This window comes from Oceanobacillus jordanicus (genome assembly GCF_022095695.1).
Classification (GTDB): Bacteria; Bacillota; Bacilli; order Bacillales; family Amphibacillaceae; genus Oceanobacillus_B; species Oceanobacillus_B jordanicus.
Genome location: NZ_JAIFZM010000015.1, coordinates 1 through 57,671, shown reverse-complemented (window position 1 = coordinate 57,671; position 57,671 = coordinate 1). Strand labels below are relative to the sequence as shown.

The 57,671-nt window shown below is 39.6% G+C and carries 58 protein-coding genes and 1 tRNA gene (1 of these 59 running past the window's edge); 49 read left to right on the top strand and 10 right to left on the bottom strand.

What is annotated here, in order from left to right; all coding sequences use genetic code 11:
• From flgK to K3T81_RS15555, 20 genes are all read left to right on the top strand, one after another.
• Positions 1-121, top strand: the 3' end of a protein-coding gene (flgK, locus tag K3T81_RS15650; RefSeq protein ID WP_238020981.1) for a flagellar hook-associated protein FlgK. 1,418 nt of this gene lie to the left of the window's left edge; 121 of the gene's 1,539 nt are visible here — the last part of the coding sequence; the start codon falls outside the window, past its left edge; the stop codon is at positions 119-121.
• 9 nt (positions 122-130) lie between these two features.
• Complete coding sequence (gene flgL / locus K3T81_RS15645; protein WP_238020980.1) at positions 131-1,003, top strand: flagellar hook-associated protein FlgL; 873 nt, start codon at positions 131-133, stop codon at positions 1,001-1,003.
• Between the two features lie 91 nt (positions 1,004-1,094).
• Complete coding sequence (locus K3T81_RS15640; RefSeq protein ID WP_238020979.1) at positions 1,095-1,667, top strand: DUF6470 family protein; 573 nt, start codon at positions 1,095-1,097, stop codon at positions 1,665-1,667.
• A gap of 74 nt (positions 1,668-1,741) precedes the next feature.
• A complete protein-coding gene (gene fliW, locus K3T81_RS15635) occupies positions 1,742-2,191 on the top strand; it encodes a flagellar assembly protein FliW (RefSeq protein WP_238020978.1) in 450 nt (149 codons plus the stop codon).
• 2 nt (positions 2,192-2,193) lie between these two features.
• The gene (gene csrA, locus K3T81_RS15630; RefSeq protein ID WP_238020977.1) at positions 2,194-2,421 is read left to right on the top strand and encodes a carbon storage regulator CsrA; all 228 of its coding nucleotides are present in this window, start codon (positions 2,194-2,196) and stop codon (positions 2,419-2,421) included.
• An 81-nt stretch (positions 2,422-2,502) separates the two neighbouring features.
• The gene (gene flaG, locus K3T81_RS15625) at positions 2,503-2,844 is read left to right on the top strand and encodes a flagellar protein FlaG (protein ID WP_238020976.1); all 342 of its coding nucleotides are present in this window, start codon (positions 2,503-2,505) and stop codon (positions 2,842-2,844) included.
• A 27-nt stretch (positions 2,845-2,871) separates the two neighbouring features.
• A complete protein-coding gene (locus K3T81_RS15620; protein WP_238020975.1) occupies positions 2,872-4,422 on the top strand; it encodes a flagellar hook-associated protein 2 in 1,551 nt (516 codons plus the stop codon).
• Between the two features lie 29 nt (positions 4,423-4,451).
• Positions 4,452-4,850, top strand: a complete 399-nt coding sequence (gene fliS, locus K3T81_RS15615) for a flagellar export chaperone FliS (RefSeq protein ID WP_036575104.1) — start codon at positions 4,452-4,454, stop codon at positions 4,848-4,850.
• Positions 4,850-5,203, top strand: coding sequence for a flagellar protein FliT (gene fliT, locus K3T81_RS15610; protein WP_238020974.1), 354 nt, complete (start codon positions 4,850-4,852; stop codon positions 5,201-5,203). The genes fliS and fliT overlap by 1 nt, the downstream gene beginning before the upstream one ends.
• Positions 5,204-5,491: 288 nt before the next feature.
• Complete coding sequence (gene hpf / locus K3T81_RS15605; protein ID WP_058950942.1) at positions 5,492-6,049, top strand: ribosome hibernation-promoting factor, HPF/YfiA family; 558 nt, start codon at positions 5,492-5,494, stop codon at positions 6,047-6,049.
• 280 nt (positions 6,050-6,329) lie between these two features.
• A complete protein-coding gene (locus K3T81_RS15600; RefSeq protein WP_155988275.1) occupies positions 6,330-6,485 on the top strand; it encodes a hypothetical protein in 156 nt (51 codons plus the stop codon).
• 323 nt (positions 6,486-6,808) lie between these two features.
• On the top strand, positions 6,809-9,325 hold the full coding sequence (gene secA / locus K3T81_RS15595; protein ID WP_238020973.1) for a preprotein translocase subunit SecA: 2,517 nt from the start codon (positions 6,809-6,811) through the stop codon (positions 9,323-9,325).
• Between the two features lie 64 nt (positions 9,326-9,389).
• Positions 9,390-10,491, top strand: a protein-coding gene (gene prfB / locus K3T81_RS15590) for a peptide chain release factor 2 (RefSeq protein WP_238020972.1) whose coding sequence is annotated in 2 segments (ribosomal slippage) — positions 9,390-9,461 and positions 9,463-10,491 — 1,101 coding nt in all. Because the reading frame shifts where the segments join, the coding sequence is not laid out codon by codon here.
• Between the two features lie 217 nt (positions 10,492-10,708).
• Positions 10,709-11,080, top strand: coding sequence for a cytochrome c551 (cccB, locus tag K3T81_RS15585; protein WP_238020971.1), 372 nt, complete (start codon positions 10,709-10,711; stop codon positions 11,078-11,080).
• A 318-nt stretch (positions 11,081-11,398) separates the two neighbouring features.
• Complete coding sequence (ftsE, locus tag K3T81_RS15580; protein ID WP_036575092.1) at positions 11,399-12,085, top strand: cell division ATP-binding protein FtsE; 687 nt, start codon at positions 11,399-11,401, stop codon at positions 12,083-12,085.
• The gene (ftsX, locus tag K3T81_RS15575) at positions 12,075-12,968 is read left to right on the top strand and encodes a permease-like cell division protein FtsX (RefSeq protein ID WP_238020970.1); all 894 of its coding nucleotides are present in this window, start codon (positions 12,075-12,077) and stop codon (positions 12,966-12,968) included. The genes ftsE and ftsX overlap by 11 nt, the downstream gene beginning before the upstream one ends.
• Positions 12,969-13,020: 52 nt before the next feature.
• Positions 13,021-14,451, top strand: a complete 1,431-nt coding sequence (locus K3T81_RS15570; protein WP_238020967.1) for a murein hydrolase activator EnvC family protein — start codon at positions 13,021-13,023, stop codon at positions 14,449-14,451.
• Positions 14,452-14,626: 175 nt separating this feature from the next.
• Positions 14,627-16,078 (top strand): S41 family peptidase, encoded by a 1,452-nt coding sequence (locus K3T81_RS15565; RefSeq protein WP_238020965.1) that lies wholly within the window; start codon positions 14,627-14,629, stop codon positions 16,076-16,078.
• A gap of 214 nt (positions 16,079-16,292) precedes the next feature.
• Positions 16,293-17,474 carry a PDZ domain-containing protein gene (locus tag K3T81_RS15560; protein WP_238020964.1) on the top strand — a complete coding sequence of 394 codons (1,182 nt, stop codon included), beginning with the start codon at positions 16,293-16,295 and terminating at the stop codon, positions 17,472-17,474.
• Between the two features lie 153 nt (positions 17,475-17,627).
• A complete protein-coding gene (locus K3T81_RS15555; protein WP_338044666.1) occupies positions 17,628-18,170 on the top strand; it encodes a YkoP family protein in 543 nt (180 codons plus the stop codon).
• On the opposite strand, the gene K3T81_RS15550 is transcribed toward K3T81_RS15555, so the two are convergent.
• Entirely contained in the window at positions 18,164-18,982 is an 819-nt protein-coding gene (locus tag K3T81_RS15550; RefSeq protein WP_238020962.1) for a metallophosphoesterase, read from the bottom strand. The two genes, K3T81_RS15555 and K3T81_RS15550, sit on opposite strands and share 7 nt — an antisense overlap.
• Before the next feature lie 92 nt (positions 18,983-19,074).
• Here K3T81_RS15550 and K3T81_RS15545 point away from each other — a divergent pair, with 92 nt between their 5' ends.
• From K3T81_RS15545 to K3T81_RS15435, 23 genes are all read left to right on the top strand, one after another.
• The gene (locus K3T81_RS15545; RefSeq protein WP_238020958.1) at positions 19,075-20,181 is read left to right on the top strand and encodes an MGDG synthase family glycosyltransferase; all 1,107 of its coding nucleotides are present in this window, start codon (positions 19,075-19,077) and stop codon (positions 20,179-20,181) included.
• 299 nt (positions 20,182-20,480) lie between these two features.
• On the top strand, positions 20,481-22,463 hold the full coding sequence (gene uvrB, locus K3T81_RS15540) for an excinuclease ABC subunit UvrB (protein WP_238020954.1): 1,983 nt from the start codon (positions 20,481-20,483) through the stop codon (positions 22,461-22,463).
• 7 nt (positions 22,464-22,470) lie between these two features.
• Positions 22,471-25,347, top strand: a complete 2,877-nt coding sequence (gene uvrA, locus K3T81_RS15535) for an excinuclease ABC subunit UvrA (RefSeq protein ID WP_238020952.1) — start codon at positions 22,471-22,473, stop codon at positions 25,345-25,347.
• Between the two features lie 133 nt (positions 25,348-25,480).
• Positions 25,481-25,834 carry a YojF family protein gene (locus tag K3T81_RS15530; protein ID WP_161464530.1) on the top strand — a complete coding sequence of 118 codons (354 nt, stop codon included), beginning with the start codon at positions 25,481-25,483 and terminating at the stop codon, positions 25,832-25,834.
• A gap of 42 nt (positions 25,835-25,876) precedes the next feature.
• A complete protein-coding gene (gene bshB2, locus K3T81_RS15525) occupies positions 25,877-26,542 on the top strand; it encodes a bacillithiol biosynthesis deacetylase BshB2 (RefSeq protein ID WP_106897347.1) in 666 nt (221 codons plus the stop codon).
• Between the two features lie 348 nt (positions 26,543-26,890).
• A complete protein-coding gene (locus K3T81_RS15520) occupies positions 26,891-27,082 on the top strand; it encodes a PspC domain-containing protein (RefSeq protein WP_106897345.1) in 192 nt (63 codons plus the stop codon).
• A 2-nt stretch (positions 27,083-27,084) separates the two neighbouring features.
• A complete protein-coding gene (locus K3T81_RS15515) occupies positions 27,085-27,444 on the top strand; it encodes a phage holin family protein (RefSeq protein ID WP_161464533.1) in 360 nt (119 codons plus the stop codon).
• Between the two features lie 132 nt (positions 27,445-27,576).
• Positions 27,577-28,512, top strand: coding sequence for an HPr(Ser) kinase/phosphatase (hprK, locus tag K3T81_RS15510; protein WP_106897343.1), 936 nt, complete (start codon positions 27,577-27,579; stop codon positions 28,510-28,512).
• A gap of 11 nt (positions 28,513-28,523) precedes the next feature.
• Positions 28,524-29,381: a prolipoprotein diacylglyceryl transferase gene (lgt, locus tag K3T81_RS15505; RefSeq protein WP_106897342.1), complete on the top strand. Its 858-nt coding sequence runs from the start codon at positions 28,524-28,526 to the stop codon at positions 29,379-29,381.
• Positions 29,382-29,586: 205 nt separating this feature from the next.
• Positions 29,587-30,549, top strand: coding sequence for a nucleoside recognition domain-containing protein (locus K3T81_RS15500; protein WP_106897341.1), 963 nt, complete (start codon positions 29,587-29,589; stop codon positions 30,547-30,549).
• Positions 30,524-31,159, top strand: coding sequence for a pyrophosphatase PpaX (gene ppaX, locus K3T81_RS15495; protein ID WP_161464518.1), 636 nt, complete (start codon positions 30,524-30,526; stop codon positions 31,157-31,159). The genes K3T81_RS15500 and ppaX overlap by 26 nt, the downstream gene beginning before the upstream one ends.
• A 3-nt stretch (positions 31,160-31,162) precedes the next feature.
• On the top strand, positions 31,163-31,675 hold the full coding sequence (locus K3T81_RS15490; protein WP_238020950.1) for an acyltransferase: 513 nt from the start codon (positions 31,163-31,165) through the stop codon (positions 31,673-31,675).
• A gap of 14 nt (positions 31,676-31,689) precedes the next feature.
• Positions 31,690-32,229 (top strand): glycerol-3-phosphate responsive antiterminator, encoded by a 540-nt coding sequence (locus K3T81_RS15485; RefSeq protein ID WP_058950956.1) that lies wholly within the window; start codon positions 31,690-31,692, stop codon positions 32,227-32,229.
• A 211-nt stretch (positions 32,230-32,440) separates the two neighbouring features.
• Positions 32,441-33,247 (top strand): MIP/aquaporin family protein, encoded by an 807-nt coding sequence (locus K3T81_RS15480; RefSeq protein WP_106897337.1) that lies wholly within the window; start codon positions 32,441-32,443, stop codon positions 33,245-33,247.
• 23 nt (positions 33,248-33,270) lie between these two features.
• The gene (glpK, locus tag K3T81_RS15475) at positions 33,271-34,761 is read left to right on the top strand and encodes a glycerol kinase GlpK (protein WP_238020949.1); all 1,491 of its coding nucleotides are present in this window, start codon (positions 33,271-33,273) and stop codon (positions 34,759-34,761) included.
• A gap of 281 nt (positions 34,762-35,042) precedes the next feature.
• Positions 35,043-36,710: a glycerol-3-phosphate dehydrogenase/oxidase gene (locus tag K3T81_RS15470; RefSeq protein ID WP_238020945.1), complete on the top strand. Its 1,668-nt coding sequence runs from the start codon at positions 35,043-35,045 to the stop codon at positions 36,708-36,710.
• Positions 36,711-36,963: 253 nt separating this feature from the next.
• Positions 36,964-37,959 (top strand): tetratricopeptide repeat protein, encoded by a 996-nt coding sequence (locus tag K3T81_RS15465; protein WP_238020943.1) that lies wholly within the window; start codon positions 36,964-36,966, stop codon positions 37,957-37,959.
• 78 nt (positions 37,960-38,037) lie between these two features.
• On the top strand, positions 38,038-38,991 hold the full coding sequence (gene trxB, locus K3T81_RS15460) for a thioredoxin-disulfide reductase (RefSeq protein ID WP_106897333.1): 954 nt from the start codon (positions 38,038-38,040) through the stop codon (positions 38,989-38,991).
• Between the two features lie 788 nt (positions 38,992-39,779).
• Entirely contained in the window at positions 39,780-40,238 is a 459-nt protein-coding gene (locus K3T81_RS15455) for an NUDIX hydrolase (protein WP_106897332.1), read from the top strand.
• Positions 40,239-40,267: 29 nt separating this feature from the next.
• On the top strand, positions 40,268-41,152 hold the full coding sequence (gene rapZ / locus K3T81_RS15450; RefSeq protein ID WP_106897331.1) for an RNase adapter RapZ: 885 nt from the start codon (positions 40,268-40,270) through the stop codon (positions 41,150-41,152).
• A gap of 1 nt (position 41,153) precedes the next feature.
• Entirely contained in the window at positions 41,154-42,107 is a 954-nt protein-coding gene (locus K3T81_RS15445; RefSeq protein ID WP_238020942.1) for a gluconeogenesis factor YvcK family protein, read from the top strand.
• A 67-nt stretch (positions 42,108-42,174) separates the two neighbouring features.
• A complete protein-coding gene (gene whiA / locus K3T81_RS15440; protein ID WP_238020940.1) occupies positions 42,175-43,125 on the top strand; it encodes a DNA-binding protein WhiA in 951 nt (316 codons plus the stop codon).
• Positions 43,126-43,273: 148 nt separating this feature from the next.
• Positions 43,274-43,525 (top strand): HPr family phosphocarrier protein, encoded by a 252-nt coding sequence (locus tag K3T81_RS15435; RefSeq protein WP_106897328.1) that lies wholly within the window; start codon positions 43,274-43,276, stop codon positions 43,523-43,525.
• 160 nt (positions 43,526-43,685) lie between these two features.
• On the opposite strand, the gene clpP is transcribed toward K3T81_RS15435, so the two are convergent.
• The 6 genes from clpP to K3T81_RS15405 form a co-directional block, all read right to left on the bottom strand.
• On the bottom strand, positions 43,686-44,294 hold the full coding sequence (gene clpP / locus K3T81_RS15430) for an ATP-dependent Clp endopeptidase proteolytic subunit ClpP (protein WP_259343651.1): 609 nt from the start codon (positions 44,292-44,294) through the stop codon (positions 43,686-43,688).
• A 384-nt stretch (positions 44,295-44,678) separates the two neighbouring features.
• The gene (gene nikC, locus K3T81_RS15425) at positions 44,679-45,584 is read right to left on the bottom strand and encodes a nickel transporter permease (protein ID WP_161465025.1); all 906 of its coding nucleotides are present in this window, start codon (positions 45,582-45,584) and stop codon (positions 44,679-44,681) included.
• A 35-nt stretch (positions 45,585-45,619) separates the two neighbouring features.
• The gene (locus tag K3T81_RS15420; RefSeq protein ID WP_058950492.1) at positions 45,620-46,624 is read right to left on the bottom strand and encodes an ABC transporter permease; all 1,005 of its coding nucleotides are present in this window, start codon (positions 46,622-46,624) and stop codon (positions 45,620-45,622) included.
• A 63-nt stretch (positions 46,625-46,687) separates the two neighbouring features.
• A complete protein-coding gene (locus K3T81_RS15415) occupies positions 46,688-48,328 on the bottom strand; it encodes an ABC transporter substrate-binding protein (RefSeq protein ID WP_238020938.1) in 1,641 nt (546 codons plus the stop codon).
• A gap of 50 nt (positions 48,329-48,378) precedes the next feature.
• A complete protein-coding gene (locus K3T81_RS15410) occupies positions 48,379-49,359 on the bottom strand; it encodes an ABC transporter ATP-binding protein (protein ID WP_238020937.1) in 981 nt (326 codons plus the stop codon).
• The gene (locus K3T81_RS15405; protein ID WP_238020936.1) at positions 49,328-50,359 is read right to left on the bottom strand and encodes an ABC transporter ATP-binding protein; all 1,032 of its coding nucleotides are present in this window, start codon (positions 50,357-50,359) and stop codon (positions 49,328-49,330) included. Before K3T81_RS15405 ends, K3T81_RS15410 begins: the two co-directional genes overlap by 32 nt.
• A gap of 170 nt (positions 50,360-50,529) precedes the next feature.
• Between K3T81_RS15405 and K3T81_RS15400 the strand changes: the two genes are divergently transcribed.
• A tRNA-Arg gene (locus tag K3T81_RS15400) sits at positions 50,530-50,605 on the top strand.
• A gap of 185 nt (positions 50,606-50,790) precedes the next feature.
• Positions 50,791-51,243 carry an IS200/IS605 family transposase gene (tnpA, locus tag K3T81_RS15395; protein WP_238020934.1) on the top strand — a complete coding sequence of 151 codons (453 nt, stop codon included), beginning with the start codon at positions 50,791-50,793 and terminating at the stop codon, positions 51,241-51,243.
• Between the two features lie 178 nt (positions 51,244-51,421).
• Here tnpA and K3T81_RS15390 read toward each other — a convergent pair whose 3' ends face one another.
• Positions 51,422-51,934 carry a shikimate kinase gene (locus K3T81_RS15390; protein ID WP_238020926.1) on the bottom strand — a complete coding sequence of 171 codons (513 nt, stop codon included), beginning with the start codon at positions 51,932-51,934 and terminating at the stop codon, positions 51,422-51,424.
• Positions 51,935-52,117: 183 nt separating this feature from the next.
• On the opposite strand from K3T81_RS15390, the gene aroD reads away from it, so the two are divergent.
• Entirely contained in the window at positions 52,118-52,873 is a 756-nt protein-coding gene (gene aroD / locus K3T81_RS15385; RefSeq protein ID WP_238020925.1) for a type I 3-dehydroquinate dehydratase, read from the top strand.
• 19 nt (positions 52,874-52,892) lie between these two features.
• Positions 52,893-53,810, top strand: coding sequence for a fumarylacetoacetate hydrolase family protein (locus tag K3T81_RS15380; RefSeq protein ID WP_238020917.1), 918 nt, complete (start codon positions 52,893-52,895; stop codon positions 53,808-53,810).
• 143 nt (positions 53,811-53,953) lie between these two features.
• On the opposite strand, the gene K3T81_RS15375 is transcribed toward K3T81_RS15380, so the two are convergent.
• Both K3T81_RS15375 and K3T81_RS15370 read right to left on the bottom strand, forming a co-directional pair.
• Positions 53,954-54,820 carry a YitT family protein gene (locus K3T81_RS15375; protein ID WP_238020916.1) on the bottom strand — a complete coding sequence of 289 codons (867 nt, stop codon included), beginning with the start codon at positions 54,818-54,820 and terminating at the stop codon, positions 53,954-53,956.
• A 146-nt stretch (positions 54,821-54,966) separates the two neighbouring features.
• Entirely contained in the window at positions 54,967-55,350 is a 384-nt protein-coding gene (locus K3T81_RS15370) for a ribonuclease HI family protein (RefSeq protein ID WP_106897319.1), read from the bottom strand.
• A 347-nt stretch (positions 55,351-55,697) separates the two neighbouring features.
• Between K3T81_RS15370 and K3T81_RS15365 the strand changes: the two genes are divergently transcribed.
• Both K3T81_RS15365 and K3T81_RS15360 read left to right on the top strand, forming a co-directional pair.
• A complete protein-coding gene (locus K3T81_RS15365; protein WP_238020914.1) occupies positions 55,698-56,048 on the top strand; it encodes a DUF485 domain-containing protein in 351 nt (116 codons plus the stop codon).
• Positions 56,045-57,574, top strand: a complete 1,530-nt coding sequence (locus K3T81_RS15360) for a solute symporter family protein (RefSeq protein WP_238020905.1) — start codon at positions 56,045-56,047, stop codon at positions 57,572-57,574. Before K3T81_RS15365 ends, K3T81_RS15360 begins: the two co-directional genes overlap by 4 nt.
• The last annotated feature ends 97 nt before the right edge of the window (positions 57,575-57,671 follow it).

Sequence of the window (57,671 nt, the reverse complement as noted above, 5' to 3'; positions counted from 1 at the left end):
TGAGGAAATGTCTAATATGATCAAGTTCCAGCATGCCTATAGTGCTGCTGCAAGAAGTATGACCACAATTGATGAAATGCTTGATCGCGTCATCAACAATATGGGATTAGTAGGAAGGTAGGGGAAATAAATGCGTATAACACAAGGAATGTTATCCAATAACATGCTACGTAATCTAACGTCCAGTTATTCAAAAATGGATACACTGATGGATCAAGTTAGTACAGGCAAAAAGATAAACCGCCCTTCCGATGATCCGGTTATTGCGATGAAAGGAATGGGCTATCGCACAGAGCTCAAGCAAATTGAACAATATAAACGTAATACGAGTGAAGTTCATAACTGGATGGATAATACGGATTCCGCACTCGATAAAGCAACGCAAACGATGCAAAAGTTACGTGAACTTGCTGTACAGGCAAGCAATGATACATATGATGCTTCCGAGCGTGAAAACATTATGAATGAAGTAACACAGTTGAAAGAGCATATGATGGATATTGCGAATACCAGTGTGAATGGGAAGTATATTTTTAATGGGACAGATACAGAGACACCGCCCGTTAATGAGGATGGCGAATTTGAACCTTCCAGTACAAGTCCAGTTTTAATTGATGTGGCTGGTGGGACAAAGCTACAAGCTAACGTAAATCCCGAAGATGTTTTTGGAAATGATCTATTTGCAAACATTGATTCATTTATTGCAGACCTTGAGAGCAATGATCAAGAAGCAATCGAAGGTAATATATCTAGCCTGCAAGGTGGAATTGATAACATTATTAATGCTCGTGCGGACCTTGGGGCTCGTATGAATCGACTCGAACTTGTTGAAAATAGATTAAGCGAACAGGAAATTGTCGCGACGAGTACAATGGCTGAAAATGAAGATGTGGATTATGAAAAAGCCATTACGGAATTGATTACCCAGGAGAGCTTACATCGAGCAGCACTGTCTGCTGGCTCTAAAATTATTCAACCGTCCTTAATTGATTTTCTTCGGTAGTTCTCATAAACCCTGACCCAGAAAAGGGCGCAGGGTTTATTTCATTTTAAACAAACAGTGATTATTCAAGATGATAAGGTGGTGGAATAAGGTGAAGTTACCACAAATCAGGATGCAGTCCCAAATGGCCCAAATTCAAATACAGCAAACACGGGCTAGACAGGAGATCAGGCAACCGAAAGCGGACCTAACGATTCAACAGCCGGCGGCAGAGATGACGATGAATACAACACCCTCCAAATTAAAGATAGATCAAACGAAAGCATGGGAGGATATGAACCTCATGCATATTTTTAAACGAAATGATCGTTTTGCACAGGAAGGCCTTGCAGCGGTGAAAGAAGGAATGGCACGTCGTGCTAGGCAGGGAACAGCGCTGATGAAGATTGAAAATGGTGGGAACCCGATTACAACGCAAGCAAAGGCTAATTCGGAAGAGCCAATGAAGTCGCTCGAACTGACATTTATCCCATCAACCTTTAGTGTGAAAACAAGCTATCAACCATCTCAATTAGATATTTCGGTGAAAACCAATGCACCTATAATCGAAGCCAAGTCAAACAAACCGGAAATAAGCTATATTCCAGGTAAGGTTGAAACAGGGATGAAACAGCAGCCATCATTAGAGATTGATTTTGTTAATTTACACCGTGGGGATGAATAAAGGGCAACGTTGAAATAGTTCACTATATTATATATGAATACGATATTTTTCTATTAGACGAAAGGAAGGTTTTTTTGAGAATTCAAACTAGGTATTTAGGCGAAGTGGAAGTAGAGGAACAGCAACTGATTCATTTTGCAAAAGGTATTCCTGGCTTTATAGATGAAAAACGTTTTGTATTATTAGAATTAGCGGATAATCCTGCTTTTCAAATCCTACAATCTGTCGAGACAAAGGATGTGGCTTTTGTTATAACAACCCCGCATACCGTTTACCCGGATTATACGATTAAATTGGATGACGCCATTATGGAGAGTCTGCAAATAGAGACTGAAAAGGATGTTCTATTATTTTCTATTGTCACGTTAAAGAGTCCATTTCAAAAAAGCACATTAAACTTAAAATCCCCGCTCGTCATTAATCCGAGAAGTAAACGAGGCAAGCAATATATCGTAGCGATAGATGAATATTCTACAACAGCTCCAATTGTTCCAGAAACACCAATGGAAGCGAAAGGGGAATAACCATGCTTGTACTTAGACGGAAAAATAATGAGTCCATTCAAATAGGTGAAGAGATTGAAATCAAAGTTCTCGGCATTGAAGGAGATCAAGTAAAGATAGGAATTGAAGCACCAGAATCTGTAGATATTTACCGCAAAGAGCTTTACATAGATACAAAACAGCAAAATAATGAGGCACTTAATATTTCAGAAGACTTGCTACAGCTTCTGAAAAAAACGGAGAAGCAGTAGAAGTTTTCGTATTCTGCTTCATATTAATTTCTATTTAGCCGATATAAAAATTGAATAATATAGTTGAGGAGTTGCATGGACATGCGCTTAGAAAATGTGATAAATAACTCACAACCTCTTCTATCAAGTGAAAACACCAAGGCTACAGCTCCAATGATAGATAGAACCAGTGAAAACAGCAAAGCCATAAAGGAATTTGACAAGACAGATATAGAGAATGCTACTAACGCATTAAATGATTTGATGAAACCGTTACATACAAATTTGAAGTTTGAACTTCATGATAAATTAGAGAAATATTACGTTACGGTGGTAGATTCAGAAACGAAAGAAGTAATTAAAGAGATCCCTCCAAAGAAGTTTTTAGACATGTATGCCCAAATGGCAGAGTTTATGGGGATTTTAATTGATGAAAAAGTATAGTGCCTAAAAGGTATAGGAGGGAAACACATGCGTATTGGTGGACTTGCATCAGGAATGGACATTGACCAGCTCGTAAATAAGCTAATGACAGCAGAGCGTATGCCGCTAGATAAGATGCAACAAGACAAGACAATGCTGGAGTGGAAGCGTGATGGCTTCCGCGAAATTAATACAAAACTATCTGAACTAGATAATTTAATGCTAGATATGAAATTGAGTAAAACGTACAACCCGAAAACAATCTCTTCTTCAATGGAGGGAGCGGTGACTGCAACAGGGACACCAAGTACATCTAATGGTTCTTTTGAGATGAAGGTAAGTCAACTAGCTTCAAATGCGATTAATGTGAGTACTGGTACGTTAAGTGAAGGAGACATAGACTTCAAAGGGGGAGCCGCAACAAAGACTTTAAAGGAACAAAATATAAATTTAGAAGATTTTGAAGACGGAGTAGTTTTCAAAACCTATGACGAAAATGGAAAAGAACAGACTCATAAAGTAGAAATTAAAGACGACGACACGCTTAGCAGTCTCTTGAAACGAATTACCGATGAGGATAACAATGTACGGGCATTCTATGATGAAGTAACAGATAAGGTTATCATGGAAACAACTCGTACAGGGGATTACAATCCTACTCAGAAGAGCGGTACTGATCCCGTGATCGAAACCGGTGGACAAGAAATCACCTTTGAAGATACATCCTTCTTTGCCACTGTTTTAAAAATGGACGAGTCAAACGAAAAGGGCGGACAAAACGCGGAATTTACCTACAACGGCGTCCACGAAGTGGAATCCACAGAAAATAGCTATAAACTAAATGGCATTACCTTTAACTTCACGGATACTACGGATGGTAAATCTGCCAAGCTAACGGTAACCAATGATGTGGATGCATCCGTGGAAAAGATCATGAAGTTCGTTGACAAATACAACGAAGTGGTTGAAATGATAAACGATGTTCAAAAAGAAGAAAGATACCGTGATTATCCGCCACTTACTGAAGAACAAAAAGAAGAAATGTCAGAGGATGAAATAGAACGTTGGGAAGAACGAGCGAAAAGCGGTATTCTCCGAGGGGAAACTTCCTTAACGTCAGGGCTATTTGATATGCGTCAAAGCTGGTATTCTTCAGTTGAAACTGGTGGTGAATATAAATCCTTAACGCAAATTGGCATCTCCACCTCTTCTAACTATCTGGATGGGGGAAAATTAATTGTAGAGGAAGATGACCTTAGAGCTGCCTTGCAAGAGAATCCTGCTGGCGTACAAAAGCTATTTGCTAATAGTAGTGAGGGAGATGATCGGGGTATTATCAACCGATTAGAAGATTCACTAGATCGGACAATGAATACAATAGGGGAAAGAGCTGGGAAAGCTACTAGTACTACACTAGAAAGTTATACCCTTGGTAAACGGATGAAGGATTTAAATACACGGATATCTGATTTTGAAGACAGGTTAACCCAAGTTGAGACACGATACTGGAATCAATTTACTGCGATGGAAAAGGCTATTTCCCGAATGAATAACCAGTCTGCTCAATTAATGTCGCAATTTGGCGGGGGTACGATGTAAAGTGGAATACCAACAGAGGAGTGAGTGTATTGTCGACTAAGCAGTACCAGGCGTACAAGAACAACGCAGTGAATACAGCATCTGGCGGAGAATTAACGCTCATGCTTTATAATGGATGTATTAAATTCATTAAGCAAGCGAGCAGGAATATTGAAAACAATGATTTTGAACAAAAAAATACCAATATCCAAAAAGCACAAAACATCATACAAGAACTGATGATCACATTAGATCAAAAGGTCGAAATTTCTCAGCAAATTCTTCCTTTATATGAATACATGCATTTTCAGCTTAAAGAAGCGAATATAAAAAATGACCCAGCAATCTTGCAAGAAGTCCTTGACCTAACCGTAGATTTCCGAGATACATGGAAGCAGGTCCTGCAAAAAAGCCGACAGACTACTTATACACAGGGCGCACAAGTGTAATGAATCGTCTAAAGCCAGTATACGATGCCACCATAAGACTTGAAAAAGTACTGAGTCAGGAGACGACAGCAAAAAACAGAGAAGAAATTATAGAGCAAGTTAACCAGTTAGTGGAACTACGGGGCGAGCAGATGGAGAACATTGTTGCTCCTTTCTCCAGTGAAGAAAAAGAACTGGGACAAATCGTTGTAGAAAAGAATCGGACAATCGAGGGGAAAATGGAGAACCTTTTCCGTGACCTTAAATTGGAAATGAAGCAAGTTAAGAAACAAAAGAAATCTAATCGAACATATACCAACCCCTATGAAAAAGTTAGGGCTCGAGACGGAAGGTTTATGGACAGCAGAAACTAATCGTAAATCTCAACCAACAAATATAAAACACGAAGCGAAAAGTTGCTTCGTGTTTTTTTATACTTTGGCTCGTTATTCAAGTCGTTTGTAAAGATTTCATTAACAAATTAGCTATCATCTCTAAAAAGTTTGTAAAGTATGTGAAGGCTTTGTAAAGCGTTGTAGCAGGCTTTTGTACAGAAAATTCACATAAAAGTACGTTAACCTTAAATTCTAACTAGGTTTATGCAGGAATTTTCGTGGGAAACATAGTATAATATAGGTAGAAGATGAAAGGAGGACACTTTAATGAAATTTAACATTCGTGGTGAAAATCTAGAGGTGACTGGCTCGATAAGAGAATATGTAGAGAAGAAGATCAGTAAACTAGAGAGGTATTTTGATTCAACGCCAATATCGGATGTACATGTCAATTTAAGTGTCTATAATGATGAGCAGCGAATAGAGGTTACGATTCCAATGACAAACCTATTATTACGCGGGGAAGTTCAACACATCGACCTGTATGCTGCCATTGACTTGGTTGTCGATAAGCTAGAAAGACAAATTCGTAAGTATAAAACAAAAGTAAATCGCAAAACAAGACAACATGGTGCAGCAAAGCACGTCTTCGCAGATTTGGAGAAAGATGCCGCAAGTGTTGCGGTTGAAGAAGAAACTTCAGATATTGAGATTGTAAGAACTAAACGATTTAACCTTAAGCCGATGGATTCTGAAGAAGCAGTATTACAAATGGACATGCTCGGACATGCATTTTATGTATTCACAAATGATGTTTCGGGTGAAACCAATGTCGTGTATCGAAGAAAAGATGGCCGCTATGGCTTGATTGAACCGAATGCTTAAAAATATAAATTAAAAACGAAGGCGACCCCTGACAAGTGACGGGGTCGCCTTTTTTACATTCCTTCAACATAGATGTCGAAAAATGTAGATCGGTTTACCGAAATTTAATTTTAGATAAGGGTTTTCTTCAAAAAGTGCCTTGTTTGTCCAGAATACGTGTCGAATAACGTTATTTCTAGCTTTATTTTTGTCGAATGGATACCCGAAACAGGAAAATGGGTATTAGCCAAAAAGTCCTATTACATGATATAAATGAGCCAATGGAACCAGGAGGTGTGATATGAGTGAAAAAGAACGAAGATTATTAGTGACATTATCAAAAAAAGTACAACAACAAGAAGAGACGATCACGCAGCTGGTAGAAATTATTGCAGCAACTAATCGAAGAGTAACAGACATATCTGCCAGGCAAGATTCATTAACTGGAACATCCTAAATCTCCACGCAAGATAAGTTGCCTTCCAACAACGTAACCTCAACATCCCTCAAAGCAAAGAGCAGTTCATCCCCGGGCTGCTCTTTTCATTTTTATCCCGGTGCAACCGTCCGTAAGACTCCCACTTCAGAATGAAAACCCCCACTGATTGAAGTTTCACTTTATATCATGACTAACTCTCAACTTAACGAATCACATTTTTCGAGAACCATGCGTATATCAGTTGGGCAAGCAGTTGTCATCTTTCTTTATATAGTGTTATTATTAATTGTGGACTATATACTATTTTTCAAATGAAATGTTGAAATTGAGGAGCGTTTACTATGGCTGGATTAATTAAGAAGATTTTTGGTGATGGTAACCAAAAACAAATTAATCGATTACAAAAAAAAGTAGATCAAATAGAGGCTATGGAGCCTGAAATAGAAAAATTGACTGATGACGGTCTAAAATTAAAAACAGAAGAATTTAAAAAGCGTTTTGAACAAGGGGAAACGCTTGATGATTTATTGGTTGAAGCTTATGCAGTAGTACGAGAAGGTGCAAAACGCGTTCTTGGAATGCGTCCTTTCCAGACACAGCTAATGGGCGCGATGACCTTGCATGAGGGAAATATTTCAGAAATGAAAACAGGGGAAGGGAAAACCCTTGCCTCTACCATGCCTGCATATCTCAATGCAATATCCGGTAAAGGCGTTCATATTATTACGGTCAACGAATACTTAGCAGACCGTGATGCGAAAGAAATGGGTGAACTTTATTCATTTCTAGGATTGACTGTGGGCCTTAATGGTAATGGGCTAACAAAAGAGCAAAAGCGTGAAGCATATTACAGCGATATAACGTATGGAACAAACAATGAGTTTGGCTTCGATTATTTACGTGATAACATGGTCCTTTACAAAGAACAAATGGTTCAGCGCCCATTGAATTTCGCCATTATTGATGAAGTGGACTCGATTTTAATTGATGAAGCAAGAACACCACTTATCATATCTGGTTCTTCAAAAAAATCAGCCTCCCTTTATCAGCGGGCAGATGGCTTTGTTAGTAACCTAACTAAAGAAACCGATTATACGTATGATGAAAAAACTAAAGGTGTACAACTTACAGAAGACGGTATTACAAAAGCTGAAAAGTATTTCAACATTGAGAATTTATATGACCTTGACAATGTATCCTTAACACATCATATAAACCAAGCACTAAAGGCACATGTATCGATGCACCGTGATGCAGATTATGTGGTGCAAGAAGATGAAGTGGTGATTGTCGATCAGTTTACCGGACGCCTTATGAAAGGACGCCGTTATAGTGATGGCTTACACCAAGCGATTGAAGCTAAAGAAGGGCTTCAAATTCAGAATGAAAGCATGACGCTCGCTTCGATTACGTTCCAAAACTTCTTCCGGATGTATAATAAGTTGTCTGGTATGACAGGAACAGCTAAAACCGAGGAAGAAGAATTTAGAAACATCTACAATATGGATGTTATTGCGATCCCAACCAATAGAGAAATAGTGCGAGATGATCGTGCTGATCTGATTTATAAGTCGATGGAAGGTAAATTCCAGGCTGTAGTAGAGTCAATCAAAGAAAAACATGAGACAGGTCAGCCTGTCCTTGTGGGTACGGTTGCTGTAGAGACATCTGAATTAATCTCCCAAATGCTGAAAAGGGCTGGAGTTCGCCATAATGTGTTAAACGCGAAGAACCACTTTAGAGAGGCCGAAATCATTGAAAATGCTGGTCAAAAAGGTGCTGTTACAATCGCCACCAACATGGCTGGCCGTGGTACAGATATTAAACTGGGTGACGGTGTTAAAGAGATAGGTGGACTAGCTGTAGTTGGTACGGAGCGTCATGAATCAAGACGTATTGATAACCAGCTTCGTGGACGTTCAGGTCGTCAAGGTGATCCAGGTATGTCGCAATTTTATCTTTCTATGGAAGATGAATTAATGCGTCGCTTCGGCTCTGATAACTTAAAATCCATGATGGAGCGCCTTGGTATGGATGATAGCCAGCCGATCGAAAGTAAGATGGTATCCCGTGCAGTTGAATCAGCGCAGAAGCGGGTTGAAGGAAATAACTTTGACGCACGGAAAACAGTCCTTTCTTATGATGATGTGCTACGTGAACAACGCGAAATCATTTATAAACAGCGTTTTGATGTGATTGAGTCAGACGGCAAAGAATTACGTGACATCATTGAAAAAATGATTGTTTCTACATTGGATCGCGTCGTTGCGACACATACACAGGACGATGATGAAGATAAGTGGGATTTAAAATCCATCGTTGAATTTGTGGAAGGTAACCTTCTTCCACCAGAAGATATCACAGAAAATGATTTAAGTGGAAAAGAACCAGAAGAGATAAACGCAATAATTATGGATAAAGTCCGTAGCCGCTATGATGAAAAAGAAGAAGAATTAACAGAAGAGCAAATGCGTGAATTCGAAAAAGTAATTCTTCTGCGTACCGTTGATACTAAGTGGACCGATCACATTGACCAAATGGATCAGCTTCGTCAAGGAATTCACTTACGGGCATACGGACAAAATGATCCACTTCGCGAGTATCAGCTTGAAGGGTTCGCCATGTTTGAGGTCATGATTGAGAACATTGAAGAAGAAGTTGCGAAATATATTATGAAAGCACAGATTAGAGATAACTTACAACGCCAAGAAGTTGTCAAGAATACGCAAGCTGTCTCCGGAAACCAAGAGGAGAAAAAGAAAAGCCGTAAACCATTTATAAAAAAACAGGATGTAGGAAGAAATGATCCTTGTCCATGTGGAAGCGGGAAAAAATATAAAAATTGCCACGGAAGTTAAAACGGAAAACACTCTCTTTGTATAGGGAGTGTTTTCCTACATATTACTAACAGAGGTGAAGAACATGGAATTAGCGGAAATAAGAAATGAATTAGATAAATTAAATACCCGAATAGAGAACTTTAGGGGGTCTCTTTGACCTAGATAATAAAAAGGCACGTATCCAAGAGCTTGAACTAGAAATGGCTGATCCAGGATTTTGGAATGATCAGGAAACTGCTCAAAAAGTAATAAACGAAGTAAATGGATTGAAAAGCTATTCGGAAAACTTTGAAGCATTAGAGGAAAGAATTGAGAATCTGGAAGTATCGTATGAGCTTGTAAAAGAGGAAAATGATCAAGAGCTTTTTCAGGAGTTATCAGGAGAGATGACAGAAATTATCTCCGATATAAATGAGTTTGAATTGTTAATGCTTTTAAGTGAGCCATATGACGCAAACAATGCTATTTTAGAGTTGCATCCAGGTGCAGGGGGAACAGAATCACAGGATTGGGCAAGTATGCTGTTGCGAATGTACCAACGCTGGGCCGAAGCAAAAGATTTCAAAGTGGAAATGCTCGATTATCTTGCGGGAGAAGAAGCTGGTGTTAAAAGTGTTACCCTTCTAATTAAAGGCCATAATGCCTACGGTTATTTGAAGGCAGAAAAAGGGGTTCATCGACTTGTTAGAATATCACCATTTGATTCTTCTGGTCGACGACATACTTCTTTTGCTTCCTGTGATATTATGCCAGAAATGTCAGATGACGTGGATATCGATATTAGAACAGAAGATCTTAAGGTGGACACGTACAGAGCAAGTGGTGCAGGTGGCCAGCATGTTAACACGACAGACTCGGCTGTTCGTATTACACATGTCCCTACAAATGTTATCGTCACCTGTCAAAATGAGCGGTCGCAAATTAAAAATAGGGAAGCTGCAATGAAGATGTTAAAGTCTAAATTGTATCAACTGGAAATTGAAAAGCAACAACAAGAACTAGCTGAAATTCGTGGTGAACAGAAAGAAATTGGTTGGGGAAGTCAGATTCGATCTTATGTGTTCCACCCATACTCTATGGTAAAAGATCATCGTACAAATACCGAAATGGGGAATACGCAGGCGGTTATGGATGGCGAAATCGATCCATTTATTGATGCATACCTACGTTCCCAGATGGGTTAGGCGAGGAGTTTACTTGCCTTAGCCTAGTGTATACTTGTACTAAGCTTTTGTCATAAATTTGTTACAAATTGAAATAGCCTTATCATAGTTGGTTCTCTAACCATATTTTTCTATGAGGATTGGTGGATGGATCTGTAATAAGCGGTTTTAAAAACAGCAAATAGGATATAATAACCCTTGAAACGTAAAATTAAGTTTATAAGGGGGTAACTATGCTATGAAAAAATGGTTATTTACCGTACTATTTGGATCTGCCCTTGTATTAGGAGCCTGTGGTGGTGGAGATGATTCTTCAGAAGAACCAGCAGAAGATGGGGCAACAGAAGAAGGTGCCAATCAAGGTGAAGAAAGTGAAGGTGGCACCGTTGATACTGCAGCTGCAGAAGAAGCTTTCCAGAGCAACTGTTCTAGCTGTCACGGAGCCGATTTATCTGGTGGAGTAGGTCCTGCTTTAACCAATGTAGGATCAAAGCATTCGGCAGATGAAATTGCAGATATTATTAAAAATGGACAAGGTTCAATGCCTGCTGGACAAGCAAGCGGAGACGATGTTGAGCTTCTGGCAAATTGGTTAGCTGAAAAGAAATAAAGGATAAAGGTCTAAATGCTTACTAAGCGTTAGGCCTTTTTTTATGTTCAGAAAAATATATGTAACAAACGTCAAAAAAGCATTTATTTAATCGAATATTACTTGTAATAGAGCGGGTAAAATACATGTTCCTACAACTACTGACAATTAATACCATGCGTGTAACATTGAAATACAAATGTAATAATTTTATGTCTAAAAATCGTGGCGAAAGATGTTATACTAGGTAAGTATTGCGTACATAAACTCCGAACGAAAATTATTAATGGGCTAGAACACAGCCAAGTAGAAGTTAACCAAAAAAGCAAAGGTGATTATATGATATTAATGAACGATGTATATAAGACATATGCCAATGGTGTTACTGCACTAAATGGTATTAGTATTGATATAAAGCAGGGTGAGTTTGTCTATATTGTCGGTCCAAGTGGTGCCGGGAAATCTACATTTATTAAATTGATTTACCGAGAAGTAAAACCGACCAAAGGTAGCATTCTAATTAATGACATCAATATAGGCGACATTAAAGAAAAGAGAATCCCACTCTTAAGACGGGATATAGGCGTAATCTTTCAGGACTTTAAATTGCTTCCTAAACTAACAGTCTATGAAAATATAGCGTTTGCTTTAGAAGTTATTGAGGAATCTCCACGTAAAATTCGCACCCGTGTTATGGATGTATTAGATCTTGTAGGATTAAAGAATAAAGCAAGATTTATTCCGGATGAGCTATCAGGGGGAGAACAACAGCGAGTATCTATTGCCCGGGCAATAGTCAACAATCCTAAGATTGTTATCGCAGATGAGCCTACAGGTAACTTGGATCCGGATACTTCTTGGGGGATTATGAAGACCTTTGAAGAGATTAATGCTAGAGGCACAACCATTCTAATGGCGACCCACAGCAAAGAAATTGTAAACACAATCAAGAAACGTGTCATTGCAATCGAGGATGGCTTAATTGCACGAGACGAACACCGAGGTGACTACGGCTATGAAATTTAAAACAATAATGCGACATCTACGGGAAGGTTTCAAAAATATAGCCCGAAACGGTTGGATGACGGTGGCATCCGTAGGGGCTGTTACCACAACGTTAATTTTAGTTGGAGCATTCCTGGCACTCATGTTAAACCTGAATCAAATGGCAGATAACATAGAAGAAGACGTAGAAATCAGTACATTGATTGACTTGACATTAAATGAAGAAGAAATCACAGAACTAGGCAATGAGATAGAACAGATTAATGGTGTACAGACGGTCGTCTTTTCATCAAAAGATGATGAACTCGCAAACCTTATTGAAAGCATGGGAGATGAAGGACGGTCCTGGGAATTATTTGAACAGGATAACCCTCTAAACCACGTCTATGTCGTCAAAACAGCTGACCCAGAAGACACTATAGATGTTGCAAATCAAATAAGTGATCTCGAAGGGGTACAAGAAGTGAGTTATGGTAAAGGCGTAGTTGAAAGATTATTTACCTTTACTGAATACGCAAGAAATATTGGATTGGCTTTAATCATCGGACTAGTATTTACAGCAATATTCCTAATCTCAAATACAATTAAAATTACAATTATGGCACGTAGTAGAGAAATTGGTATTATGAAACTCGTTGGAGCAACAAATGGATTTATCAGATGGCCGTTCATTATTGAGGGGTTAATGCTTGGTATATTAGGATCTATCATCCCAATAGGAGTAATCCTTACAGGCTATTACTATCTGGCGAACAATGTAAGTGAACGTATCTCATACAGCTTTGTAGAAATATTACCATTTAATCCATTCGCATGGCAGCTTTCCTTGATTATCCTGGGAATCGGCGCTTTTATTGGAATATGGGGCAGTGTGATGAGTGTACGTAAATTCCTAAAAGTCTAGCTCGATTTTAAAAAATACCATTATTGTACAGAGGGAAGGGGAAAGCAAAACAATGAAAAAGTATGCTTCATTAATGCTTGCAACAACACTGGCAGTCACCGGCATTTCCTTTAGTGGGAATACAGCTTCAGCAGAATCAATTGATGGACTTGAAAACAAAATCAACGAATTAGAAAAAGAACAGAGTGAATTAAAAGAGCAACAAGGAAGTATTTCAGGTGATAAGAGTGATACAGAAGGCAAAATGAACGAGAATGAAGAAGAACAGAGTACAGTTGACACTCAAATTAAATCAATTGACGACAAGTTAACCAAAACACAAAATGATATTGCAACAAAGGAACAAGAAATTACATCAACAAATGATGAAATTAAAAAGCTAGAAGATAGAATGATAGAATTAAAAGAAGAAATAAAGGTATTGAAAGAACGAATTAAAGAGCGGGACGAGCTTATTAAAAAACGTCTACGCGCGATTCAAAAGAGTGGCGGAGATATGAAATATATCGAAGTTATACTAGGTTCAAAAAGCTTTGGAGATTTTATCAACCGAAGTTCTGCAGTTAATACGATAATGGATCAAGATAAAACCATTTTAGAGGAACAACAGGCTGATAAAGATTCTCTTGAGGCTAACAAGGCGGAAGTAGAAGAAAGTAAGGCATCAGTTGAGAAAAAGAAAGTTGCGTTAGAAGGACAAAAAGAAGAACTTGTAGCTCTTAAAGATGATTTGGCTGACCAAAAAGATCAAAAGAAAACATTAATGGCCAAATTAGAAAAAGAGTATACGGATCTTGAAGAATACAAAATTAGCCTTGAAGATGAGCAACAAATTCTTGCAGCACAGGCTGAAGCTGTAGAAAAAGCTAAGAATCTAGCAGAATCAGAAAAAGGTAAATTAGAGCAATTAGCACGTGAAGAGGCAGCAAGAAAAGAAGCTGAAAAGAGAGAAGCAGAGAAGAGACAGGCTGAACAAGCAAAAGCATCTTCTTCAAAGACTGCGTCTGCCTCATCATCTTCGTCAAACTCTAGTTCTAGTACAGGTAGCACCTCATCCACTCCGTCAAGTGGTAGCGGGTTGTTCATCTGGCCAGCAGCTGGTCCTAAAACATCTGACTATGGAATGAGACACCATCCAATTCATGGAATTGATAAATTGCATGCAGGTATGGATATTGGTGCTTCAACTGGAACACCATTAAAAGCTGCAGCTACCGGTGTTGTTATTCGTGCAGGTTGGATGAGTGGATATGGTAATACAATTATGATTACCCATAATTTAAACGGCAAAACCTATACTACTCTTTATGCACATTTGAGCAGTATTTCTGTATCAGCAGGTCAAACCGTATCACAAGGACAAAATATTGGACAAACTGGAAATTCAGGCGGTTCTACAGGTCCCCACCTACATTTTGAAGTACATGAGGGTGGATGGAATGCAGCGAAAAGTAATTCCGTTAATCCAATGAAATTTTTCTAATAAACATACATTATAAAAAGACATCACCCTCTTGGTGTGATGTCTTTTTCTTCTATTTTGTGAATGAGGTTCATAAAACGTCGAAGAAAACCATAGTCATATGTAGAAGATAATGGTATGCTTTTGTACAATAGGATGTAACGTATATTAGACAAATAACTATCGAGGTGGAAAAATGAGTTTGAAAAAATCACATATTATCCTGTTGCTTCTTTTAGCCCTCGTTCTTGGATTTGCAGGTGCCTATATGGGTGTTCAACTGGCAGATCAGGGTGGCAATAGTGAGGAAAGTATCGAACAGGGTGAAGAGACAAGCCCGAGTTCAGACCAAATAAGCGGTACTGAGTTAGGAAAGGTCGAACAAGCCTTTTCCCTGATTAAAGATAACTATCTGGAAGAAGTAGAGGATAAGCAGCTAGTAGAAGGCGCCATTCAGGGTATGTTATCCACATTGGAAGACCCATACAGCTCCTATATGGATGTAGACACGATGGCGCAGTTTAATGAACAGATTGAATCTTCGTTTGAAGGAATTGGAGCTGAGGTTAGCATGGTAAATAACATGGTAACCATTGTAGCTCCCATAAAGGATTCTCCTGCTGAAAAAGCAGGTCTGCGTCCAAATGATCAAGTTCTAAGCGTTGATGGGGAAAGTGTGGAAGGACTAGATTTAAATGAAGCTGTGGCTAAAATTCGTGGTGAGAAAGGTTCAGAGGTTGTCTTGGAAATTCAACGGCCTGGAGCCTCAGAAGCTTTCGATATGACAATCGTCCGTGACACCATCCCACTTGAAACAGTATACAACAGCATTAAAGAAATAGATGGAAAGAAAACAGGAGTTTTAGAAGTAACGAACTTCTCTGAACATACTGCTCAAGAATTTTCAGAACAGCTAACAACGCTTGAAGAGGAAGGGATAGAAGGGTTGGTTATTGATGTCCGAGGAAATCCGGGTGGACTCTTAACAGCTGTAGAGGAAATGCTCAAAGAGTTTGTTCCAAAGGATATGCCATATCTACAAATTGAAGATAAGGACGGTAAGAAAACACCTTATTTCTCAGAACTTGATGAGAAAAAAGACTACCCAATAAGTGTTGTTATAGATGAAGGAAGTGCTTCTGCATCAGAAATTTTAGCTGTAGCCATGAAAGAAATGGGCTATGACATTGTTGGACAGAAAAGCTTTGGAAAAGGTACCGTCCAACAGGCAGTGCCAATGGGTGATGGAAGTTCTATTAAGTTAACGTTCTATAAATGGCTATCTCCAGATGGAAAATCTGTCCATGAAAAAGGGATAGAGCCTACTGTAGAAGTAAAGCAAGCCGACTATTTCTACACGAATCCGATTCAAATTGATGACCCATTAGCGTACGACCAGACAGATGATAAAATTGAAAATGTCCAAATTATGCTTGATGGACTAGGTTATGAACCAGGAAGAACAGATGGATATTTCAGTGAAGAAACACAATCTGCAGTAAATAACTTCCAGGAAGACAATGAGTTAGATGTGACTGGAAAAGTTGATGAAGAAACTGCTGGCTTAATTGAAGCGCAAATTGTTGATAAGATTCGTAATGGCGAAGATGACAAACAGTTAGAGAAAGCATTAGAAGAACTATACTAGTAAGCCAAGAAGGGCAAGGGATTTTCTATTTCCTTGCTCTTTTTCTATGTTTTCATAAACGGGTTCGGTCGATTGTCCAATCGAGCAAATTTCTATTAACCATCCGGTTTGTATACTAACCTTCTCTATTATATGGTAAAATTATTTCATAACCGAATTTGAATATGGGTAAAAGCAAAGCACTAGTTAAGATACAGCAGAAGAGGTGGTCGTTATGGTAGAAGCATGGCTGATTGAGCTTGCGAAAGGGATGGCCAAGCTATTTATAAATCCGTTACTATATTGGTCTATTATCGTTTTGTTATTTGCCGGCTATAGGCGAATTAAACGAGAAAGGCAAAACTTTGGGACAAAAATATTTGACTTGTTCTCTGAATGGAAATCTACCTGGCTGTTTTCCATTTTGACAGGATTACTTGTCTCTGTGGTCATGATTGGTGCAGGATTTGTGCTATCCTATACATCATTACTGTTATTAAGCGTTGTAGCTATTTTATTCAGTTTATCAGGCAGGTTTATGTTATTATCCCCTGTCTATACAGTAGGGGTTTCTTTCCTACTATTATTGTTTGTTCCTACCCTTCTGGGAAATCAGCAGTGGATTAGGGAAGACCTTTTTGATCCAATTAATTTGGCAGCATTTCCGGTATTATTGGGAATCTTATTAATTGCAGAAGGTTGGCTGATAAAGCGAACGAACATGAGAGATACATATCCAGGTTTATCGCTTAGTAACCGCGGAATCTGGGTCGGAGAACATCATCTTAAAAAGCTGGCAATCATTCCATTTTTTCTTCTCCTTCCATCTGGCTTGATTACACCATTTGCTGATTACTGGCCGTATGTTTCTTTTGGTGAACAAACCTATAGTCTTATTTTATTTCCCTTTTTACTTGGGGTAGATTATAAGGTTCGCGGAAGATATCCAAAAGAAGCTGCTGACAAGTTAGCCGTTCCAATTATATTATTAGGGATAGGCGCGACAGCAATTGCAATCGGGGGCGTCTTTTTTGCACCATTGTCTCTGGCTGCTGTTATTGTAACAATTTTTGGAAAAGAATATATTAATTATCGCCACCGTAATAGTGAAAGATTGAGAAGATGTTATTTCCATCCAATGAATAATGGGTTAAAGGTGCTTGGAGTTATTCCTGGGACCCCTGCAGACCGATTAGGAATAAAAGTAGGAGAAAACATAATGAAAGTAAATGGGCAAATGGTAAACAGTATTGATTCCTTTTACCAGTCGCTTCAGGCAAGCGGTGCTTATTTTAAATTAGACCTTGAGGACTTAAATGGTGAAATACGATTTGTCCAAGGTGCGCTCTATCAAGGAGATCATCATGAATTGGGAATCCTTTTTAGTGATACCCCATACCGTCGAAAGCAAGCTTAATAAATACACGGCAATGACCGGACATTCAGAAGAAATCGAATGTCCGGTCATTTTATGTAGAATGGCTAAACGCTAAAACCCATATTATTCCTTCAATAATTTAGTGAAATTCATCAAAAACTATATATAAGTTTAGAGAATGGAATGGGTACAATGATGAAAAGCTATTTAATGGATGCATGGAACTATCTTGATCCAATCTACTATAGGTGTACAAGATTACAGTATTTGCAGGAAGCAAATAAATCAAATACAATCCTGCGCGTCCGTTTAACTCGTTACAAAGGTGCGAAGATAATATTGCAGGATGGAACAATAATACAGAAAAACGATCTGTTACTTAAAATCCATTTGCATAATGTGAGGATGCTGAGAGAGCTTGAAGGTGTCACGAGTGAAATGAAAAGAGCTGTATATATATATCATATGATAAAACAATCCTTACCAAGACTCGCAGCATATGTTTCAGCACATCAAAAATGCGAACAAATTAAAGGGGTAATTGGGATTTCGTTCTTAAATAGTGGCGTAAATCGACTTGGTTTTGAGACTAGTCCTATTCATAGCAAGTTATATCTCACATACAAAAAAATAACGCTCATCCCCATTAATGTAATGGCAGGGAAAAAGCGTCTGGACAAGGATCCTATTTATTTGTTTATGTCTAAGCAAAACTTACTTCAATCGTATCAGTAGGCTCTAATTGTATGAAACGTGATTTCCGGCCGACTACCTATTCGAATATTAAACCCGGTTTGTCCTAATCCTTCACTAATATAAAAAGGGCTTCCATGCTGCATATGCAATCCTTTGATAATATTTTTTCTAGCGAGTTTTCCCATTTTTACTAAGTGATATGCTTTAGGATAGCAAATCTGGCCGCCATGAAAATGTCCTGCAAGTAGGTAATCAAATGATTGTTCATACATTTCAAGAACGATTGTTGGGTCATGTGTTAAAACAAGATTCATGCCAGCTGGAATATCAAGAAAGGCTTGTGCAAGATTACTTCTATTTGTGCTGTAATCATCGATACCAATAATATTTAGTGCTTGATCGCCGACTCTTACCGTTTTATTTTGATTTTGAAGAACGGTGCAGTCAAAGTCCAACAGCGTACGTTTTAAGTGAATAAGGTCATCTTGCTTCAATACATAGTCATGGTTACCTAAAACAGCATACATGCCGTACTTGGGCTGCAATTTCTGCAATACACGCAGATAAGGACGTAATTTCGGAATCGACCTTTTTCTATCAAGAAAATCGCCTGTGAGGGCTATAAGATCAGGTGTTTCGCCCATTAATTTTTGCTCTAATTCTTGAGGGGTTATCGAGATGTTCTCTAAGTGTAAATCTGATAGATGAAGAATAGAGAGGGAAGAAAGAGTTGCTGCCTTTCCTGAGTCAATATTTACTTTATTCAGTTGAATATCCTTTGTATTCATATAAGCTTTATAGAATAAAAACGAGGTTACGATTAGTATAATGCCAATTGCTAGATAGGTCATGGTGTATCGCCTCCTGCATTATTATATCATGCGGAAACTGGGTAAATCATTGGTAATTAGCGGTATATACCGAGCCAGAGGAGTTGAGGAAAATGGCGAAAAAAGCGTTATTTCTACCATTCATGAATATGGCTTCAGGACATCATCATGTAGCAGATACGCTAATGGAAGAAACGGCTAAACTGGAGGAACATATAAATACGAGCAAGGTAGATATCCTTTCTTATAGTTATGGAACAGTAGAAAAATTGGTATCGTCATTTTATATGAAATGGATCCATCTTTTTCCGAGTTCCTATGATCGGCTTTACTACTATTTGGCATATCGAAATGTTGCCAAGCGTAGCCGCCACCTACATTATGAGTTCCTCTTTAAACTATATATGCAAAAGCTACTGGCTAATAAAAATCCCTCGCTCTTGTTCTGCACCCATGCTTTGCCTTCAAATATTACGTCTATCCTAAAGCAAAAAGGAAAATTAAATGCCATAACAGTAAATGTATACACTGATTTTTTTGTAAATCGTGTATGGGGCATAAACGGAATAGACTATCATTTAGTCCCATCCCTTACTGTGAAAAACTTTCTTATTCAACTAGGGGTAGATGAAGAACGCATTTATCTAACTGGAATTCCGGTACATCCTGTTTTTAAAGCACCTGTTACCAATCGAAAAGATACTGAGAATTATGCAATTCTCGTAACGGGAGGAAACATGGGGGCCGGATCAATGGAAAAGCTGCTGCCACAAAACGAGGCTTCCACCGTTCGTTACTATATTCTTTGTGGCAACAATGGTAAACTTTACAAAAAACTTCTAGCAAGGAAACACGAGAGACTAATACCGATACCTTATATTAACAGTAAGTATGAAATGAACGCTTTGTATGACAAGGTGGATGCAGTACTAACAAAACCGGGTGGTGTCACGATTAGTGAATGTCTGATGAAACAAAAGCCGATTTTTGTTAGTCATGGACTTCCAGGACAGGAAAGAATTAATATGCAAGAACTAGAAAAGCATGGTCTGATGCTGACCTTGTCGCGTGATAAATCAGTGGAGGAGCAAATCGTTAGCTACCTGGAAAATGAAAAAGCAATGCAGAGATATAGACAACGGGTAGGAGAATACCATGAGCATCTTGATAAGCGAGAGATGGGTGAGATTCTCCTAGATATATTTAATAAAGAGCATTAGCTAAATAGCTAATGTTTTTTACGGTAGAGAACAATGATCTGCTGGTTTATGATATTTCACTATGGAAAAAGGGTATAATGCTAAGATAGGCAAAGCATAAATATCGAATATTTGTTCGTGTTTATGTTATAATTACAACGTTGTATGATAAAATAAAAATATGACCATATAAGAATATTCGGCTTTTTCCAATTCTTTGTTGTTAGTTGTTCTAGCAGTGTATTGTAGGCAACTTTTTTCGGGAATAGCCTCTTAATATAAGATTTTTAGATAGATTATCACGTGAACGGAGGTAAAATGTGAACAATACATTTGAATTAGTATCAAGCTACGAGCCTGGCGGAGACCAGCCTAAAGCAATTAAAGAAATTATAGATAAAATTATGAAGGGGCAGCGGCATCAGACGTTGCTAGGTGCTACTGGGACAGGGAAGACATTTACAATGTCAAATGTGGTAAAGGAAATTAACCGCCCCACTTTAGTAATTGCCCACAATAAGACACTTGCCGGCCAGCTCTATAGTGAATTTAAAGAGTTCTTTCCCAATAATGCAGTAGAGTATTTTGTAAGCTATTATGATTATTATCAGCCAGAAGCCTATGTACCTTCCACAGATACATTCATAGAAAAAGATGCAAGTATTAATGATGAAATTGATAAGCTACGCCACTCCGCAACATCAGCATTATTTGAACGAAATGATGTATTAGTTGTTGCCAGTGTATCGTGTATCTACGGATTGGGTTCTCCGGAAGAATACAAAAGCCACGTTCTTTCTCTTCGGGTAGGAATGGAGAAGGAAAGGGATCAACTGTTGCGTGAACTTGTTGATGTTCAGTACGCAAGAAATGATATTAATTTTCAACGCGGAACCTTCCGAGTAAGAGGGGACTCTGTGGAAATTATACCAGCCTCAAAAGAAGAGCATTGTCTTCGGGTAGAGTTTTTTGGAGATGAAATTGATCGTATACGTGAAGTAGATGCTTTAACAGGCGAAATTATCGGCGACAGAGAGCATATTGCTATTTTCCCGGCTTCCCACTTTGTTACAAGGGAAGAAAAAATGAAGAAGGCTATTAAAAACATTGAAAAGGAACTAGAAGAACGCCTTACAGAGTTACGTGAAAATGACAAGCTATTGGAAGCACAGCGCTTAGAACAGCGAACGCATTATGATTTGGAAATGATGAATGAGATGGGCTTCTGTTCAGGAATCGAGAACTATTCCAGACATCTTACGCTTCGTGAGCAAGGAGCTACACCATATACGCTCATCGATTTCTTTCCGGATGATTTTCTTGTCGTAGTGGATGAATCCCATGTTACACTTCCGCAAATAAGAGGAATGTATAATGGTGACCAAGCCAGAAAACAAGTGTTAGTGGATCACGGGTTTCGACTTCCGTCTGCAATGGATAACCGACCATTAATGTTTGGCGAGTTTGAGGAAAAGACAAAACAACTCGTCTATGTTTCCGCAACCCCTGGCCCGTACGAGCTAGAACATTCTCCACAGATGACGGAGCAAATTATTAGACCTACAGGGCTGCTTGATCCCGAAGTGGAAATAAGGCCAATAGATGGACAGATTGATGATCTACTAGCAGAAATCAACATACGCTCAGAAAAAAATGAACGTGTCCTTGTAACGACATTAACGAAGAAAATGTCAGAAGACCTTACGGATTATATGAAAGAAATTGGCATTAAAGTAGCCTATCTGCATTCAGAGATTAAGACACTGGAGCGTATTGAGATTATTCGAGATCTTCGCATTGGAAAGTACGATGTTCTTATAGGTATTAACCTACTTCGTGAAGGGCTTGATATTCCTGAGGTTTCGCTTGTGGCAATCCTTGATGCGGATAAAGAAGGATTCCTTCGTTCAGAGCGGTCTTTAATTCAGACAATGGGCCGGGCGGCTCGTAATGAAAACGGTCGGGTTATTATGTATGCTGATAAAATGACAAAATCAATGGATATCGCAATTAGCGAAACCAACCGACGTCGAGAAAAACAGCAGGCATATAATGAGGAACATGGCATTACCCCGACAACCATTAAAAAAGAGGTGCGGGACGTTATACGCGCTACAGTTGCTGCAGAAGATCAGCCAGAATATGAAAGCAAAGCAAAGAGCTTAACAAAGCTATCCAAAGACGAGAAAGAAAAAGTAATCGATCAGATGGAAAAGGAAATGAAGGAAGCTGCCAAGTCGCTTGATTTTGAAAAAGCAGCTGAGCTTCGTGATGTGATACTAGAACTTAAAGCAGGAAGGTGATGGTGAAATGCCTAGTAAATTAATTCAGATTCAAGGAGCAAGGGCACACAATTTAAAAAATATTGATGTAACAATTCCTAAAAACAAACTTGTTGTCATGACAGGACTGTCAGGATCCGGAAAGTCCTCCCTTGCCTTCGATACCATCTATGCTGAAGGACAACGCAGATATGTCGAATCACTTTCCGCCTATGCACGACAATTTTTAGGCCAGATGGATAAACCAGATGTTGACGCAATCGAAGGTCTCTCTCCAGCCATTTCAATTGATCAAAAAACAACGAGTAAAAACCCACGGTCAACGGTTGGAACGGTTACGGAGATTTATGATTATTTACGGTTGCTTTATGCCCGTGTGGGGCATCCGGTATGTCCGAATCATGGGGTAGAGATCACCTCCCAAACAGTGCAACAGATGGTAGACCGCATATTGGAATATCCTGAGAGAACGAAATTGCAAATTCTTGCGCCTGTCGTATCTGGTCGTAAAGGAGAGCATGTTAAAACGCTCGAGAAGCTTCGACAAGAGGGATATGTACGTATCCGTGTTGACAAGGAAATGCGCGAGGTTTCTGAGGATATTAAATTGGAAAAAAATAAAAAGCATTCCATAGAAGTAGTGGTAGATAGAATCGTAGTAAAGGATGGTATTGCCGGACGCTTAAGTGATTCAATAGAAACGGCGTTAGGGCTTGGTGACGGAAAGATTATCGTTGACGTAATAGGCGAAGAGGAATTAACTTTTAGTGAAAATTTCGCTTGCCCTATTTGTGGGTTTTCAATAGGTGAACTTGAGCCTCGCCTGTTCTCATTTAACAGTCCATATGGCGCTTGTCCAACTTGTGACGGTTTAGGAACAAAGCTTGAGGTGGATCTAGATCTAGTTATTCCGGATTGGAGTTTAACCCTTAATCAGCATGCGATTGCTGCATGGGAGCCAATTAGCTCTCAGTACTACCCACAATTACTTAAAAGTGTATGTGACCATTTTAATATAGATATGGATAAACCAGTGAAGAAAATCCCACAAGAAAAAATGGATATTATTCTTCATGGAAGTGGGAAAGAAAAGATCCGTTTCCATTATGTTAATGAATTTGGGAATGTAAGAGACAATCAAATTCAATTTGAAGGGGTATTAAATAATGTAGCACGTCGATATCGCGAAACCTCTTCTGATTTTATAAGGGAATCATTAGAAAAATACATGGGGCAAAAACACTGTCCAACATGTAAAGGGTACCGATTAAAGCGTGAGGCACTTGCTGTAAAAGTGAATGACTTGCATATTAGCAATGTCACGGACTTTTCTATTATGGAAGCAAAAGACTTCTTCGAGACGCTTGCATTATCGGATAAAGAAAAGCAAATTGCCAAAATGATATTAAAAGAGATTTGCAATCGTCTTGAGTTCCTAAATAATGTTGGTTTAGATTATCTAACTTTATCTAGAGCTGCGGGGACATTATCAGGTGGAGAGGCCCAGCGAATCAGGTTAGCAACTCAAATCGGTTCTGCACTAACCGGGGTGCTTTATGTATTGGATGAGCCATCCATTGGCCTGCATCAACGAGACAACGACCGACTAATTGATACCTTAAAACGAATGCGTGATCTGGATAATACCTTGATTGTTGTTGAGCATGATGAAGATACAATGATGGCTGCCGATTGGCTTATTGACATTGGACCTGGTGCTGGGGAGCACGGTGGTAATATTGTTTCCAGTGGCACACCTGAAACGGTTATGAAAGACAAGAACTCGCTTACAGGACAATACTTATCTGGCGAGCAATTCGTCGCACTACCAACTAAACGAAGAAAAACCGATAAACGAGCTATCGAGGTCGTAGGGGCTGAGGAAAATAACCTGAAAAAGGTATCAGCTAAATTCCCAATTGGATTAATGACGGTGGTCACAGGAGTTTCAGGATCTGGTAAAAGTACGCTCGTAAATGAAATACTTTACAAGTCCCTCGCCAAAGAGCTTTATCGGGGAAAGCATAAGCCTGGTAAGCACAAAACGGTAAAAGGGATCGAGCATATTGAAAAGGTAATCGATATCGACCAATCGCCGATCGGTAGAACGCCAAGATCTAACCCAGCTACGTATACTGGTGTATTTGATGATATTCGTGATGTTTTTGCACAAACGAATGAAGCAAAGGTACGAGGATACAAAAAGGGTAGATTTAGCTTTAATGTGAAAGGTGGGCGCTGTGAAGCCTGCCGTGGAGACGGCATTATAAAAATTGAAATGCATTTTCTTCCTGATGTATATGTACCATGTGAAGTCTGTCACGGGAAACGATATAACCGTGAAACACTTGAAGTAAAATATAAAGGTAAAAATATTGCAGATGTGTTAGAACTAACAGTAGAAGATGCGCTTGACTTCTTTGCTAACATACCGAAAATCAAACGCAAGTTGCAAACCATATTTGACGTTGGTTTAGGATATGTGCGATTGGGACAGCCTGCAACCACTTTATCTGGTGGGGAAGCACAGCGTGTGAAACTTGCGAGTGAATTGCACCGTCGTTCCAACGGAAAGTCTTTCTATATCCTTGATGAACCAACAACTGGTCTTCATGTTGATGATATTAAGCGTCTCATAGCGGTTTTACAGCGACTAGTTGACAACGGAGATACAGTCTTAATTATCGAGCATAACCTAGACGTCATTAAAACAGCAGACCATATTGTTGACCTTGGACCTGAAGGTGGAGACAGAGGCGGACAGATTATTGCCAAAGGAACACCAGAACAAATTGTGAAGGTAGAGGATTCCTACACAGGAAAGTATCTAAAACCCGTGCTGGAAAGAGATCGGAAACGAATGGAAGATAGTATCACAACAAAGGAAAAAGCAACAGCAAAATAAAATGAACAACGATGAACGGCCAGTTTGTGGATAGCAATTACTGGCCGTTTTTTTATTTCTTCGTATCAATGTTTTGACGGTACCCGATCATTTCGATAAGCTAAGTAGAGAAGCGTAGTAGGAGGAACAAATAATGAAGCCAATTAAAATAAATGAAGTACAAGAAAAGCTTGACCGTTTTGTTAATAAAAAAGTCTACGTCCATGTTGAGACAACGAATGGCGCTTACGCAAGCCATTTTAATGATAAGGCATATAATGTCGGTGCATATGTACGAAATGCTAACGTTACATTCAGCCAAGCAAAGATTGTCGGGGATGGAAAAGTCTTCAGAGCGGGTCTCAAAATGGAAATGGGATGGATTTACGCAGAGGGGCTTACAGACTGGATTATCGAGGATGAAGCAAAATTATTACTTGCAGGCCATGATCGTGAAGGTAGATTAATGGTTGCTCTGCAAATTAGTGAAACACCTTTCCATTATTAAGGAACGGGTGCATGAAGATTGAATGGAGAAAGGTGAGATACGATGGAAAAACATGTTGTAGTCATATATCCACACCCGGACGACGAGTCATTCGGCGCTGCTGGAACAATATCAAAATTTCGCGAAGAGGGAGTACCTGTAACCTACCTATGTGGAACATTAGGAGAGATGGGACGTAATATGGGATCTCCAACGTTTGCAAACAGGGAAACGTTGCCTGAGATTAGAAAGAAAGAACTTATTAAAGCTTGTGAAGTGCTTGACATTGATTTGCAAATGCTTGGCTACCGTGACAAGACAGTAGAATACGAGGACCGTAATGAAGTAGCCAAACATCTCAAAGGCTTGTTGGAAAAGCTTGATCCGAGCCTAGTTATTACCCATTATCCTGAGCATGCTGTTCATCCAGACCATAACGCACTTGGGGCTGCCGCGATTGAAGCAGTACGCCTAATGGATGAGGGGCAGCGACCTGTAGTATGGGCACAAGCTATTTCGAGAGATTACCCAGAAGTATTAGGAACACCAGATATTATTAATGATGTAAGAAAATACTTTGATAAAAAAATGGAAGCTATACTCTGCCATGACTCCCAGGCAGGTGGTATTCTGGGACAAATTAAAAACTACCAGCAGATGAACAGTGAAGACAGAGATGCAGTAGTAGAACAATTTGGCACAGAACGATTTTATACGTGGAAATATTAATGGAAAGCTCTTCTGTATTTCATGCAGAAGAGTTTTTTGAATCCTCTAAAGGTGAAACAACGTATATTGTATTATCTCTAACGGATTCTGAAACCATAGTATTCAAAAGTGAAACGAGAGCCGTGGAAAGTGAAACCACAGCACTCAAAATTGAAACAACAAGCGCAAAGAGTGAACCCACATCATCGCAAGCGAATCCGAAATGCTCACAATCCTAAATCAGGTTTTCTTCAACCCGATCAACTTCTCAAATGATGTAGACCTTCATTGATTAACAAGTACTATCAAAGCAAAACATAGTTTATATATCAACAGAGATTGGTATATTATAGAGTGGGAGGAATCATGATGAAAAAGCTTTATCGATCTAATTCTGAGAAAATGGTAGGGGGAATCTTTGGTGGACTGGCATCTTACTTCCAAGTCGATGCAACGATTCTTCGATTAATATTTGTCATTTTACTATTTATGAGCTTCTTTACCGTATCTCTTCTATACGTGGTTGCTCTTTATATCATTCCAAAGGAAAGGGAGATGTAACGATGTTTATTCGTTGGATATTATCTATTGTGTTAAACGCCGTGGCCTTAATTGTAGTGTCACAGCTATTCGATTCGTTCCAGTTAGAAGGATTTGGGGCAGCTGTGTTAGCGAGTTTTATCCTATCAATCTTAAATGTCATTATAAAACCAATCCTCGTTATCCTCACCTTGCCAATTACGGTTCTTTCACTTGGACTGTTTCTCTTTGTAATAAATGCTATTACGTTAATGATTGCACAGGGACTTATGGGGAGCAGTTTTATTATTGAAGGATTCGGTACTGCGCTAATAGCTGCCGTCATATTGGCAATTCTCAATTTGTTACTTAATAGCTTGATTAAAGATTCCGTTAAATCGTAGGCGCACAGTCTACGATTTTTGTTTACCGTATGCTACAATAAAGTGTATCTATTCTGTTGGGAAGAATACGAAACCTTACAGAATGGCGATAATAAAATAAATAACGCTTAATTAGCTAGGGGGATATACTGGATGTCGACAGTGCGCACGAAAGATTTACTTGAGCATTTTAATTTAGAGCTAGTTGCTGGCAAGGACGGCATACATAGAGAAATTACCACGAGTGATATTTCCAGACCTGGAATTGAAATGACCGGGTATTTTAAATATTACCCAAAAGAAAGATTGCAGCTTATTGGGAAGACAGAAATGGCTTACTTTATGGAGTTAAGTGATGCAGATAAGAGAGATCGTGCCATAAATTTATGCACAGATATCACGCCTGGAATTGTGATTTCAAGGGGGATGGATATACCTGAGGCATTAATTGAAGCAGCAAATGATTCTGGTGTGCCTATTTTACACTCTCCAAGGAAAACCACACGGGTTATTAGCCGATTAACCAATTATCTTGAAACAAAATTCGCTCCATTTACTGCGATTCATGGTGTACTTGTAGATATATATGGAGTAGGCGTGCTTATTACTGGCCAAAGTGGTGTAGGTAAAAGTGAGACGGCCTTGGAACTCGTTAAACGTGGGCATAGACTTGTTGCTGATGATAGTGTGGAAATAAGACAGGAAGATTATGACAGCCTTGTAGGAAATTCACCACCTCTTATTGAACATCTACTCGAGATACGTGGCCTTGGGATTATTAACGTCATGACATTGTTTGGTGCCGGATCAGTTAGAAGTCATAAGAAGATTTCGCTTATCATTAACCTGGAGATTTGGGATCAGAAGAAACAATATGACCGCCTTGGTCTTGATGAGGACAAAATGAGAATCATGGAAGTGGACATTCCGAAAGCCACTATTCCAGTTCGTCCAGGTAGAAACCTGGCCGTTATTATTGAAGTCGCAGCAATGAACTTTCGTTTAAAAAGAATGGGAGTTAATGCAGCCGAGGAATTTTCAGAACGGCTGACTACAATGATCAAAAATGAAAAGGATGAAACCGAATAGGAGGGTTCACTATGCTATTTACCGCAGCTCCTTTGGACAGGGTCTTTTTTGAACTAGGCCCATTGACTGTTTATTGGTATGGAGTAATTATTGCGACAGGTGCATTTTTAGGGCTATATTTAGCAACAAGAGAAGCGGATCGGCTTGGGTTAAAAAAGGATTTGATCATAGACTTTATCGTGTTTGCAATCCCTATAGCGATCTTATGTGCAAGGATTTACTATGTCGTATTTGAATGGGAACGCTATGCAAACGGACCATGGACTGATATTTTTGCCATCTGGGAAGGCGGAATTGCAATCCATGGGGCTGTGATAGGTGGCGTGCTTACCGCTATTGTATATGCTAAGTATCGTGATATTACATTTTGGCAGATTGCAGATATCATTGCACCGAGTTTAATTCTTGGTCAAGCGATTGGTCGCTGGGGAAATTTTATGAATCAAGAGGCACATGGACACGAAGTCTCAAGTGCTGCCTATGATAATTTCTTGCAGTACCTTCCTGATTTTATAATGAACCAAATGACGATAGATGGTGTCATGTATCATCCGACATTTTTATATGAATCAGTTTGGAATATACTCGTTTTTGCCTTCTTACTCGTACTAAGAAAATATAACCCATTACGAGGTGAAGTTTTCTTAAGCTATGCCATTACATATTCAATCGGCCGCTTCTTTATTGAAGGAATGAGAACAGATAGCTTGTATGCATTTGCTGGTTTGCGTCAGGCACAGTTATTGTCCGTTTTCCTCATCATAGTAGCCATACTACTTATCATCTATCGCAGGAAAATAGGAGTAAAGGAACACTATAAGGATGTACCAATTCCTCCAAAGAAAAAGAAAAAGAAGAAAAAGAAATAAATATTTATAGTGCGTGTTCAAAAAGGAGGATAAAAAGGACCGAGAAGTTCGAGGCGGCATAGCTTTGAGTACCGGGCTTGCACAGGATGTGCTGACTTCGACGTTCGACACAGGACGTGTCGGAATTTAGTCGAAGGTCATCGGTACCGATGTGTCATTTTTACTGGATTTTTTGAACAACATCTTATAGAAAGTAGGGGATGAAATGTCTGGTATTGTATATCGTGGTTTTCAACAGGGGCTGACAACAACCTGGACATTAGGGAAAGTCATTTTCCCTATCACATTATTGATTACGATTTTACAATTCACCCCCGTACTACCGTGGATTATCGAAATGTTAACGCCGGTCATGGGGCTATTGGGTCTATCAGGGGAAGCAGCTGTGCCGCTGGTTCTAGGGAACTCCCTAAACTTATATGCTGGGATTGCAGCAATTGTATCCTTTGATTTTACGGTAAAGGAAGTATTTATTCTAGCGGTCATGCTATCTTTTTCGCATAACTTGTTTATTGAATCTGCTGTTGCCTCAAAAGTTGGTGTCAGCTGGTGGCTTATCGTTGGGATCAGAATAGGGCTTGCCTTACTAGGCGGGATATTAATTAATTTACTTTGGCACGGGGGAGCGGAACAAGCTCAATATGGATTAATACAGTCTACGGACACTGTGCCAGTTGGCTGGGGAGAGATTGCCCTTCAAGGAATGCAAACTGCATTAATGGCTGTCGTACAGCTTGGATTGATTGTCATTCCGCTAATGATCATCATGCAGTTTATGCGAGAAAAAGGTTGGTTAGCAATGCTGTCCAACAAACTGGCTCCAGGCATGAAATTTTTAGGGATGGAAAAGAATACTTCGATGACCATGGTTGCTGGTCTTACAATTGGGCTAGCATATGGTGCAGGCCTTATGATTCAAGCCGTGAAGGAGGACAATGTCTCGAAAAAAGATATGTCCCTTGCACTCATTTTTCTTGTAGCTTGTCATGCTGTCGTTGAAGATACACTTATTTTTATTCCTTTGGGCATCCCAGTCTGGCCGCTCTTATTAATACGGCTAGCAACTGCTATCTTATTAACAATGACAATTGCAATGATATGGAATAGACTAGAGAAAAAGAAACGGAAGGAAACAAACCAACATGAGCATTCGTACAATACTTTTTGATTTAGATGGAACATTAATTGACACCAATGAACTAATTATTGCTTCCTTTATGCATACCTTTTCGCATTATGGCATGACCTATACAAGGGAAGAGGTGGTCCAGTTTAACGGGCCACCATTACTTGATACGTTTCAAAAAATTGCTCCGGACCTAGCAGAAGAAATGGTTAAAACATATCGAGCTCATAATTTAACGGTCCATGATAGCTATGTGACAGCCTTTCCTCATGTTACAGAGACAATTGCAGCTTTAAAAGAGCAAGGGCTCAAGCTAGGAATAGTGTCGACAAAAATGCGAAAGGGTGTAAACATGGGGCTAACCCTTACTGGATTGGCTACATACATGGACACCATTATTACATTGGATGATGTAACGCAAGCTAAACCACACCCAGAGCCGGTACTCAAGGCTGTTCAAGCACTAGGAGCTGACTTAGAGACAACGTTAATGGTCGGAGATAACTACCATGATATTGAGTCTGGGAAAAATGCTGGTGTTAAAACAGCAGGTGTTGCCTGGTCTGATAAAGGAAGCTCTTTCTTGGAAGGCTTTTATCCCACCTATATGCTGAAAGATATGCGTGATTTACTTCAACTTACAGAGGTGTAAAGGATGCGAAGAACCAAACGTTACCAGGTGGAAGATTCTAATTCGCTTTGGCAAATCTATAAAACAGTTCCTTTTTTAAAGGTAGTTAAAAACTTTGTGGTCATTCAAATTGCCAGGTATACACCCTTTTTAGGGATGAAAAACTGGCTATATCGGAATTTTTTAAAGATGAAAATAGGAAAGCAAACAGCATTTGCTCTTATGGTTATGCCTGATATTATGTTTCCTGAAAAGATCATAATCGGGACAAATAGTGTTATTGGGTATAATACGACTATCTTGGCACATGAATATTTAATTAAGGAATATCGGATTGGAGAAGTTGAAATTGGAAGTAATGTGCTGATCGGCGCAAATACGACCATTCTGCCAGGTGTTACGATTGGGGACGGTGCAGTGGTCTCCGCCGCAACGCTAGTACATAAAGATGTACCAGAAGGCGCTTTTGTCGGGGGTAATCCAATGAAACTGATATACTCAAAAGTGGAAATGGAGAAACGTCAAATAGATACATGAAGTAGGTGGAAATAATGAATACTCCTGCAGGGATATTGCCAGCAATACGTAAGATGAAGGATTTCGATTTTGCATTGGAAACATCCTATGAAAGCATCGTCTTTCTAGAAACAAGGCTGGCACAGCTTAAAAGTCTTGTGGAATATACGAAGCGTGCCAATAAAAAAGCGTTGGTTCACTTTGATTTAATCCAGGGGCTTAGAGCGGATGATTATGCCATGGAATTTTTGTTGAGGGAAATTAAACCAGATGGCATCCTTTCCACAAGGGCGAATGTAATTTCGATGGCGAAAAAGAATAACCTATTAGCGATTCAACGAGTGTTTTTGTTAGATAGCTTAGCTTTGGAACATAATATAAAGTTAATTAATCGGACAAAACCTGACTGTATTGAAGTGCTACCAGGTTTGATACCGGAAATGATAAATTACATCCAGGAGCAGACAAACATACCTGTAATAGCTGGGGGACTAATTAAGACAAGAGAAGAGGTAGATATGGCATTAGCAGCGGGAGCAATAGCCGTTTCGACATCGAATAAATCACTTTGGTAATCCTTAAAAGGAACCTTTATAGGTTTCTTTTTTTCATTAACCAAGGTAGCAATGACGAAAGTCCCAAGAACGAGAAAAACGTCTCCATTCACTTGTAGCCGATCTAATCTGAATTTCTCACCTTCATTCGTTTCCAATTGATTAAAACCCTGATGTGTAATCTCTGAAAATTGTGGAATAACATATATATATTGTTATTGGGGGAGATGTCATGTCAGAGTTTGCTGGAGAAGTAATTGGGACGATGATTCTTGTTATCTTCGGTACGGGCGTAGTAGCTGGTACCTCATTGAAAAACACCCTATCAGAAGGTGCTGGCTGGGTACTTGTGACGTTTGCTTGGGGGCTAGGTGTCGCAATGGGTGTCTATGCAGTTGGAAATATAACAGGTGCTCATTTAAATCCTGCCGTTACCTTAGGGCTCGCATCTGTGGGTGATTTCCCTTGGAGTAAAGTCCCACTTTATATTACAGCACAGATGATTGGTGGAATCATTGGCGCAATCATAGTATTTTTTCACTATTTGCCACACTGGAGAGGTACGACAGACCCAGGAGCCAAGTTAGGGGTTTTTAGTACCGGTCCAGCGATTTCCAGTCCCATCGCAAATTTAATAAGTGAGGTCATTGGCACCTTCGTATTGGTAATGGGAATTTTATTTATTGGGGCAAATGAATTTACTGAAGGATTAAATCCACTCATTGTTGGGCTGCTTATTGTTGTGATCGGTATGTCACTTGGTGGGACAACTGGTTATGCCATTAATCCGGCCAGAGATTTGGGACCTAGAATTGCCCATGCTTTCCTGCCGATACCAGGCAAAGGGGGATCAAACTGGAGTTATTCTTGGATCCCTGTTATAGGACCGGCAATTGGAGGAATCTATGGTGGACTTTTCTATCAAGCAATTTTCGAGACAAACCCAACCGTGATATTTTGGGTAGTTAGTGCTATCATACTTATTTTATTTGGGGTAGGTTTACAACAGGAACTAAAGAAACCTGCTAACCAAAGCTAATTTTTACAAGAGGAGAGATTATAATGGGAAAATACATTTTAGCATTAGATCAGGGAACTACCAGCTCAAAAGCTGTTATATTTGATCAAGAGGGAAAAGTTGTAGAAACAGGCCAACGTGAATTCGAGCAGCATTTCACAAAGCCAGGATGGGTAGAACATGATGCGAATGAGATTTGGACATCTATCTTATCTAGTATTTCAGAGGCAATGCGAAAGAGTGATATTGAGCCAGATGACATCGCTGGAATTGGTATAACAAACCAACGAGAAACAACCGTTGTTTGGGACCGGCAAACCGGAAAGCCAATTTACCGAGCAATAGTATGGCAGTCGCGTCAAACTGCTGATATCTGTAATGAACTGCGCGAGGCTGGTCATAATGAGCTGTTCCGAGATAAGACAGGTTTGCTTATCGATCCATATTTTGCTGGAACCAAGGTAAAATGGATATTGGATAATGTAGATGGTGCAAGGGAAAAAGCAGATAATGGAGAATTAATGTTTGGCACGATTGATACATGGCTTGTTTACAAGTTAACTGGCGGAGAACAACATATAACGGATTATTCGAATGCATCAAGAACCCTTATGTACAATATCTATGACTTAGAATGGGATGAAGAACTACTTGATATTCTTGGTGTCCCGAAATCCATGCTCCCAGAGGTAAAGCAGTCTTCTGAAGTATATGGAAAAACAGTAAATTATCACTTCTTTGGACATGAAGTTCCAATTGCTGGTATTGCTGGAGATCAGCACGCTGCTCTATTCGGTCAGGCATGTTTTGAAAAAGGGATGGCAAAAAACACGTATGGGACAGGCGGCTTTATGCTGATGAATACAGGAGAAGAAGGTGTTAAGTCTGACAATGGCTTATTAACAACACTCGCATGGGGGATTGATGGAAAGGTAGAATATGCCCTCGAAGGAAGTATATTTGTTTCCGGGTCGGCAATTCAGTGGCTTCGTGATGGATTAGAAATTATTAAAGATGCCAAGGAGACAGAATCCCTTGCTACAGATGTGGAGGACACTGGCGGGGTATATGTCGTCCCAGCGTTTGTTGGGTTAGGTACGCCATATTGGGATAGTGATGTTAGAGGTGCGGTATTTGGTCTGACTCGTGGTACAAAGAAGGAGCACTTAGTACGTGCTACACTGGAGTCTCTAACCTATCAGACACGCGATGTATTAGATGTAATGAAAGATGATTCGGGTATTGATGTGAAAACATTACGTGTGGATGGGGGCGCTGTTAAGAATGACTTTCTTGTCCAATTCCAAAGCAATATACTCGGACTTCAAGTAGAGCGGCCTGTTGTCACGGAGACAACAGCACTTGGTGCAGCCTATTTGGCAGGACTTGCTGTTGGCTTCTGGCAAAGTAAAGAGGAAATCGCAAATCAATGGAAAGTTGATAAAACGTTTGAATCGGAGATTAATCAGGATGAAAGAGAACAGCTTTATGATGGCTGGAAAAAAGCCGTTAAGGCGGCACAGGCATTTAAATAAGTGGTTTTCGTTGAGAGAAAGGGATAGACTCTCTTAATCTGCTATAGACCATTAACATATTGCTATACTTCCAATTAGAGCTATGTTATAATGAATCTAAGTTAATAATCTCGGACGGAGAAATGGAGAAACCGCGAACATGCTAATCATAATTTGATTAGTGTGCTTTGCGGTTTTTTTGTTTGCCTGAAGAGCAATTTTTCTGCGGAAAAGTACATTAGAATACGAAAAATAGGGTATTTATATGTATAGACAATTGTAATAAACAGGAGGGCTTAAACATGACTGTTTTTTCAAGTTATGATCGAAATCTTACATTTAATCAATTTAAAGAGGAAAAATTAGACTTACTGGTTATCGGTGGCGGAATTACCGGTGCAGGAATCTCACTGGACGCCGTGACTAGAGGCTTAAAGACAGGTTTAGTAGAAATGCAGGACTTTGCTGCAGGAACGTCAAGTCGTTCTACAAAGCTAGTACACGGAGGTCTGCGTTATTTAAAACAATTTGAAGTAAAAATGGTTGCAGAAGTAGGGAAAGAGCGCGCCATTGTTTATGAAAATGGGCCACATGTGACGACACCAGAATGGATGATGTTGCCATTTCATAAGGGCGGAACGTTCGGTCCACTAACTACAAACTTAGGGCTCCGCGTATATGATTTTCTTGCTGGTGTGAAAAAAGGTGAACGTAGACAAATGTTCAAACCGGAAGAAGCAATGGAAAGAGAGCCACTTATTAAACGTGATGAGTTAAGAGGGGCCGGGTTTTATGTTGAATATAAGACAGATGATGCTCGCTTGACGATTGAGGTACTGAAAAAGGCTGTGCAAAAAGGTGTCCATGCAGTTAACTATACAAAAGTTGTGGACTTCATTTACAATGATGCAAATAAAATTTCTGGTGTCGTTATGGAAGACACAATTACTGGTGAGCAACATAAAGTGTATGCCAAGAAAATTATTAATGCAGGTGGCCCATGGGTCGATGAATTAAGGGAAATAGATGGTTCCAAAAAAGGAAAGGCACTACATTTAACAAAAGGGGTTCACCTTGTTTTCCGTAAAGAAATCTTCCCGTTACAACAGGCCATTTATTTTGATACACCTGACAAAAGAATGGTTTTTGCAATCCCAAGAGATAATGTGACCTATGTAGGTACAACAGATACAACCTATAAAGGCGATATAGCTAATCCAAAAATGACGGAAGCGGATCGTGATTATATTATCGATGCAATTAATTATATGTTCCCTACCCTTGATATAAAAGCTGAGCATGTTGATTCCAGCTGGGCAGGTCTGCGTCCTTTAATTGCGGAAGCGGATAATGATAACCCTAGTGAGATTTCACGTAAAGATGAAATTTTCGTTTCAGACTCTGGCCTTATATCGATGGCCGGTGGTAAGTTAACAGGTTACCGAAAAATGGCACAGCATGCAGTCGATAAAGTTACCAAACAATTGAAAGAAGAAGAAGGAATTCTTTATTCTGCTTCTGAAACAGAGCATTTAGCCCTTTCTGGTGGAGAAGTTGGCGGCTCAAAAGGATTTAAGGACTTCAAAAATAGAAAAGTAAGTGAAGGCTTGGCACAGGGACTTGATGAGCAGACTGCTCTCATGTTGATTGAGAGATACGGATCCAATTTTGATAAGGTTTTAGATCTTTACGTTACGAATCAAGAGAAAGCTAAAACAGAAGATGTTGATCCTATCGTATTTGCTGAACTTGTTTACGCATTGGAATATGAATTAGCCTATAAACCAGTTGACTTCTTTGTTCGTCGTACGGGTGCATTATTCTTTGAAATTGGATGGGTACGAGCGCACAAGGATAATGTTATTCGCTACATGGCAAAAGAACTGAAATGGACAGATGATCAAACCAAGGCTTACACAGAAGAGTTAGAGCAACTCTTACATGATGCTGTAACACCTGTTCAATCCTAACTGATGTTCAAGATTTCGCTTGTTTGCGTGTTTTATCCCGGTGTAACCGTCCGTAAGACTAACAATCAGTGGGGGAAGAATGAAAACTGATTGAAGTTTCACTTTATACGAATTGATATAGATTGCCGGACAGAATGTTTGTCCGGCTTTTTATGAGCCAGCTCCCTGATCTAGTTCTAAACTGTAACCTATATAATTTGACATGGTATTGTGGTATAATCTTTTCGTATGTAATTTAATTAGGGGGATATGCATGCAACAGGTGACAAAAGGTAAGAAAGAACAGCAGAACAATGTTATCCCTTTTATTCCTGAAGGTGACTTTTATTTCACAAAAGGCATAGAGGCTTTTCAAAAACGTAAATTTGACATTGCAATCAAGTGGATGAAGAAAGCAACAGAAGCAAAGCCAGAAGATCCATTGTATCTTTGTCAAATGTCGGTTATATATACGGAAATCGGTGCATTTCACGCAGCAAATCAGCTATTAAATAAAGTCCTGCAATCATCAGACTATGTAGATTGTTATTATTTACTTGCAAACAATTATGCCCATTTGGGTTTGCTTCATGATGCGAAAAAATTTGCGTTATCGTACCTTGAGCAAGAGCCTGAAGGGGATTTAAGTGAAGAAGCTAAAAGATTGTTAGAACTCATTGATATCGATGAGGATGAAGAGGAAGACTGGGATTTAGAGGATGAGGATGAACTCCTTATTTATCAAGAAACCGTCTTTTATCATATGGAAAATATGGAATGGGAAAAGGCAATCCCGCTTATCGAGGAGATGATGACCCTATTTCCAGAGCACAAATTGACAAAGCATGATTATACACAGGCCTTATTTTTCTCTGGTAATGAAGAAAAAGCGATCCAAATGGAGGAAGACATTCTTGATGAAGAACCAACTTCCCTTTACAGTCACGTGAATCTTGCTTTGTTTTATTTCCAACAGGGAAAATACACGGAATATGAAGTCCATATTCAGGCATTACTAAATGTATATCCTATCCATGAGCAACAAAAACTGCGCATTGCTGTTACCCTTGCCCGTACGAATCGGTTTGAAGAAGCGTTTCAACGCTTTCTTCTCCTCTCAAAAGGCAAGCTAAAAGGACATCCTTCTTATTTTCGCTGGTATAGTATTGCAGCATTTCATCATGGGGATAAGGAACGGGCCTATAAGCTTTGGCAAGAAGGTACGAAGAAATATCCTAAGCTAGCTAAAGAATCAGTGCCATGGGATTGAGCATTATATTAGACGAAATTGCGTTTGTCTTATAAGCTTGATGTGGCTAATTAATAGAAGGAAAAAGGGGCGATAGATATGTCCGAAGAACGTATGTATGATGTGATTATCGCAGGTGCTGGTCCTGCAGGAATGACTGCAGCGGTTTATGCATCTCGTGCAAATTTACAAACGCTTATGATTGAGCGTGGGATTCCTGGTGGTCAAATGGCCAACACGGAAGACGTGGAAAACTATCCTGGCTATGACCATATTTTAGGCCCGGATCTATCCAATAAGATGTTTGACCATGCAAAGAAATTTGGTGCTGAATACGCTTATGGTGATATTAAAGAGGTAATTGACCATGGTGATTATAAGACTGTTGTTGCTGGTAAAAAGGAATACAACACAAGATCACTAATTATTACCACTGGTGCACAGTACAAAAAACTTGGCATTCCTGGTGAAGAAGAATTAGGTGGACGTGGTGTCTCTTATTGTGCTGTTTGTGATGGGGCATTCTTCAAAGAGAAAAACCTTATCGTAATTGGTGGCGGAGACTCTGCAGTCGAAGAAGGTATCTATCTGACACGATTTGCTGATAAAGTTACCGTTGTGCATCGCCGTGATAAATTACGTGCGCAAAAGATTCTTCAAGAACGTGCGTTTGACAATGATAAAATTGACTTTGTCTGGAACACTGTTGTCGAAACCATTAATGGTAAAGATGGAAAAGTAGGTAGTGTAACATTAAAAGACACGCTTACTGGAGAAGTTAAAGAAGAAAACATTGATGGGGTCTTCATTTATATTGGTATGGTACCTTTAAGTGAGCCATTCAAATCACTTGGTATCACGAATGAAGAAGGCTATATTCCAACGAATGAACACATGGAAACAAATGTATCTGGTGTTTTTGCAGCTGGAGATATTCGAGAAAAAACACTTCGACAAATTGTGACAGCTACAGGAGACGGAAGTGTAGCTGCCGAGGCTGCTATTAAGTATGTTGAAGACCTTCAAGAAGCATTGAAAACAACGCAATCTTAGTATTGTTAAGTTATCTTTACTAAGAAGTAACTGCTTTTTAACGCTGCTGTAATACGCACGCAATAAAAATGGGGTACACTATAAATAACTAATTGACCCCCTTTTAATAGATAGATTAGTTTCTTGCACAGGTGCAGATGCACCTGTGTCTTTTTTTTTACTTAGGAAAGCATAAAATTTTAACAAGAAAGCAAATTCGACGCAGTTGAAATTTTGAGGTTCCAAGTATAAGAAAAACGTACACATTAGCTAAAGGACGAGCGAATGCGGGTTTTTCTAATGTATGTTTGGTTATCCTAAACTTGATTTCAATTTAGGCATGTCTACTCAATAGTCAGTCCCGGTCTCTTGTCGAAAGTTGACCGATTATATAGATGTAGCGATTGGTAAAACCTTTACCTTGTTGGAATGATTTTTTTCATTGTATAATAGAAGAAGCGTGTTTTAAGAAAAGCGGAGGTCGCCCGTACGAGGGAACGCCGACTAAAGAACGACCCGTCCTGGGTCAACGTCGGCATGACCCGGATCCTCCGGGCCTACGTAGCAAATGGAGCAAATTAACTGAGATAAAGGAATCACGATGAGGTGACGAATCGCTGATGACTTATTGTAAGGCGATTTGCGAAGTTACATAGTTTCTGGGCGTCCAGAGCTAGACAAAAAAAGCGGAGATTGCCCGTTAAGGAACCCGACTAAAAAACGCTCCGACCTAGGTCAATGTCGGGATGAACGGATTCTCCGAGCCTAACAACATCCTCTTAAAAGATACGGAAAGAGGCGAATACAGAATGCAACGTGTAACCAATTGTATTGTTATAGAAAATAATCATGTTTTGTTAATAAAAAAACCAAGGCGTGGATGGTACGCAATACCTGGTGGGAAGATGGAAGCCGGGGAATCGATAAAAGAAGCAGTCACCAGAGAATACTGTGAGGAAACAAATCTCCATCTACAGAATCCTGAACTTGCAGGTATCTTCACCTTTTCGGTGGATACAGAAGATACTTTCATTCAGGAGTGGATGATGTTTACCTTTGTAGCATATGCATATAATGGAGAACTGACAGATAGCAGTCCAGAAGGTGAGCTAGAATGGGTTCCATTGGAGAAAATAGAACAATTACCAATGGCAGAAGGGGATCGGAAAATCTTTCAACATGTCAAACGCTCACAAGAGTTGTTATACGGCGCTTTTACATATACGGAGGATTATCAACTTCTTGATGCCCGGTTGGATCCATCCTAGGAGCTAATTCTGAATGGAGGAGATTGCAGATGGAAAGTAAACATACCGAAACGTCGCTGGTTATTATAACAGGCATGTCTGGTGCTGGGAAAACAGTAGCTATTCAAAGCTTTGAAGATCTAGGATACTACTGTGTGGACAATTTGCCACCAGCTTTACTGCCGAAATTTCTCGAATTAATGAGGGATTCAAGGAATAACATTCGTAAAGTAGCGCTGGTTATGGACTTGCGTGGCAGAGAGTTTTTTGACTCCCTGTTTGAAGCTTTAGACGTGCTAGGAAAAGAAGACTGGCTGGAAGAGCATATTCTTTTCCTTGACGCGAAGGATGAAAAATTAGTTAGCAGATATAAAGAAACGAGAAGAGCGCATCCACTGGATGTTGGCGGATTGCCATTGAATGGAATACGTCAAGAACGGGAAATTCTTGACCAACTAAGAGGAAGAGCACAACGTATAATTGATACGACTTCCTTAAAGCCAAAGGAATTACGTGACAAAATTGTTCAAAAGTATACGGAAGAAAAACAAGAGATTTTCTCTGTGCACATGGTATCTTTCGGGTTTAAATATGGCTTGCCAATCGATGCAGATTTAGTCTTTGACGTACGTTTTCTTCCTAATCCACACTATGTACCAACATTACAGCCACTAACTGGATTGAATAAAGATGTTTCTTCCTATGTTTTCAAATGGTCTGAAACGCAGGTATTTAATGAAAAGGTACTTGATCTTCTGCAATTTATGCTGCCACAGTATAAAAAAGAAGGAAAATCTCAGCTTGTCGTAGCTATTGGCTGTACAGGCGGACAGCATCGTTCCGTGGCCCTTTCTGAGTTTTTTGCCAATGAATTGTCATCTGCGTATATAACGCATGTAACCCACAGAGATATTGACAAAAGAAAGGGACATTAATATGACACAACAAGCTTTACCAAAGGTTGTCGTTGTTGGGGGCGGCACAGGGATGCCGGTCCTTTTACGGGGATTAAAGAATTTACCAATTCATCTAACTGCGCTCGTGACGGTAGCCGATGACGGTGGGAGCACAGGAAGACTAAGATCTGAAATGGCGATCCCTGCACCGGGAGATATTCGCAATGTAATTGCAGCTCTTTCAGATGCCGAGCCTATGCTTATTGAGCTATTTCAGCACAGATTTAATGCAGGAAATGGCTTATCAGGTCATTCAATGGGAAACTTGTTGTTGGCAGCCATGACTGCCATAACAGGTAATTTTAATACAGGGATAAAAGAGATTTCCCGTGTACTGAATGTGAAAGGGAAGATCTATCCTATCTCTAACGATAATATGTCACTTCACGCAAAGATGAAGGATGGAACCATTGTTTCTGGGGAATCGAATATTCCATTATCCAATAAACAAATTGATCGGGTGTTTTTAAGTCCACAACCGGTCCAGCCATTGCCAAACGCAGTTAGAGCGATTGAAAATGCTGACCTTGTCGTGATCGCTCCAGGAAGCCTATATACAAGTATTATGCCGACTGTCATTATGCCAAAGATAGATGAGGCAATTCGCGAAACAAAGGGAAAAGTTGTCTATGTCTGTAATGTCATGACCCAGGCCGGAGAAACAACTGGTTACACTGCTTCCAACCATGTACAGGCTATACGGGACCATATAGGAGAGGATAGTGTAGATGCTATCGTCGTACATAATGAGCCAATCGTTCGTTCCGTTCGGGAAATCTATGCGGAAGAAAATGCTGAGCCGGTTATTTATGACACAGATCAACTTCTTAAAATGGGTCTACAAATTATTGAAGGGGATATTATTAACCATTCCCAGAAAATGCTGAGACATGATAATTCAAAAGTAGCACAGTTGCTTTTTTCGATTTTATAGAGAAATTTCAGCAGATAGTAAACAAAACCAGCAAAAGTAATTGGGAAATAGAGAGGGGGGATACCCAATGTCATTTGCATCAGAAATAAAGAAGGAATTAACAGCAATAGAAGTGGATGAATGCTGTAAAAAGGCAGAATTAGCCTCACTCATTCGAATGAATGGTGCCATTTCCTTATCAAAACAAAAATACGTGCTCGATGTACAAACAGAAAATGCTGCGATTGCCAGGAGAATTTACACCTTAATTAAATCCCTCTATCATCTGCCTGTCGAACTACTCGTGCGCAAAAAAATGAAGCTAAAAAAGAATAATGTTTATATTGTACGGATGAAGGAAGAAGTACAGGACTTACTTATAGATCTAGAGATTTTAACAACGAAGCATACATTTAGTAGGTCCATTTCTAGCAATTATATGAAGAAAACGTGTTGCAAGAAATCCTATTTGCGTGGTGCTTTCCTTGCAGGTGGTTCGATTAATAATCCAGAAACGTCTTCTTACCATTTGGAGATATTTAACTTTTACCAGGAGCACAATGATGCACTTTGTGAGCTTATTAATGAGTTTGGGCTTCATGCAAGAATGTTAGAGCGAAAAAATGGCTTCATTGTGTATATTAAGGAAGCAGAGAAGATAACGGAGTTTCTAAGTATCATTGGGGCACATAATGCTTTATTTAAGTTTGAGGATGTCCGAATTGTAAGAGATATGCGCAATTCTGTTAATCGTCTCGTTAACTGTGAAACCGCAAATCTAAATAAAACCATTGGTGCTGCATTCCGTCAGATTGAAAACATTAATTTAATTGAGCGGACTGTAGGCTTAGATCAGCTACCAGAAAAATTACGTGAAATTGCTGTATTGCGTGTGCAACATCAGGATGTTTCATTAAAAGAGCTTGGTGAACTAGTAAGCAGTGGCAAAATTTCTAAATCTGGCGTTAATCACCGACTGAAGAAAATAGATGAATTTGCTGAAAAAATTAAGCGTGGAGACCTATTAGAGAATGGGTAAGGATTTTCTTTTTTAGGTCTCCATGATATAATACGAATAATTTAAAAAATTTAAAGATATAATGCTTTATAGATCCGGTATGGAGGATGCCAAACCGGATAGTTTTTCACTTCAAATGATAACGCTTACGTAGAGAAGGGTGATGGCGATGCAGGAGAAACAAGTTAAGGTGGAATTACCAACAGGATTGCAGGCAAGACCAGCTGCAGAATTTGTACAACTGGCAAACCGTTTCAGTTCTCATTTGTATTTAGAAAAAGAAGGCAAGCGGGTAAATGCTAAAAGTATCATGGGCTTAATGAGTTTAGCCGTTGCCAGTGACGAGGAGATTATTATCTTTGGTGATGGAGAAGACGAAGAAAAAGCTATCCAAGAGTTAGCTGCCTTTGTAACAGAATAAAATCCCTTTCTTAACGAAAGGGATTTTTGTATCCTAGGGATGATAAAATGCTTGTTTGGAGCAAGTACGGTTCAATTACTGTTTTGACATCCTATGTAAAAGAAAAATGCCCACTATCGCTACAAGATGAGCGAAGGTGGACATTTTTAATTTCCAGAAATTATTTATCTGTATTACGTTCTAAAATTTTGTCAATTAGACCATAGTCAACTGATCTTTGAGCTGTCATAAAGTTATCGCGATCTGTATCACGCTCAATAACTTCAATTGGTTGTCCAGTACGTTCAGATAGGATTTCATTAATTTTCTCACGCATTTGAATGATACGTTTCGCATGAATCTCAATATCAGTAGCTTGACCTTGCGTACCGCCAAGTGGCTGATGAATCATAACCTCACTATTAGGAAGAGCATAACGTTTTCCTTTTTCACCAGCTGCAAGTAGGAATGCTCCCATTGATGCTGCCATCCCAGTACAGATTGTAGAAACATCTGATTTGATAAACTGCATTGTATCAAAAATAGCCATACCCGCTGTGATTGATCCACCAGGTGAGTTGATGTATAGGGAAATATCTTTCTCAGGATCTTCTGCCTCAAGGAAAAGCAATTGTGCTACGATTGAATTTGCTACATTATCATCAATCGCGCTTCCCAGCATAATAATGCGGTCTTTTAATAGACGTGAGTAAATATCATAGGCGCGTTCTCCACGATTCGTTTGTTCAATAACTGTAGGAATTAAATTCATTTGTAAATCCTCCTTCAATTGTTTCACTTTTATCCATGTTTTGGATTGGATATACTTATCATACCTAATAGGTCAAAAAAGGTCAAATAAAATAGTTCGACAGGTTTCACCTTATTAGTAGAGCGGTATGTATTCCGCCTTTACTGGCTTAATACCCCCACTTTAAAAAGGCAGTCGAAATCCATCATACAAAGTGGGGGCAACTGCCAGAAAAGGTCCGATTCGTTCAAACTAACATTTGGTAGGGAAGATAGGGAACCCCCTCATCAAATGAAGTTTCACTTTATACTCATTCCATCATTCCCTTATTCTCAGGAAAATAAACCCATCTCCTCATCGTGATATTGCATGGGTACGAAACGATAGAGAGATGAGTAGATCTTAATTCACGTTGTCATAAAATTATTGTTTTAATCGGGGATCTAGGGCATCCCTTAAACCATCGCCAAATAAATTAAAGCCAAGGACGACTAAGAAAATTGCAAGACCAGGAAAGGCAACAACCCAAGGAGCATTTTGAATCGCAGCTCGACCATCACTTAACATTGCACCCCATTCAGGTGTTGGCGGCTGAGCACCAAGACCAAGGAAGCTTAAACCAGCTGCATCCAATATGGCAGTCCCAACGCCGAGTGTAGCCTGTACGATAATCGGTGCAACACAATTTGGAAGGACGTGCTGTATAAGAATCCTGCCATGTTTAGCCCCAATTGATTTCGCTGCCTCAATATATTCATTCTCTTTGATAGATAACACTGCCGAACGTACAATCCTCGCAAATTGTGGAATTCCCACAATACCAACCGCAATCATAGCATTTTGTAAACTCGGTCCAAGTACAGCAACCAATGCGATTGCCATAAGAATGCTTGGGAATGCCATCATAATGTCAATAAAGCGCATGACGATTTGATCAATCCAACGTCCATAATAGCCAGCGATTCCGCCAAGTAAAACACCAATAGCGAGTGAAATACTTACCGCAATGACTCCAATCTGGATAGAGATCCTTGTCCCATAAACAATCCTAGAAAAAATGTCTCTGCCAAGTTCGTCTGTTCCGAGTAAATGGTCTGAGGAGGGGGCCTGATAGCGATTGACGATATCTTGGGCAGTTGGGCTATGTGTAGCAATTACAGGTGCTAGAATAGCAGTTAGAACAAGTAACACAATGATAATCACACCGATAAGGGCTGTTTTACTCTTTATTATTCGGAACCCCGCTTCAAGCCATAAGGGAATAGGTTTAGAAGCTTTTATGGATTCTCCACTGGCTGTATTTGTTACGGGTTCAGGAGTGCGCGCCATCGTAATCACATCCTTTCAAATGTCCTGCAACGCAATTATTCATAACGAATCCTCGGATCAAAATACTTGTACAGGAGGTCTGTTAATAAGTTAACGAGCACAAATATCGTTGCCACAATTAAGATCGTGCTTTGCACAACGGGATAATCCCTTCCTAAAACGGCCAAATATACATATCGTCCGATGCCTGGCCATGAAAAAATCGTTTCAGTAAGCACGGCTCCTCCTAGCAATAGACCGAATTGCAATCCGATAACTGTAAGGACAGGAAGGAAGGCATTTTTTAAGGCATGGTGAAAGATAATCAATCGTGTTTTTAATCCCTTGGCATCTGCGGTACGAATATAGTCTTGTTTCATCACTTCCAACATGCTGGAGCGTGTCATTCGTGCAATAATAGCCATGGGTATGGTCCCTAATGCAATGCCAGGCATTAGTAAATGTAAAAAGGCATCTTTAAATGCACGGAAATTCCCTGTCAAAAGACTATCTAGCAGATAGAAATTTGTTATGGTATTCATTTCGATGCCTGGTGTCAGTCTGCCAGAAGGTGGGAGAATATTTAGTTTGACGGAGAAGAACCAAATCATCATAAGACCAAGCCAGAAGATGGGGAGTGACACACCAAATAAAGCACCTGTCATACTGATGTTATCAAACCAGGAATATTGCTTTACTGCTGCAATTACACCTGCGAGAATACCGATGCTGACAGCAAGTAACATAGCAAATAAGGTTAGCTCTACAGTTGCTGGTAGCTTATGTAACAATTCATATCCAATGGATTCCTTTGATTGGATAGATTGTCCCAAATCTCCCTGAAGTATATCCCCTAAAAAACGGCCGTATTGAACAATGTACGGATCGTTCAGCCCTAGCTCTTGGCGTAACGCACTCAATTGCTCCTCTGTTGCCTTTTCTCCAAGCATACTACGTGCAGGATCGCCAGGAATTAAATGAATGAGTGAGAACGTAATAATGGAAACACCAATAAGAACAGGGATGAGCATCAGCAAGCGTTTGGTAATATATTTCAGCATCAAACACACCTCCTTTTATTGGGAGTTGTGCCGTTGTAGCTCCACGGCACCACTCCTGTTACATTACTCTTGAATATCAAGCATATTAAAAGGTTCACTTCCAGTTGAGTGTGGCACATAATCAACCACTTTGCTGTTTGCTGCAATTGGCGGTGTTGTATGGGCAATTGGGAACCATGGTGCATCCTCATGAATTAATTCCTGTGCTTCCAAGTATAATTCTGTTCGTTTTTCTTGGTCCATTTCGGTTTGGGCTGCCTTCAATAAATCATGGACTTCATCACTCTTATAGAATGCAATATTTCCAGCTGAACCCATTTTTGCATTGTCCTTATCGAGTAAAACATAGAGGAAATTGTCTGGATCTCCGTTATCGCCGGTCCAGCCTAAAAACGCCATGTCATGTTCGCCATTTTCTGTTAGAGACAAATGTGTGTCCCAATCACTTTCAATGACCTCGACATTAATATTTACTTCTTTCAGCATTTCTTGGATTGCTTGTGCACTTACTTTAGGTTGAGGCATGTATGGTCTTGGGTTAGAGAACGTATTTAATGTAATATCAAAACCATCAGCGTAGCCTGCTTCAGCGAGCAATTCTTTCGCTTTTTCTACATCGTATCCATAGTCTTCAATGTCATCATTATATCCCCATAATGAAGGTGGAAGAGGGTTTTTAGCAGGCTTGCCAATTCCTTCGTAAAGGGAGACAAGCTTTTCTTTATCGATAGCTAAGTTAATCGCCTGACGGACAGCCTTTTCAGCAAGTGGACCCTCTTTATCCGTGTTCATCGCCATATAACTAATATTCATGGATGGGCGCTCGATAATCTGTAAGCTTTCATCAGCATCTATCGTTTGAATATCCTGAGGGTTTAAGCCTGTCATCATATCAATGGAACCTGACTGTAGTTCCATAAAACGCGCACCATTATCAGGAATTGTACGGAAGATTACTTTATCTACCTTTGCTGCATCTCCAAAATAGTCATTGTTTTTTGTAACCGTAATGCTGTCATCCGGTACCCATTCGCTGAATACAAATGGTCCTGTTCCAACAGGGTTTTTGAAATAATCTTCTCCATGTTCTTCAACAGCTTTAGGGCTCGCAATTCCAAAAGGAGGCATTGCAAGGGTTTGTAAAAATGGAGCATTAGGCTCACTTAGCGTGAAGGTTACCTCGTAGTCACTCGTAGCTTCCACGGATTCTATAATCCCACCTAAGTCTTCTTCAGAAGCTCCGAACATGTAGCCGTAATAAATATATTCAGCAGATGTAGCCCAACGCTCGAAGTTAAATACAACGTCTTCTGCTGTGAAATCATTTCCGTCATGGAACGTTACATCATCTCTAAGCTTAAAAGTCCAGGTTAACCCGTCTTCACTAGGCGTCCACTCTGTTGCTAGTGCAGGTTTTACTTCCGTACTGTCTTCCTTGTAACGTACAAGTGTGTCATAAATTTGATTCGTAACATAGATTGATTCGCCATCGGTTACTTTTGATGGGTCTAATTGAATGGAATCCGCGCCACGGCCGAATATGAGTGTTTTTTCACCAGCTACATCTTCTGTGCCATCCTCATTTGCTGATTCCACATTGGATTCTTCATTACTAGAATCCGTGTCATCACCAGTACACGCACTGACAGCAAGCAGCATTGCAAACAACAAGACTAGTATTCCTAACCATTTTTTGTTTATCACTATTTATCCCCCTCGTATGATTTCTTTCAACGTTTCTAGAAGCAGTATGATTAATTCACCACCTCCTTTGCAAAGTGGCAGGCAGCCATTTGCCCTGTTAAAGACACTTGTTTCATAGTTGGCTTTTCACTGCGGCAAATTGCTTCTGCGAATGGACAACGAGTATGAAACTTGCACCCTTTTGGTGGATTCGCTGGTGATGGCAGATCACCTTTTAAGATGATTCTCTCCTTTTCTTGATGAGGATTTACTTTTGGTACAGCAGATAGAAGTGCCTGTGTATAAGGATGTTTAGGAGATTGATAGACTTCAGCTGCATCTCCAATCTCCACAAGTTCACCTAAATACATAACCGCCACTCGATCACTTATATGATGGATTACACTTAAATCATGGGCAATAAAAATGTACGTTAGTTTAAACTCCTCTTGAAGTTCTTCTAACAAGTTTATAACTTGTGCTTGAATGGATACATCTAAGGCGGAAACCGGTTCATCACATATGACAAGCTCAGGGTCTAGTGCCAAAGAACGGGCAATCCCGATACGTTGCCTCTGTCCGCCACTAAACTCGTGGGGATAGCGAGATTTGTGATAGGAACTTAAGCCAACTACATCTAGTAAGCGGTCCAGTTTTTGTTTACGTGCTGCTTTTTCCATCTGAAATATTTTCATGGGCTCCGTAATGATCTGCTCAATTGTCTTCCTTGGATTCAGGGAAGCATAAGGATCCTGAAAAATTAGTTGCATTTCCTGTCGTAGCTTTCGCATACGTTCACCACGAAAAGCCGTTATATCCTCTCCTTTATAGATGAGCTGTCCCTCTGTTGGTTCAGTCAATTTTAAAATAGACCTACCTGCAGTAGATTTGCCACAGCCACTCTCCCCAACTAGGCCCAGTGTTTCTCCTGCTTTTACATTGAAAGAGATTCCATCCACAGCTTTTACCATGTCTTTATTACGTGAAAATAGCGAAGTACCATTTATAGGAAAATGTTTTTTAAGATTTTTCACTTCCAATAGGGGTTTCATTGAAGGATTCCTCCTCGCTAATAACTTTGTCATGAAGGAAGCATCTAACTGCATGGTTATCTTCTACATTCTTTAACTCGGGATCTGCATGCAGACAGCTCTCCATTGCAAATTTACATCGTGGTGCAAAATTGCAGCCAGTAGGGAGAGAACGCAAATCAGGTGGCATCCCGGAAATAGCTTCAAGTTTTTGCTTCTTTTCCGTGATTTTAGGAATCGAGTGCATGAGACCAAGTGTATAAGGGTGTTTTCCATTATCGAATAACTTTTTTGTCTCCGTGTACTCTGCTGGCTTTCCAGCGTACATTACCATCACCCTGTCACAAACTTCGGCAACCACTCCAAGATCATGTGTAATCATAACGAGTGCCATATCGAGTTCTTTCTGCATTTTCTTAAACAACTCCAAAATTTGCGCTTGAATGGTCACGTCTAAAGCGGTAGTTGGCTCATCTGCAATAAGCAGAGAGGGATTACATGATAAAGCAATTGCGATCATAACCCGTTGCCTCATTCCCCCGCTGAATTCATGAGGGTAATTACGAATTCTGTTTCGTGCATCGGGAATTCCAACGAGATCTAGTAACTCCAATGCCCGATCAAATGCCTGTTTTCTAGTTAGCTTTTCATGTGCCAAAATGGTTTCAACCAGCTGTCTTTCTACGGTAAGAACTGGGTTAAGGGAAGTCATCGGATCCTGAAAAACCATTGCAATTTCCTTCCCACGTAAGGCTCTCATCTCCTTGGGTGATTTTCTTAATAAGTCTTCTCCCTTAAATAAAACCTCTCCGTCCACAATCCGGCCAGGGGGAGAAGGTATCAGTCCAAGAATAGATAATGCCGTGATACTTTTTCCAGAACCGGATTCGCCAACTATTCCTAGTGTTTCTCCAGGTTTCACAGAAAAGTCCACCCCGTCAACTGCCTTCACCACACCGGACTTGGTAAAAAAATGTGTATGCAGGTTTCTTACTTCAAGAAGTGATGAATCAATTTGCATAGGACTCCTCCTCATAGATTACTGCTAATAAATTATATGAAACATGCCCATGATTTAATAACTTACTAGTTGAAAAACAGTACTTTCGTGCCTTTTTTTTATAAAAAGCTTGTATCTAATATTCAGGGGCGTTATAATAGCCTATGTGTCTTATTTGAAAAATAGAATTTGCGCCCGTAGCTCAGTTGGATAGAGCACTGGTTTCCGGTACCAGGTTTGTCGGGGGTTCAAATCCCTCCGGGCGCGCTATAAAAAGAAAGAGACAGCTCTTGGAAAATCCAAGAGCTGTCTCTTTTTTATTTACTGGTTTTAAAACCACAGGCTCTGCCTGTGTGAGAATTAAACTTGTAGAGTTGTAACAGAAAAAACTCCTTTCGGTATAATAGAGTTGGCCGTCAAACCGACTCTATATACAGAAAGGAGATCTACTCATGTCGAGTGACAATAGTTTATCACACACCCGATGGAATTGTAAGTATCACATCGTCTTTATACCCAAGTATAGAAGGAAAGTAATTTATGGCAAATTAAGAAGAGACATCGGGGTGATCTTAAGGCGTTTATGTGAGATGAAAGATGTAGAAATTATCGAGGCTCATGCTATGCCCGACCACATCCATATGCTGGTGAAAATACCACCAAAGATGTCAGTATCTTACTTTATGGGTTACTTAAAAGGTAAAAGCTCTTTAATGATTCACGACAGACATGCAAACCTGAAGTACAATCATGGGAACCGCACATTTTGGGCAAAAGGTTACTATGTCAGTACAGTGGGGCTCAATCAAAAAACGGTGGCAAAGTACATTCGTGAACAGGAATCTGAGGATAGACTACGAGACAACATGAGTAAACGTGAATACGTCGATCCATTTAAAAAATAGATAGGAATATAAACGGTTGACGGTCAATTTCGAAGCCCCTTTAGGGGCCTCGTTGGTAAAGTGCCCTTATAGGGCGAAACTAAAACCGCCCGTTTTACGGGCGGATAGTTACTTTATCTTCGTTCAACTAACAATCAGTAGGGGAAGAATGAAAACCCCCACTGATTGAAGGTTCACTTTATAATAATTGTATTATTTCGTCGGCGGCTTCGTCGATGGATAAATGGTCCGTGTTAATTTTCAGATGGTATTCCTGGTAGATTTTTTCTCTAGCATGAAACAGAGTTTTCATTTCATCAAGGCTCTTCCCTTGTAGCACGGGTCTTGTCTCGATGAGTTGTTCACACCGATCGACCCATTTATCCCAGGATAGTTCCAAATGGATAACATAACAGGATGCCATACAAATTTCTCTCACTTCTGGCTGCAGAAATGCTCCGCCTCCTAAAGATAGAACCTTCTTTTTTTCCTGACTATAGGATTGAATCATTACTTTTTCTTTTTCTCGAAAATATTCTTCGCCATATTTACGAAATATTTCCGGCACAGGAAGCTCATGTGCTTTTTCAATCTCTGCATCGATATCGATAAGCTGTCTCCCTGTTTTTTTCGCTAAGGCTTGTCCTATAGATGTTTTTCCGACCCCCATAAATCCAGTTAAGGCAATGCTTTTCTTGTCTTCTCGCTCCATGGTCACCCTCATTTCGCAATGTAATTAATTTATTCTAGTATAGGGGAAAGATATCATATTGTAACGTTGTATGGTAAGAGAGTCACTTTTTTATACTTTAAAGAGACAGCTAGTAAATTATCTGAAAATGTTGGGCTAAAAATGATAGAATAGTTATAGAGAAATACTACTGGAGGATAACAAATGAAACCAATAAAGGTAAAACACATTACAATAGGAGAAGGGACTCCCAAAATAATAGTTCCTATTATGGGAGACTCTGAGAGCGAATTACTGGAAGAGATCGATTATATTAAAGAGTTGAATCCGGATGTTATCGAATGGCGGGCAGATGCTTTTAAAAGAGTGGCAGATTACGCTGCAGTAAAGCATATGCTGAGCCTAATTCGAGAGAAGGTACCTAACACACCACTTTTATTCACCTTTCGAACCGAACAAGAGGGCGGTAATTGCCCTATGCCCTTAGTCGACTATTTTAATCTAACAAAAGTTGTACTTGATACAAAACTAGTAGAACTCGTAGATATGGAATTACTTACAGATGAAACCATGCTACGAGAAATGATGAACCATGCAAAACAGCAAGGCGTAAAGATTATCCTGTCTAACCATGAATTCACCCACACGCCTGCAAAGGAAACCTTGCTTTTTCGTTTGCAAAAAATGGCCTCACTTGGTGCGGATATTCCTAAAATTGCGGTGATGCCACAGACGGTGAAGGATTTGTTAACACTATTGGATGTGACCCAGGAGGCGAAGGAATCAGGACTGCCTGTCATTACTATGGCGATGGGGAAACTAGGTTTATTAAGCCGTCTGTCCGGAGAAATTTTTGGAAGTGCTGCTACGTTTGCTGCTGGAAAGCACCAATCTGCACCCGGCCAGATCTCCGTCTCACAACTAAGAGAGGTGCAAGACATTATCCATCAACACTCCTAAATTATAAAGAGGTGAGAATATGAAACTTGTTAGCTATAGAAAAGGAAAAAATAGCCCATTTCGGATTGGGGCAATGTTAGATAAAAAGAATGTATTGGACCTGGAGTATGCATTTAGACAAATGGAGATGGCAAATGGGGGAGAAGGTACAGAGAACTTTCCAGCAGACCCAAATGCCTTTTTTCTAGCTGGGCCAGATGCAATAGAACTAGCAAAACAGGCTTTGGACTTTGTTGAACGTACGCACGTTGAGCGATTACAGTTTGATAGGGAAGAGGTCGAATTGGGTACGCCTATTTCGCGACCTGGAAAGATCATCTGTGTTGGGAAAAATTATGCTGAGCATGCAGCAGAAATGAAAAGTGACGTACCAGACTACCCTGTATTATTTGCCAAGTTTGCCAATACATTGATTGGGCCAGAGGACGTTATTATAAAAAGCCATTTAACAAGCAAGCTTGATTATGAAGCAGAATTGACCATTGTTATTGGGAAAGAAGCTTCCAATGTACATAAAGAAAATGCTGGTGAATATATTCTTGGCTATACTATTGGAAATGATATTTCTGCTCGAGACCTACAAAAACGCACACCACAATGGTTGCAGGGAAAAACCCTTGACCGTAGTACACCTGTCGGGCCATGGATTGTGACAGCGGATGAGATTACTGATCCGGCTAATCTGGAAATAAAGTCATTTGTGAATGGGGAGGAACGTCAATCATCAAATACGAGGCATCTTATTTTTAATATTCCTTACCTAATTGAATTCATATCCTCAATTATGACATTAGAGCCAGGTGACATTATCTTGACTGGTACTCCGAATGGTGTCGGTTTTGCTATGGACCCACCAGGTTTTCTAAACGGCGGTGATACAGTTACCGTCGAGATAGAGAACATAGGAAAAATAGAAAACCGGGTTGAAAATAGATAATAGAGTTAATACTTTTTTCGCATCAGGGAGAGAGAAGTTGATAATAAAAGCCAAGCGACTATAATACATCGCTTGGCTTTTATAACTATTTTGGGATTTTAGAATTATCATGTTAAGGAGTGTTCTAGTAAGCTTTTTGTAAATTAGTGACCTACGCTTTTGAATCTTCCTCCATGAACTTCTTGCGTATCCATTATAGTCGTAAAGGCCCCTGGATCAATACCATGTATAAGAACTTTTAGCTTGGCCACTTCAAGTCTAGTCACGACTACGTAAATCACTTCCGTATCAGTTTCCTGGTAGCTGTTTTGACCATACAGCTTGGTTACGCCTCTTCCAAGTGTCTCTCCTATTTCATCAGCAATCTCGCCTGTTAAATTGGAAACAATTATGGCTGCTTTTGTTTCATTAAATCCTTGTCCTACTGCATCGATTGTTTTGGACGCAATGTAATAAGTTAGGATGGAGAACATTGCTTGTTCCCAGCCAAGCACAAATCCTGCCCAGAGAAAGATAAAAATGTTAATAAACATCACAAATTCACCGACTGAGAATGGGATTTTTCTCGATAATATAATACCCAGGATTTCTGTACCATCCAATGCACCGGAGTTGCGGATGACAATCCCAACACCTGCCCCAAGTGAAAGACCACCAAATACTGTTGCCAGCAAAGTGTCATCTGTTATGGGTGCTACATGGTGTAAGGATGACTCAACGATAGCAAGGGCGAGAATGCTAAATAGTGAGGAAAACAGAAAATCCTTCCCGAGTCGTTTTAGTCCGGCATACAAAAAAGGAATATTGATAAGTAATACAAGCACCCCGAAGCTAAAACCGCTTAAATAGTTGATTAACAGGGAGGTACCGATAATCCCGCCATCAATAATTTCATTAGGGACGAGAAAAAGCTCAATAGAGGCTGCTGCTAATGCTGCGCCAATGAAAAGCATGAAGTACCTCATGATAAGATGAGGAATACTCTCTTTCTTTCTTCTACGGTGTGGCATGAACTAAACTCCTTTATTTATAGTATTTCGCTTATCCAACCTTAAATAGCAGTAAGACCACAATTTAAGAATGCAATCGGAATCAACTGCCAGTAAAGGTTCAAATCGTTCAACTAACATTTGTAGGGATCGGCCAAATGTTCGTTTTAATTTATAGCTTGCTTGGCGAGTCTGTCTGCATGATAGTTTTGCTTCTCGGGTATCCATTTAATAAAAAAGTAGGGAAACGTAGCAGATTTTTGGACAATGGTTTCTAAAAATGGCTTATAGCTTTGGTTGCGTGTAAAGTTCTTTTCCACAACGTCCACCACCAATTTCGAATCAGACCTAATTGAAATAATCTCATTAGGAAAATTCTCCTCACAAATTTCCAAAGCTTTTATTACTGCGAGAAATTCTGCCTCATGATTGGAAAGTTCTCCTAAAGGTATCGCATACTCAAATTTAGTTTTTCCTTGTTTTATGTAGATACCTGCACCGCTTTTACCTGGGTCTCCACGAGAAGCGCCATCTGTATAAACTTCTATCATACATTCATCATCCTTACTAATGTTTTAGTGGCTATATAATCGACAACCTTTTGTGAAAATCCCTCGAAACCGCCATATTTAACTATACCAAATTAAAACGTGATTTTCAGATTTGAAGTATGGAATAAGGTACTAAGGTACGCTACTATGGTTTCTATTTATTCTTCTGTTCATAAAGTTACCATTTAAGACAAACTTCCTCTAGTCCAGCAACTAGCCTACGACTATATTACCAATTTAATGAAAATTCCCAAAATTTATTGAATGTTAATTAAAATTAGTATACCATTTATTTAATCAAATCATGCTTGTACTCGTATGGAGCATGTAATCAAGGAGGAAATAGGATGAGTTATGAAAGCGGATACAAACACGAAGATTTTACAGAAGGTAAACCAGACTATCAGAAAATCGCCGAAAGTTCTTCATTTAAGAATTTACTTGCAAAGCGCAAAAGATTCATTGTCCCGTTAACCATTACATTTTTAGTGTTTTATTTTCTGCTCCCGATTTTAACCTCTTACAGTACTTTTTTAAATTCTCCAGCGATTGGTGACATATCTTGGGCATGGATTTTTGCATTTGCGCAATTTATTATGACGTGGGTGTTTTGTATTATCTATGTTAAAAAATCTGCGCATTTTGATAAACAATCTGATGAAATAATAGCTGACCAATTAGGGGAGGGGAAAGAATGAACGGAACGGTTGTGACACTTTTTTTAGTAATCGTCCTCACTACATTGGTTATTACTTATTTTGCGGCTAAAAAGACTCAAACTACTGGTGATTTTTATACAGCAGGTGGCGGATTAACCGGTTGGCAAAATGGACTTGCTATCGCTGGAGATTATTTGTCTGCAGCTTCCTTTTTAGGTATTGCTGGTGCCATTGCGCTTTATGGATTTGATGGTTTCTTTTACAGTATTGGCTTTTTAATAGCGTACTTAGTAGTTATGTTTTTAGTAGCAGAGCCTTTGAGAAACTTAGGTAAATACACACTTGCTGACATGATAAATGCGAGGTTTGATGCAAAAAAGGTAAGGGGAATTGCTGCCCTAAGTACGCTTACGATTGTTATATTTTATATGATTGCGCAGCTCGTAGGGGCAGGTGCGCTCATCCAACTATTATTCGGGATAGATTATTGGATTGCCGTACTAATAGTTGGGGTGATGATGACTATTTATGTATTATTTGGAGGCATGACTGCAACAAGTTGGGTTCAAATTATTAAAGCGGTATTATTAATGATTGGTACTGTTATTATTGCTTTTATGGTACTCGCAAAATTTAACTTTAATATACTTGGAATGTTTAGTGAAATGAAAACAGCGACGAGTCATGGGGCCGATTACTTAAAACCAGGGCTAAAGTATACCGTTCCTTTGGACACGATATCCTTAATGTTGGCACTTGTATTGGGGACTGCTGGTTTACCTCATATCTTAATGCGTTTCTTTACAGTGAAAAATGCTAGAACAGCAAGAAGCTCCGTCGTTACCGCTACATGGGTTGTTGGAATTTTTTATATACTAACGATTTTTCTAGGGTTTGGGGCAGCTGCTTTTGTGGGCGAGGAACTTATAGCTGCAGCTAATCCGGCTGGTAATATGGCAGCACCTTTATTGGCTGAAGTACTTGGTGGTAATTTGTTAATGTCATTCGTTTCAGCAGTAGCATTTGCCACGATACTTGCAGTTGTTGCAGGGTTAGTTTTGTCAGGAGCTTCTGCATTTGCGCACGATATTTACGGACAAATTATAAAAAAAGGAAATGCAACGGATAAGCAGCAAATGCTGGCAGCACGGTATGCCTCTTTAGGTGTTTCTATCTTTTCCATTCTACTTGCATTATTTGCTCAAAATATGAATGTCGCCTTTTTAGTATCGTTAGCGTTTTGCGTGGCGGCAAGTGCGAACTTACCTGTTATTCTTTACACGATATACTGGAAGCGTTTTAATACAAGTGGTGCTGTAACAGCGATGGTATTAGGGTTAGTTTCTGCGTTAATTTTGGTGGCAATTAGTCCAAACGTTTTTTCCCCCATCGAAGGTGCAGCGCTATTTGTAGGAGAACCTATCTTCTCGTTAACTAATCCGGCTATAATATCTGTTCCATTAGGTTTCTTAGGGGGGTATTTAGGGACAGTATTCTCTAAAGAAGTTGACTTGAAACGGTATGCCGAAGTCCAGGTGAAAGCAAACACAGGGTATCGTGAATAGTAGAGAGAAGTGTTGAAAGCATATTCAGGTTAAACACCTATATGAAGTGTAAGCGTAGAAGGAACTGTGATTTTATGGCAAAATAAGAGTTGGAGTA

Excerpts from the sequence above, each read along its gene's own strand:
- flgL (WP_238020980.1), top strand. The coding sequence starts at position 131 with ATGCGTATAACACAAGGAATGTTATCCAATAACATGCTACGTAATCTA.
- csrA (WP_238020977.1), top strand. The coding sequence starts at position 2,194 with ATGCTTGTACTTAGACGGAAAAATAATGAGTCCATTCAAATAGGTGAA.
- flaG (WP_238020976.1), top strand. The coding sequence starts at position 2,503 with ATGCGCTTAGAAAATGTGATAAATAACTCACAACCTCTTCTATCAAGT.
- K3T81_RS15620 (WP_238020975.1), top strand. The coding sequence starts at position 2,872 with ATGCGTATTGGTGGACTTGCATCAGGAATGGACATTGACCAGCTCGTA.
- fliT (WP_238020974.1), top strand. The coding sequence starts at position 4,850 with ATGAATCGTCTAAAGCCAGTATACGATGCCACCATAAGACTTGAAAAA.
- hpf (WP_058950942.1), top strand. The coding sequence starts at position 5,492 with ATGAAATTTAACATTCGTGGTGAAAATCTAGAGGTGACTGGCTCGATA.
- K3T81_RS15600 (WP_155988275.1), top strand. The coding sequence starts at position 6,330 with ATGAGTGAAAAAGAACGAAGATTATTAGTGACATTATCAAAAAAAGTA.
- secA (WP_238020973.1), top strand. The coding sequence starts at position 6,809 with ATGGCTGGATTAATTAAGAAGATTTTTGGTGATGGTAACCAAAAACAA.
- cccB (WP_238020971.1), top strand. The coding sequence starts at position 10,709 with ATGAAAAAATGGTTATTTACCGTACTATTTGGATCTGCCCTTGTATTA.
- ftsE (WP_036575092.1), top strand. The coding sequence starts at position 11,399 with ATGATATTAATGAACGATGTATATAAGACATATGCCAATGGTGTTACT.
- ftsX (WP_238020970.1), top strand. The coding sequence starts at position 12,075 with ATGAAATTTAAAACAATAATGCGACATCTACGGGAAGGTTTCAAAAAT.
- K3T81_RS15570 (WP_238020967.1), top strand. The coding sequence starts at position 13,021 with ATGAAAAAGTATGCTTCATTAATGCTTGCAACAACACTGGCAGTCACC.
- K3T81_RS15565 (WP_238020965.1), top strand. The coding sequence starts at position 14,627 with ATGAGTTTGAAAAAATCACATATTATCCTGTTGCTTCTTTTAGCCCTC.
- K3T81_RS15560 (WP_238020964.1), top strand. The coding sequence starts at position 16,293 with ATGGTAGAAGCATGGCTGATTGAGCTTGCGAAAGGGATGGCCAAGCTA.
- K3T81_RS15555 (WP_338044666.1), top strand. The coding sequence starts at position 17,628 with ATGATGAAAAGCTATTTAATGGATGCATGGAACTATCTTGATCCAATC.
- K3T81_RS15550 (WP_238020962.1), bottom strand. The coding sequence starts at position 18,982 with ATGACCTATCTAGCAATTGGCATTATACTAATCGTAACCTCGTTTTTA.
- K3T81_RS15545 (WP_238020958.1), top strand. The coding sequence starts at position 19,075 with ATGGCGAAAAAAGCGTTATTTCTACCATTCATGAATATGGCTTCAGGA.
- uvrA (WP_238020952.1), top strand. The coding sequence starts at position 22,471 with ATGCCTAGTAAATTAATTCAGATTCAAGGAGCAAGGGCACACAATTTA.
- K3T81_RS15530 (WP_161464530.1), top strand. The coding sequence starts at position 25,481 with ATGAAGCCAATTAAAATAAATGAAGTACAAGAAAAGCTTGACCGTTTT.
- bshB2 (WP_106897347.1), top strand. The coding sequence starts at position 25,877 with ATGGAAAAACATGTTGTAGTCATATATCCACACCCGGACGACGAGTCA.
- K3T81_RS15520 (WP_106897345.1), top strand. The coding sequence starts at position 26,891 with ATGAAAAAGCTTTATCGATCTAATTCTGAGAAAATGGTAGGGGGAATC.
- K3T81_RS15515 (WP_161464533.1), top strand. The coding sequence starts at position 27,085 with ATGTTTATTCGTTGGATATTATCTATTGTGTTAAACGCCGTGGCCTTA.
- hprK (WP_106897343.1), top strand. The coding sequence starts at position 27,577 with ATGTCGACAGTGCGCACGAAAGATTTACTTGAGCATTTTAATTTAGAG.
- lgt (WP_106897342.1), top strand. The coding sequence starts at position 28,524 with ATGCTATTTACCGCAGCTCCTTTGGACAGGGTCTTTTTTGAACTAGGC.
- K3T81_RS15500 (WP_106897341.1), top strand. The coding sequence starts at position 29,587 with ATGTCTGGTATTGTATATCGTGGTTTTCAACAGGGGCTGACAACAACC.
- ppaX (WP_161464518.1), top strand. The coding sequence starts at position 30,524 with ATGAGCATTCGTACAATACTTTTTGATTTAGATGGAACATTAATTGAC.
- K3T81_RS15490 (WP_238020950.1), top strand. The coding sequence starts at position 31,163 with ATGCGAAGAACCAAACGTTACCAGGTGGAAGATTCTAATTCGCTTTGG.
- K3T81_RS15485 (WP_058950956.1), top strand. The coding sequence starts at position 31,690 with ATGAATACTCCTGCAGGGATATTGCCAGCAATACGTAAGATGAAGGAT.
- K3T81_RS15480 (WP_106897337.1), top strand. The coding sequence starts at position 32,441 with ATGTCAGAGTTTGCTGGAGAAGTAATTGGGACGATGATTCTTGTTATC.
- glpK (WP_238020949.1), top strand. The coding sequence starts at position 33,271 with ATGGGAAAATACATTTTAGCATTAGATCAGGGAACTACCAGCTCAAAA.
- K3T81_RS15470 (WP_238020945.1), top strand. The coding sequence starts at position 35,043 with ATGACTGTTTTTTCAAGTTATGATCGAAATCTTACATTTAATCAATTT.
- K3T81_RS15465 (WP_238020943.1), top strand. The coding sequence starts at position 36,964 with ATGCAACAGGTGACAAAAGGTAAGAAAGAACAGCAGAACAATGTTATC.
- trxB (WP_106897333.1), top strand. The coding sequence starts at position 38,038 with ATGTCCGAAGAACGTATGTATGATGTGATTATCGCAGGTGCTGGTCCT.
- K3T81_RS15455 (WP_106897332.1), top strand. The coding sequence starts at position 39,780 with ATGCAACGTGTAACCAATTGTATTGTTATAGAAAATAATCATGTTTTG.
- rapZ (WP_106897331.1), top strand. The coding sequence starts at position 40,268 with ATGGAAAGTAAACATACCGAAACGTCGCTGGTTATTATAACAGGCATG.
- K3T81_RS15445 (WP_238020942.1), top strand. The coding sequence starts at position 41,154 with ATGACACAACAAGCTTTACCAAAGGTTGTCGTTGTTGGGGGCGGCACA.
- whiA (WP_238020940.1), top strand. The coding sequence starts at position 42,175 with ATGTCATTTGCATCAGAAATAAAGAAGGAATTAACAGCAATAGAAGTG.
- K3T81_RS15435 (WP_106897328.1), top strand. The coding sequence starts at position 43,274 with ATGCAGGAGAAACAAGTTAAGGTGGAATTACCAACAGGATTGCAGGCA.
- nikC (WP_161465025.1), bottom strand. The coding sequence starts at position 45,584 with ATGGCGCGCACTCCTGAACCCGTAACAAATACAGCCAGTGGAGAATCC.
- K3T81_RS15420 (WP_058950492.1), bottom strand. The coding sequence starts at position 46,624 with ATGCTGAAATATATTACCAAACGCTTGCTGATGCTCATCCCTGTTCTT.
- K3T81_RS15410 (WP_238020937.1), bottom strand. The coding sequence starts at position 49,359 with ATGAAACCCCTATTGGAAGTGAAAAATCTTAAAAAACATTTTCCTATA.
- K3T81_RS15405 (WP_238020936.1), bottom strand. The coding sequence starts at position 50,359 with ATGCAAATTGATTCATCACTTCTTGAAGTAAGAAACCTGCATACACAT.
- tnpA (WP_238020934.1), top strand. The coding sequence starts at position 50,791 with ATGTCGAGTGACAATAGTTTATCACACACCCGATGGAATTGTAAGTAT.
- K3T81_RS15390 (WP_238020926.1), bottom strand. The coding sequence starts at position 51,934 with ATGGAGCGAGAAGACAAGAAAAGCATTGCCTTAACTGGATTTATGGGG.
- aroD (WP_238020925.1), top strand. The coding sequence starts at position 52,118 with ATGAAACCAATAAAGGTAAAACACATTACAATAGGAGAAGGGACTCCC.
- K3T81_RS15380 (WP_238020917.1), top strand. The coding sequence starts at position 52,893 with ATGAAACTTGTTAGCTATAGAAAAGGAAAAAATAGCCCATTTCGGATT.
- K3T81_RS15375 (WP_238020916.1), bottom strand. The coding sequence starts at position 54,820 with ATGCCACACCGTAGAAGAAAGAAAGAGAGTATTCCTCATCTTATCATG.
- K3T81_RS15370 (WP_106897319.1), bottom strand. The coding sequence starts at position 55,350 with ATGATAGAAGTTTATACAGATGGCGCTTCTCGTGGAGACCCAGGTAAA.
- K3T81_RS15365 (WP_238020914.1), top strand. The coding sequence starts at position 55,698 with ATGAGTTATGAAAGCGGATACAAACACGAAGATTTTACAGAAGGTAAA.
- K3T81_RS15360 (WP_238020905.1), top strand. The coding sequence starts at position 56,045 with ATGAACGGAACGGTTGTGACACTTTTTTTAGTAATCGTCCTCACTACA.